The 57,671-nt window shown below is 33.9% G+C and carries 57 protein-coding genes and 1 tRNA gene (2 of these 58 cut by a window edge); 46 read left to right on the top strand and 12 right to left on the bottom strand.

Translation table 11 applies throughout. The annotated features are described in order from the left end of the window. From LUU93_RS06415 to lpdA, 5 genes are all read left to right on the top strand, one after another. On the top strand, window positions 1–350 hold the 3' end of the coding sequence (locus tag LUU93_RS06415; RefSeq protein ID WP_232679472.1) for a SusC/RagA family TonB-linked outer membrane protein. 2,989 nt of this gene lie to the left of the window's left edge; 350 of the gene's 3,339 nt are visible here — the last part of the coding sequence; its start codon lies off the left edge, out of view; it ends in the stop codon at window positions 348–350. Window positions 351–362: 12 nt separating this feature from the next. Further along, a complete protein-coding gene (locus LUU93_RS06410; RefSeq protein ID WP_232679470.1) occupies window positions 363–1,682 on the top strand; it encodes a RagB/SusD family nutrient uptake outer membrane protein in 1,320 nt (439 codons plus the stop codon). Between the two features lie 411 nt (window positions 1,683–2,093). Further along, window positions 2,094–2,858 (top strand): LytR/AlgR family response regulator transcription factor, encoded by a 765-nt coding sequence (locus tag LUU93_RS06405; protein WP_232679468.1) that lies wholly within the window; start codon window positions 2,094–2,096, stop codon window positions 2,856–2,858. Between the two features lie 236 nt (window positions 2,859–3,094). Next, window positions 3,095–3,679 carry an NUMOD4 domain-containing protein gene (locus tag LUU93_RS06400; protein WP_053471817.1) on the top strand — a complete coding sequence of 195 codons (585 nt, stop codon included), beginning with the start codon at window positions 3,095–3,097 and terminating at the stop codon, window positions 3,677–3,679. Window positions 3,680–4,142: 463 nt separating this feature from the next. Beyond that, window positions 4,143–5,531: a dihydrolipoyl dehydrogenase gene (gene lpdA, locus LUU93_RS06395; protein WP_232679466.1), complete on the top strand. Its 1,389-nt coding sequence runs from the start codon at window positions 4,143–4,145 to the stop codon at window positions 5,529–5,531. 324 nt (window positions 5,532–5,855) lie between these two features. Here lpdA and LUU93_RS06390 read toward each other — a convergent pair whose 3' ends face one another. Next, the gene (locus LUU93_RS06390; RefSeq protein ID WP_232679464.1) at window positions 5,856–6,074 is read right to left on the bottom strand and encodes a helix-turn-helix domain-containing protein; all 219 of its coding nucleotides are present in this window, start codon (window positions 6,072–6,074) and stop codon (window positions 5,856–5,858) included. A 694-nt stretch (window positions 6,075–6,768) separates the two neighbouring features. Between LUU93_RS06390 and LUU93_RS06385 the strand changes: the two genes are divergently transcribed. From LUU93_RS06385 to LUU93_RS06245, 28 genes are all read left to right on the top strand, one after another. Then, a complete protein-coding gene (locus tag LUU93_RS06385; protein WP_232679462.1) occupies window positions 6,769–7,722 on the top strand; it encodes an SPFH domain-containing protein in 954 nt (317 codons plus the stop codon). After that, on the top strand, window positions 7,722–7,964 hold the full coding sequence (locus LUU93_RS06380) for a hypothetical protein (RefSeq protein WP_232679460.1): 243 nt from the start codon (window positions 7,722–7,724) through the stop codon (window positions 7,962–7,964). Before LUU93_RS06385 ends, LUU93_RS06380 begins: the two co-directional genes overlap by 1 nt. A gap of 14 nt (window positions 7,965–7,978) precedes the next feature. Then, entirely contained in the window at window positions 7,979–8,914 is a 936-nt protein-coding gene (locus LUU93_RS06375) for a hypothetical protein (RefSeq protein ID WP_232679459.1), read from the top strand. A 24-nt stretch (window positions 8,915–8,938) separates the two neighbouring features. Beyond that, complete coding sequence (locus tag LUU93_RS06370; protein WP_073484915.1) at window positions 8,939–9,901, top strand: DUF6620 family protein; 963 nt, start codon at window positions 8,939–8,941, stop codon at window positions 9,899–9,901. 107 nt (window positions 9,902–10,008) lie between these two features. Next, complete coding sequence (locus tag LUU93_RS06365; protein ID WP_232679457.1) at window positions 10,009–10,755, top strand: DUF2314 domain-containing protein; 747 nt, start codon at window positions 10,009–10,011, stop codon at window positions 10,753–10,755. A 127-nt stretch (window positions 10,756–10,882) separates the two neighbouring features. Continuing rightward, window positions 10,883–11,395, top strand: coding sequence for a TPM domain-containing protein (locus LUU93_RS06360; RefSeq protein WP_232679455.1), 513 nt, complete (start codon window positions 10,883–10,885; stop codon window positions 11,393–11,395). A gap of 59 nt (window positions 11,396–11,454) precedes the next feature. Further along, window positions 11,455–12,102: a suppressor of fused domain protein gene (locus LUU93_RS06355; RefSeq protein WP_232679453.1), complete on the top strand. Its 648-nt coding sequence runs from the start codon at window positions 11,455–11,457 to the stop codon at window positions 12,100–12,102. Window positions 12,103–12,213: 111 nt separating this feature from the next. Beyond that, complete coding sequence (locus LUU93_RS06350) at window positions 12,214–13,116, top strand: arginase family protein (RefSeq protein ID WP_232679451.1); 903 nt, start codon at window positions 12,214–12,216, stop codon at window positions 13,114–13,116. Between the two features lie 74 nt (window positions 13,117–13,190). Further along, complete coding sequence (locus LUU93_RS06345; RefSeq protein ID WP_232679449.1) at window positions 13,191–13,622, top strand: GNAT family N-acetyltransferase; 432 nt, start codon at window positions 13,191–13,193, stop codon at window positions 13,620–13,622. A 15-nt stretch (window positions 13,623–13,637) separates the two neighbouring features. After that, entirely contained in the window at window positions 13,638–14,027 is a 390-nt protein-coding gene (locus LUU93_RS06340) for a DUF1801 domain-containing protein (RefSeq protein ID WP_232679447.1), read from the top strand. 85 nt (window positions 14,028–14,112) lie between these two features. Beyond that, window positions 14,113–14,523, top strand: a complete 411-nt coding sequence (locus LUU93_RS06335; protein WP_232679445.1) for a hypothetical protein — start codon at window positions 14,113–14,115, stop codon at window positions 14,521–14,523. Window positions 14,524–14,643: 120 nt separating this feature from the next. Then, complete coding sequence (locus LUU93_RS06330; protein ID WP_232679443.1) at window positions 14,644–15,252, top strand: NAD(P)H-dependent oxidoreductase; 609 nt, start codon at window positions 14,644–14,646, stop codon at window positions 15,250–15,252. A 37-nt stretch (window positions 15,253–15,289) separates the two neighbouring features. Then, window positions 15,290–15,628: a nuclear transport factor 2 family protein gene (locus LUU93_RS06325; protein ID WP_232679440.1), complete on the top strand. Its 339-nt coding sequence runs from the start codon at window positions 15,290–15,292 to the stop codon at window positions 15,626–15,628. Window positions 15,629–15,817: 189 nt separating this feature from the next. Then, window positions 15,818–16,303, top strand: coding sequence for an SRPBCC family protein (locus LUU93_RS06320; protein WP_232679439.1), 486 nt, complete (start codon window positions 15,818–15,820; stop codon window positions 16,301–16,303). Window positions 16,304–16,631: 328 nt separating this feature from the next. Then, window positions 16,632–17,063, top strand: coding sequence for a hypothetical protein (locus LUU93_RS06310; protein WP_232679437.1), 432 nt, complete (start codon window positions 16,632–16,634; stop codon window positions 17,061–17,063). Continuing rightward, window positions 17,063–17,743, top strand: coding sequence for an aspartate/glutamate racemase family protein (locus tag LUU93_RS06305; protein ID WP_232679435.1), 681 nt, complete (start codon window positions 17,063–17,065; stop codon window positions 17,741–17,743). Before LUU93_RS06310 ends, LUU93_RS06305 begins: the two co-directional genes overlap by 1 nt. Window positions 17,744–17,825: 82 nt before the next feature. Then, window positions 17,826–18,194 carry a nuclear transport factor 2 family protein gene (locus LUU93_RS06300; protein WP_232679434.1) on the top strand — a complete coding sequence of 123 codons (369 nt, stop codon included), beginning with the start codon at window positions 17,826–17,828 and terminating at the stop codon, window positions 18,192–18,194. A 59-nt stretch (window positions 18,195–18,253) separates the two neighbouring features. Continuing rightward, the gene (locus tag LUU93_RS06295) at window positions 18,254–19,324 is read left to right on the top strand and encodes a serine hydrolase domain-containing protein (RefSeq protein WP_232679432.1); all 1,071 of its coding nucleotides are present in this window, start codon (window positions 18,254–18,256) and stop codon (window positions 19,322–19,324) included. Continuing rightward, window positions 19,311–19,733, top strand: coding sequence for a DUF1801 domain-containing protein (locus LUU93_RS06290; RefSeq protein WP_232679430.1), 423 nt, complete (start codon window positions 19,311–19,313; stop codon window positions 19,731–19,733). The genes LUU93_RS06295 and LUU93_RS06290 overlap by 14 nt, the downstream gene beginning before the upstream one ends. A gap of 2 nt (window positions 19,734–19,735) precedes the next feature. Then, window positions 19,736–20,839, top strand: coding sequence for an MBL fold metallo-hydrolase (locus tag LUU93_RS06285; protein WP_232679428.1), 1,104 nt, complete (start codon window positions 19,736–19,738; stop codon window positions 20,837–20,839). Window positions 20,840–21,020: 181 nt separating this feature from the next. Further along, on the top strand, window positions 21,021–21,557 hold the full coding sequence (locus LUU93_RS06280; protein ID WP_232679426.1) for a GNAT family N-acetyltransferase: 537 nt from the start codon (window positions 21,021–21,023) through the stop codon (window positions 21,555–21,557). Window positions 21,558–21,575: 18 nt separating this feature from the next. Further along, window positions 21,576–22,700 (top strand): lactonase family protein, encoded by a 1,125-nt coding sequence (locus LUU93_RS06275; RefSeq protein ID WP_232679424.1) that lies wholly within the window; start codon window positions 21,576–21,578, stop codon window positions 22,698–22,700. 223 nt (window positions 22,701–22,923) lie between these two features. Further along, window positions 22,924–23,448 (top strand): GNAT family N-acetyltransferase, encoded by a 525-nt coding sequence (locus LUU93_RS06270; RefSeq protein ID WP_232679422.1) that lies wholly within the window; start codon window positions 22,924–22,926, stop codon window positions 23,446–23,448. Between the two features lie 81 nt (window positions 23,449–23,529). Beyond that, a complete protein-coding gene (locus LUU93_RS06265) occupies window positions 23,530–24,111 on the top strand; it encodes an LOG family protein (protein WP_232679420.1) in 582 nt (193 codons plus the stop codon). A 48-nt stretch (window positions 24,112–24,159) separates the two neighbouring features. Beyond that, entirely contained in the window at window positions 24,160–24,840 is a 681-nt protein-coding gene (locus LUU93_RS06260; protein WP_232679418.1) for a porin family protein, read from the top strand. A gap of 110 nt (window positions 24,841–24,950) precedes the next feature. Next, window positions 24,951–25,418 carry an SRPBCC family protein gene (locus LUU93_RS06255; RefSeq protein ID WP_232679416.1) on the top strand — a complete coding sequence of 156 codons (468 nt, stop codon included), beginning with the start codon at window positions 24,951–24,953 and terminating at the stop codon, window positions 25,416–25,418. A gap of 85 nt (window positions 25,419–25,503) precedes the next feature. Continuing rightward, the gene (locus LUU93_RS06250) at window positions 25,504–25,872 is read left to right on the top strand and encodes an iron chaperone (protein ID WP_232679414.1); all 369 of its coding nucleotides are present in this window, start codon (window positions 25,504–25,506) and stop codon (window positions 25,870–25,872) included. A gap of 5 nt (window positions 25,873–25,877) precedes the next feature. Then, window positions 25,878–26,561 (top strand): 2'-5' RNA ligase family protein, encoded by a 684-nt coding sequence (locus tag LUU93_RS06245; RefSeq protein ID WP_232679412.1) that lies wholly within the window; start codon window positions 25,878–25,880, stop codon window positions 26,559–26,561. 74 nt (window positions 26,562–26,635) lie between these two features. Here LUU93_RS06245 and LUU93_RS06240 read toward each other — a convergent pair whose 3' ends face one another. Genes LUU93_RS06240 through LUU93_RS06230 form a run of 3 tightly spaced genes read right to left on the bottom strand, consistent with a single transcriptional unit; the run spans window position 26,636 to window position 29,932 of the window. After that, the gene (locus LUU93_RS06240; protein ID WP_232679410.1) at window positions 26,636–26,998 is read right to left on the bottom strand and encodes a VOC family protein; all 363 of its coding nucleotides are present in this window, start codon (window positions 26,996–26,998) and stop codon (window positions 26,636–26,638) included. A gap of 18 nt (window positions 26,999–27,016) precedes the next feature. After that, window positions 27,017–27,760 (bottom strand): DUF2625 domain-containing protein, encoded by a 744-nt coding sequence (locus LUU93_RS06235; protein WP_232679408.1) that lies wholly within the window; start codon window positions 27,758–27,760, stop codon window positions 27,017–27,019. 24 nt (window positions 27,761–27,784) lie between these two features. Next, window positions 27,785–29,932 carry a cation:proton antiporter gene (locus tag LUU93_RS06230; RefSeq protein WP_232679406.1) on the bottom strand — a complete coding sequence of 716 codons (2,148 nt, stop codon included), beginning with the start codon at window positions 29,930–29,932 and terminating at the stop codon, window positions 27,785–27,787. Between the two features lie 320 nt (window positions 29,933–30,252). Here LUU93_RS06230 and LUU93_RS06225 point away from each other — a divergent pair, with 320 nt between their 5' ends. The 8 genes from LUU93_RS06225 to ypfJ all read left to right on the top strand — a co-directional run bounded on the left by LUU93_RS06225 (window position 30,253) and on the right by ypfJ (window position 41,512). Continuing rightward, complete coding sequence (locus tag LUU93_RS06225; RefSeq protein ID WP_232679405.1) at window positions 30,253–31,680, top strand: L-serine ammonia-lyase; 1,428 nt, start codon at window positions 30,253–30,255, stop codon at window positions 31,678–31,680. A gap of 377 nt (window positions 31,681–32,057) precedes the next feature. Then, window positions 32,058–32,876, top strand: coding sequence for a 3-methyl-2-oxobutanoate hydroxymethyltransferase (gene panB, locus LUU93_RS06220; protein ID WP_232679403.1), 819 nt, complete (start codon window positions 32,058–32,060; stop codon window positions 32,874–32,876). Between the two features lie 128 nt (window positions 32,877–33,004). Then, window positions 33,005–33,355 (top strand): four helix bundle protein, encoded by a 351-nt coding sequence (locus tag LUU93_RS06215; protein WP_232679400.1) that lies wholly within the window; start codon window positions 33,005–33,007, stop codon window positions 33,353–33,355. 61 nt (window positions 33,356–33,416) lie between these two features. Then, a complete protein-coding gene (locus LUU93_RS06210; RefSeq protein ID WP_232679398.1) occupies window positions 33,417–34,106 on the top strand; it encodes an RluA family pseudouridine synthase in 690 nt (229 codons plus the stop codon). A gap of 77 nt (window positions 34,107–34,183) precedes the next feature. Further along, a complete protein-coding gene (locus tag LUU93_RS06205) occupies window positions 34,184–35,512 on the top strand; it encodes an aldehyde dehydrogenase (RefSeq protein WP_232679396.1) in 1,329 nt (442 codons plus the stop codon). A 120-nt stretch (window positions 35,513–35,632) separates the two neighbouring features. Further along, window positions 35,633–36,427, top strand: coding sequence for a DUF2189 domain-containing protein (locus LUU93_RS06200; protein WP_232679394.1), 795 nt, complete (start codon window positions 35,633–35,635; stop codon window positions 36,425–36,427). Between the two features lie 94 nt (window positions 36,428–36,521). Then, window positions 36,522–40,574: a PAS domain S-box protein gene (locus tag LUU93_RS06195; RefSeq protein WP_232679392.1), complete on the top strand. Its 4,053-nt coding sequence runs from the start codon at window positions 36,522–36,524 to the stop codon at window positions 40,572–40,574. Between the two features lie 92 nt (window positions 40,575–40,666). Further along, complete coding sequence (gene ypfJ, locus LUU93_RS06190; RefSeq protein ID WP_232679390.1) at window positions 40,667–41,512, top strand: KPN_02809 family neutral zinc metallopeptidase; 846 nt, start codon at window positions 40,667–40,669, stop codon at window positions 41,510–41,512. A 631-nt stretch (window positions 41,513–42,143) separates the two neighbouring features. Here the strand turns inward: ypfJ and LUU93_RS06185 are convergent. From LUU93_RS06185 to LUU93_RS06170, 4 genes are all read right to left on the bottom strand, one after another. Beyond that, window positions 42,144–42,217: transfer RNA gene (locus tag LUU93_RS06185), tRNA-His, on the bottom strand. 66 nt (window positions 42,218–42,283) lie between these two features. After that, window positions 42,284–43,000: a bacillithiol biosynthesis deacetylase BshB1 gene (gene bshB1, locus LUU93_RS06180; RefSeq protein WP_232679388.1), complete on the bottom strand. Its 717-nt coding sequence runs from the start codon at window positions 42,998–43,000 to the stop codon at window positions 42,284–42,286. Window positions 43,001–43,084: 84 nt separating this feature from the next. Next, the gene (locus LUU93_RS06175; RefSeq protein WP_232679386.1) at window positions 43,085–44,149 is read right to left on the bottom strand and encodes a chorismate-binding protein; all 1,065 of its coding nucleotides are present in this window, start codon (window positions 44,147–44,149) and stop codon (window positions 43,085–43,087) included. A 5-nt stretch (window positions 44,150–44,154) separates the two neighbouring features. Next, window positions 44,155–44,586, bottom strand: a complete 432-nt coding sequence (locus LUU93_RS06170) for a PaaI family thioesterase (RefSeq protein WP_232679383.1) — start codon at window positions 44,584–44,586, stop codon at window positions 44,155–44,157. 330 nt (window positions 44,587–44,916) lie between these two features. Between LUU93_RS06170 and LUU93_RS06165 the strand changes: the two genes are divergently transcribed. The 3 genes from LUU93_RS06165 (at window position 44,917) to purL (ending at window position 52,609) form a co-directional block, all read left to right on the top strand. Then, window positions 44,917–46,425 (top strand): hypothetical protein, encoded by a 1,509-nt coding sequence (locus LUU93_RS06165; RefSeq protein WP_232679381.1) that lies wholly within the window; start codon window positions 44,917–44,919, stop codon window positions 46,423–46,425. Between the two features lie 227 nt (window positions 46,426–46,652). Next, window positions 46,653–48,494, top strand: coding sequence for an endonuclease (locus LUU93_RS06160; protein WP_232679378.1), 1,842 nt, complete (start codon window positions 46,653–46,655; stop codon window positions 48,492–48,494). Between the two features lie 443 nt (window positions 48,495–48,937). Further along, a complete protein-coding gene (gene purL / locus LUU93_RS06155; protein WP_232679376.1) occupies window positions 48,938–52,609 on the top strand; it encodes a phosphoribosylformylglycinamidine synthase in 3,672 nt (1,223 codons plus the stop codon). A 226-nt stretch (window positions 52,610–52,835) separates the two neighbouring features. Here purL and LUU93_RS06150 read toward each other — a convergent pair whose 3' ends face one another. Next, window positions 52,836–53,120 (bottom strand): hypothetical protein, encoded by a 285-nt coding sequence (locus LUU93_RS06150; protein ID WP_232679375.1) that lies wholly within the window; start codon window positions 53,118–53,120, stop codon window positions 52,836–52,838. Window positions 53,121–53,366: 246 nt separating this feature from the next. On the opposite strand from LUU93_RS06150, the gene LUU93_RS06145 reads away from it, so the two are divergent. Both LUU93_RS06145 and LUU93_RS06140 read left to right on the top strand, forming a co-directional pair. After that, entirely contained in the window at window positions 53,367–53,798 is a 432-nt protein-coding gene (locus LUU93_RS06145; RefSeq protein WP_232679373.1) for a hypothetical protein, read from the top strand. Between the two features lie 178 nt (window positions 53,799–53,976). Then, window positions 53,977–55,755: an AMP-dependent synthetase/ligase gene (locus tag LUU93_RS06140; protein WP_232679371.1), complete on the top strand. Its 1,779-nt coding sequence runs from the start codon at window positions 53,977–53,979 to the stop codon at window positions 55,753–55,755. 154 nt (window positions 55,756–55,909) lie between these two features. Here LUU93_RS06140 and LUU93_RS06135 read toward each other — a convergent pair whose 3' ends face one another. The 3 genes in view from LUU93_RS06135 to LUU93_RS06125 are tightly spaced (at most 54 nt apart) and all read right to left on the bottom strand, a layout consistent with a single transcriptional unit that may run on beyond the window. Next, complete coding sequence (locus tag LUU93_RS06135; protein ID WP_053471764.1) at window positions 55,910–56,455, bottom strand: 3'-5' exonuclease; 546 nt, start codon at window positions 56,453–56,455, stop codon at window positions 55,910–55,912. Between the two features lie 20 nt (window positions 56,456–56,475). Beyond that, a complete protein-coding gene (locus LUU93_RS06130) occupies window positions 56,476–57,042 on the bottom strand; it encodes a metallophosphoesterase family protein (RefSeq protein ID WP_232679369.1) in 567 nt (188 codons plus the stop codon). Between the two features lie 54 nt (window positions 57,043–57,096). Beyond that, window positions 57,097–57,671, bottom strand: partial view of a slipin family protein gene (locus LUU93_RS06125; protein ID WP_232679366.1) — the 3' portion only. It continues 523 nt past the right edge of the window; the window shows 575 of its 1,098 coding nt (coding positions 524–1,098); its start codon lies off the right edge, out of view; its stop codon occupies window positions 57,097–57,099.

The raw sequence follows: 57,671 nt of genomic DNA, 5'->3' as shown, positions 1-57,671 counted from the left end.
CATCTTCTAACTTACCAGGAATTACAAGTAAAGATTCAGGAACAGGAGATTCTTATATGGCATACCTATGGTATTCTGGACAAAACCAAATTACAACCTACAATTATTTAGATACATGGGTTAGCGAAATGAGTTATATGAGATTAAGCAGTTTGCGTTTAGGTTATACATTCCCTAAAGCATTTACAGATCAAATTAACATTTCAAGCATCAGACTTAATGTTGAAGCTAGAAACTTATTCGTAATCAGCTCTGATTACAAAGGTTACTTTGACCCTGAAACTTTCGGAAACATTTATGCACAACCAGTTCCTAAGTCATTCACTTTAGGATGTAATGTAACTTTCTAATAAAAAATAAAGATGAAAAAATTCTCAAAATATATACTACTTTTTGCTGCAGCACTTGCTGTAACAAGCTGTGATGATTATCTGGACATCCAGCCAGTTGGTCGTGTTATTCCAGAAACATTAGAGCAGTACCGCGCAGTTTTAACAAAAGGATACGACGTATATCCTGAACATAAATCATTAACGGCAGTTCGTACAGACGAATTGACAATGAATGAATTTAGTGATGACGTAACATACTATAGAGATATTTATATTTGGAAAGATGCAAATCCGGATCGTATTACAACTACTTTTCAATATGCAGATTTATACAAAACTATCTTTTATACAAACGTAATCATTAACGAAGCGTCTAAAAAATTAGATGTATCTCCAGAAAGAAACCAATTAGTTGGAGAAGCGTATGCTTTAAGAGCAATGGCTTACTTTGATTTAATTAACCTTTTTGGAAAACCATATAATGCTGCAACAGCCGGTTCAGACAAAGGAGTTCCGTTAGCATTAGAAATTGATTTAGAGCAGGCATTTGTTCCTCAAAGTGTAGAAGTAATTTACAATCAAATTATTTCTGACACTCAGGAAGCTGAAAAATTCATCAACAAAGATTCTCAAACAAAAGGTTTAAACTATCGTTTCTCTAAAGTTGCTTTATACAGTTTAGAAAGCCGTATTTATTTATATGTACAACAATGGCAAAAATCGCTTGACGCTGCAAATAAAGCGTTAGCAATTAACAACGCTTTAGTTGATTTAAAGGCTACACCTGTATTCGCAACAAAATACGATTCAAAAGAATCTATTTTAGCTCTTGAAGATGGTTTAATAAACAACTTAAAAGGTGCCGTTTATGCTTCACCAGATTTAATTGCTGCTTACAGCAAAACAACTGATTTACGTTTTCCTCTTTATTTCTTAGCAAGCGGAAGCCGTTACAGAATTCAAAAAGGTGGAAATATTGATCAAAAATGTTCTTTCAGAACTTCTGAGTTATATTTAACAAAAGCAGAAACTTCATTAAAACTGAACAACATTGCTGATGCTAAAACAACTGTTTTAAGCTTCATCAAAAACAGATACACAGCAGCTGCTTATGTACAACTTGAAATTGAAGTTAATGCAATGAATGCTGCAGATTTAACAAACTTTATTTACGAAGAAAGACACCGTGAGTTTGCTGTTGAAGGGCAGCGTTGGTTTGATTTGAGAAGAACATCTCAAAAACAAATCGTTCACACTTTTGACGGTGACAATTATACATTGATACAAAACGATCCGCGATATACTATTATTTACCCGGCAGATGCGAGATTAAACAATCCCAATCTATAATTTTACCTATTGTTTTTTTTTTAAGAGGTCCAGTGCAAGCTGGGCCTCTTTTGCATTTATATCAAAGAAATTACCGACGGTTTCAACCGCGGGAACGCAATAAAATCACGATTCGTTTCCCGTGGTTGAAACCACAGGCTATATTTGAAATAGAAACATAGATTTTCATTAACGATTTAATAAACATAACCCGTGGTTTCAACCACGGGAACACAATATATTCACAATCCGTAACCCGCCGCTTAAACCACAAGTATTATGTGAAACATAACAGAAAAGATTAAATAACAACAAAACTGCAAACTCCTATAAAAACTTGTTGTAAAAAAACTATAGACAATTATATTTGCAAAATCATTTAAGGGCTTCTCACTTAAAAATGAAACTTTTTAACTTTATCTCAAAAGGAAAATGAAAATTGCCATTGTCGAAGACGAATATCTTGCTTCCAGTTACCTAAAATCAATTTTAGAACAGCAGGAAATTTTACAGATAGCCGAAATTGCAGTTTTAAAATCGGTAAAAGAAGCGGTCGATTTTTTTAAACAAAACAGTGTCGACCTAGCTTTTATGGATATTCATTTGGGCGACGGAAAAAGCCTTGAAATTTTTGAAAAAGCCACAATCTCCTGCCCGGTCATTTTTGTTACGGCTTACGATTCTTATGCCATTTCGGTATTCAAACATTTTACAATCGATTATCTTTTAAAACCTTTTGAAGAACAAGAGCTATTAGAAGCCCTAACCAAATTCAAAAAAATAAAAGACAGCTTTAATGCCGATGCAACACTGCAGTCTTTAGTCGCCATCGAAAATCCAGAAACAAGCAAAATACAACGTCATTTTTTAGTAAATCACGGTTATAAACTAATTTCAGTAAACGAATCTGAAATCACTTATTTTGCAGCATCTGGAAAACATTTATTTATCTATTTAAAATCTGGCAACAGCTATTTATATAACAGCACCATTACAGATATTATAAACAGCCTTGATCCGTTTATCTTTTTCAAAATAAACCGAAAATATATCGTACACCGAAATATTATAAAAGAAGTCGTAAAACATTCGCATCAAAAAATAGAACTCATTCTTACCGTTCCTCCCATCGAAAACGATCCAATAATTATCAGTAAAAAAGAAATAAACAATTTCAAAAACTGGCTCGATCAATAAAATTGATTATTTTTTTGAATCGGAAAACGCTAAAATTTACGCTTTCGCAGAAAATCTAAAACTGCATAATTCACAATTTGAAGTTTTAAACTGACCAAATAAGTGTCAAAATCATTCTAAAAAGTTAAAATAGCGTTATAAGAATCATAAAGTTGATATTATGTAACTTACAGTATAACTTTCTTCATTTTAGAATTCTTTATCTTTGAGAGACAAAAATTTAAATGAAAAAGAAAATGCCACATAACAGATTTTATCCTAACGAAGAATTCAAAGAAATAGAAATAAACGCATCATTACAACTTAAATACGCAATTTCAAACAGAGGAAGATTAATAAGCTTTACAGACGAAATTGAAAACGGCCGAATCTTAAAAGGCGGCCTAAGCGATGGATATCCTACTTTTAGATTTAAAGTTAAAAAAGATGACAAAATCATCAACAAATATTTATTTCTCTACAAATTAGTTGCCCAATATTTTCTTCCAAAACAATCAGAAGATCAAACCTATGTCCTGCATCTCGATTACAACCGAAGCAATGACGATATCAGCAATTTACGCTGGGCAACAAAACAAGAAATGATGGCGCACAGCCGCAAAAGTCCTCGTGTGATTCAGGCAAAGAAAAACCTGATCGAACACAACTTAAAAGCCGACGGACGAAAATTAACTACCACAAAAGTCATGTTAATCAAAAAAATATTGGCAAGACCAGAACAAAAAACACGTCTTAAAATGATCGCTAAACAATTCGGCGTAAGCGAAATGCAGATTCGCAGAATTGCCAGCGGCGAAAACTGGGGACACGTGAAAGTTTAATGGTTAATTATGAATTATTAATTGAACGATTGTCAGGCTGAGCGAAATCGAAGCCCACACAAAGCCCTTCCACATAGTTCCATAACAACAAAATATATCGCCACAGATTAAACAGATTAAACGGATTTTAAAAAATCTTTTTAATCCTAATAATCTGTGGCTTTATCTTTTTAATAATTTCTGTCACTCTGAGCGAAGTCGAAGAGCTTTTTACAAGCAGCGGGCTTCGACTTCGTTCAGCCTGACAAACGAATCAACATCACACATTTACCTTTATTTCTCTTCTCTTACTTCTTGCTTCTTTCATCTCACAACTAACATCACATATTTTACTTTTTTACATGATACTCTTTTTAAAATAAATCATTAAATTCGCAAGCACAAATAACAAACGAAAAATCGGCAAGTGAGTTTCGGAATCTATAAACCTCATTTTCGATAGTTAATACTAAAAACAAAAAAAATGAAATACGACGTTATTGTTTTAGGAAGTGGTCCTGGAGGATATGTAACAGCAATTAGAGCTTCACAATTAGGCTTTAAAACTGCTGTAGTTGAAAAAGAAAACCTTGGTGGTGTATGTTTAAACTGGGGATGTATCCCAACAAAAGCATTACTAAAATCAGCTCAGGTTTTTGATTATTTAAAACACGCTTCTGACTACGGATTGAAAGTTTCTGAATTCGATAAAGATTTTCCAGCAGTTATTCAACGCAGCCGCGGTGTTGCCGAAGGAATGAGCAAAGGTGTTCAATTCTTAATGAAAAAAAACAAAATTGACGTTATCGAAGGTTTTGGAAAACTAAAACCAGGAAAAAAACTTGACGTTACAGATAAAGATAATAAAGTTACAGAATATAGCGCTGATCACATCATCATTGCAACCGGAGCTCGCTCTCGTGAGTTACCAAACTTACCGCAAGATGGTGTAAAAGTAATTGGTTACCGTCAGGCAATGACATTACCAACACAGCCAAAATCTATGATTATCGTAGGTTCTGGAGCAATTGGAGTTGAATTTGCTCACTTCTACAACTCAATGGGAACAGATGTTACTATTGTAGAATTTATGCCAAACGTGGTTCCTGTAGAAGACGAAGATATCTCAAAACAATTTGAGCGTTCTTTGAAAAAAGCCGGAATTAAAGTTATGACAAACTCATCTGTTGAGCGTATCGACACAACCGGTGCAGGAGTTAAAGCATTTGTTAAAACTGCAAAAGGAGAAGAAGTTCTTGAAGCTGACATCGTACTTTCGGCAGTTGGAATCAAAACAAACATTGAAAATATTGGTTTAGAAGAAGTTGGAATCGCTGTTGACAGAGATAAAATCTTAGTAAACGCTTACAACGAAACCAACATTCCGGGATACTACGCAATTGGAGACGTTACTCCGGGTCAGGCTTTAGCTCACGTAGCTTCTGCAGAAGGAATTAACTGTGTAGAAAAAATTAAAGGTCTTCACGTACAGCCAATCGATTACGGAAATGTTCCGGGTTGTACTTACGCAACTCCAGAAATCGCTTCTGTAGGTTTAACTGAAAAACAAGCAAAAGAAAAAGGTTACGAATTAAAAATTGGTAAATTCCCATTCTCAGCTTCAGGAAAGGCTAAAGCTGCCGGAACTCCAGACGGATTCGTAAAAGTAATTTTCGATGCTAAATACGGAGAATGGTTAGGATGCCACATGATTGGCGCTGGTGTTACTGATATGATTGCTGAGGCAGTTGTAGCTCGTAAACTAGAAACTACAGGTCATGAAATCCTTAAATCTATCCACCCTCATCCAACAATGAGCGAGGCAGTTATGGAAGCTGTTGCTGATGCTTACGGCGAAGTAATTCACTTGTAAAAATATACCGTTTTACGGTCATATATAATTTTCAATTTAAAAATCCGATTTGTGAAAGCAGATCGGATTTTTTATTTTGTCATTTCGATCCCGAAACTTCGGGAGAGAAATCGCACTCATATATCCACAAAGAAGTTCCACAAAGCAAATCCCCAATCTTTGTCTTAAAATCTGATTAGTAAAAATAAGTCGTTTTATTATGGCGTGTCCCTCCGGGTCAGGCTGTCCGCTGTATCTTTTATGGCGAACCCCGCCATAAAAGGATGCCGCTCCCATCCTTCACGCACAGTAGTTTTCAAAAGATAAATAATAAATTATAGGCAATTATGATACATCAACCAGTTTTGATAGAGAAATATCCAAAGCTGTTGCAACTTGAAACAAAGTATAAATTGTCGTATTCAATTTTCCGTTTTCAAGTCTTTCTATAGATTGACGGTCTTTTTTACATGCGCGAGCTAAGTCAGATTGATTCCAACCCTTCTCTTTTCGAAGTTCGACAATTCGTTGACCTATTTTTTCTTTTAATTGATCTTGTGTCATAAAACAAATGTCAAACAATTTATTTAAAATTTTGTCATCATATATGTTGACAAAATGAGTTTTTCATATATCTTTGTAAGATAATTACAGGTAAAATAGAATTTAAAGAAACTAATAGCTTAGTTTTTGTCATTTCGACCGAAGGGAGAAATCGCACAAGAAACTCCACAAAGCAAGTCGCCAATCTTTATCGATTCACGAGTGCGATTTCTCCCTTCGGTCGAAATGACAATACTTTGTCTTAAAAAAATAACAACAATGAACAACGAGAGAAAACTTAAAATTCACACCAAATTTCAAAAAAGAACACACAAAGACATTACAATTCCATCAATAAAACTGGAAGGCAAATGACTTGAAAAACTTGGATTTAAAAAAGGTGAAATTGTAATTATCGAACAAAAGAAAAACAGACTTATCATTACTAATGAAAAAAACAAAAATTAACACACAGTTTGTCATTCCGAGGAACGAGGAATCGCACTCGTAAATCCATAAAGAAACTCTACAAAGTAAATCACCAATCTTTGTCGATATAAGTATGCGATTTCTCCCTTCGGTCGAAATTGACAATACTTTGACAAATATTATAAACTTTAAAATTTATAAATAAAAATTTGTTAAAAACTTGACATAAAAAAAACATTGAAGTCGTCTTATAATTCTTATTTTTATTCTTTATAAATAAGATTTTATGAAATTACCTTTTATAGAAATAATCGAAGCCACAACGAGTGATCCTAATTTACTAATGTGGAAATTTTATGATGAAGATAAAGAAATCAAAAACGGAGCAAAACTAACCGTTCGCGAAAGCCAGCAGGTAATGCTTTTAAACGAAGGCCAGCTTGCCGATGTTTACGAACCTGGCCTTCATACTTTGTCTACAGAAAATATTCCGGTTTTAAGCAAACTGAAAGGCTGGAAATACGGTTTTGAAAGTCCGTTTAAAGTCGATGTTTATTTTTTCAACACCCATCAATTCATCAATAATAAATGGGGAACTCCTGCTCCTATTCTATTGAACGATCCACAATTCGGGCAAATCAGAATTCGCGCTTTTGGAAGTTTCGATATTCAAATTGTCGACGTTGCCAAATTCTTCCGTCAGTATGCGGGAACCTATCAGCAGCTTACCATTTTTGAATTGCAAAACCAGTTACGTGATTTCGTTGCTCCAAAATTTGGAGAAGTTCTCGCCAATGAAAATATTACTGTAACAGACGTTGCCGGAAATATTACCCAATTAGGTAAAAAAATCGAACCGTATCTAAAACCTTATTTCCTTCAATTCGGAATTGAATTAACGCAGTTTGTAATCACCAGCGTTACATTACCCGAAGAAGTTACGGCACACTACGATAAAATCACCAATATGAATATGGTAACTGATATGGATAAATTTACCAAATTCAATACCGCAACTGCTATTGGAGATAAAGGAACAGCACTTCACGATGCAACCCAAAACGCATTGAGTATGGGAATTCTTCTAAATCAATTACAGCAGAATAAAGAAACCCAAAAAGAAGAAGTAAAAGACGATTTAACGTCTAAACTTCAAAAACTAAAATCTTTATTTGATGCCGGTTTAATCGACGAAGATGAATTTAAAACAAAGAAATCTGAATTATTAAGCCAATTATAATGGAAGAGAAAAAAGTCAATTCGTTTTTAGACAGACTAAAACAAAAAGCTCAAAACCAAACTAATTATGGCGGTGAAATGGAAATCAGCGACGCAAAAATGAATGCAAAAGACTGTCCAAATTGCGGCGCCGGACGAGCAAAACAAGATGGTGTAACACATTGTGCTTATTGCGGATTTGAATTTATAACCGTAAAACTTACTGACGGAGTTTATATTAAAAAAGAAGATAATTCAATTTAAAAAATAAAATTAACGTGTTCGGATTATTCAATAAACAAAAAAACGAAGAAAACCTTCCGGAATGGTATGCAGAACTTCAGGAATCACAACAAAGATGGTTTACCTTCTTAGAAAAACTTGAAGCAAAAATGGAAGAATTTGCAGCCGCAGCCATTCCGGAACTTAAAGAAATTTTACAAAGCGATGACGATTTGTACAAAAGAACTTTCCACAGGGTTTATTCTGGCGTAAACGGTCAATTATCAAACATAAGAGAAAAAGCCCGGGATACTTACGACGAAAAAATTCTGGATGTTTACCAAAATTATAATTCGCAGATTTCGGTTTTAAGCAGACATCATAACCTGGTTTCTGATTTCAGAACCGCTTGTTCTGATCGTTACTACGATTTTGACAATCAATACGAATATTGGAGAAAACAGATCGAAAAAACACAGGAAAGAGATCTTGAAATCGAATATCAAAAAATCCTCGATGAATTTGATGCCATCAAAAATAAATTCAGCTGTACACAATGCGGAGGAAGCATCGAAATCGAAAAAATCTTTTTAATCGAAACCTATATTTCATGTCCGTATTGTAAAACGCAAAACACGTTTGCGCCAAGCACACAAGGCAGAAATTTGCAAAACATTGCACGCGGACTTGCTGAACAAAGAACAGCACACTTATACGAAGCTTTTGAAACGGAGGATAAAAAAGAGCGGGAATTATATCATCAGCGACATGAATTAAGTTTGAGCAAAATACATGAATCAGATAAAAAAGTGCTGAATGAAATTCAGGCAAAAATGGATGATCTCGAAGAACAAAGGCAATTTGTTATCAAAAATGCTCCAAAATTATATCAGGTTTATCTGCGCGCCATGTATGACGAGTGGAATAAAATTACGCCCGATTTAAAAGAGCACAACGAAAAAATGTATCAGAATCAGGTACACAATAAATAATTATTAATCCTTAAAAATCAACAAATGTTTAAGAAACTTTTTGGAGCTCTAACTGGAGACAGTAAACAGGAAAATCAAAATTTTGAGCAGGCACAAACATCAAACGAAAACTATGAAGATAATTACAGAAATGATTATCAGGAAGTAGAATACGATCCAGAAACTTTGCACGGAACGCATTATAATGTTGATGATTTTGATGCCGAAGTAGCAGAAAGAGCCGAAGCATGGATTGCTGACCAACGCGCAAGTGGTGAAAACCTTGAAGAAAAAGATATTAAAGGCATATATTTTAGTTACAGAAGAGAAATTTACACCGAATGGAATAATTGCGATTCTGACCAAATGATACGATTTGAACATGCTAATTCATTAAAATATACCGGAATTCAAACTTCAGGATTCATAAAGGTTGAAGAAAATAATCCGTTTCTTGAGCCTGTACACGGCGTAGATTTAAGAACGTATACCGCAATGTGCCTTAAAATAAGTGCCGGAATCGATTATCAGGAAGTTTGCAAAGCAATGGGCTTCGAATCTGTAATTTGGGAAGAGTTAAACACAATCTGGCCCCAGCGTATGGGCGAAGACACTTCATTTACGGTTACAACTTTGTTCGGGCAGTATTATGCAGAAAATGTAACAGTTCCGCAATTAGAAAACCTAAAAGCAGAAATTTCTGAAGAAGGAGCAGCAAATCTTGAAAGAATCAAAACAGACCGTTATTTCTACGAAGAACTTGCCGGAGCGAGACAAGCTGCATACGAATACGGAATCGATGGCGCGCAATGGATTTTAGAAACTTTCGGGATCAACCTTGCTGATTTCCAATCTGCAGCAATGCAGTGGATGACAGAGCAAAATCAAAACTGGAATTCTGAAAATATCACAGAATTCCATGATTATCAACAAGCAAAACAAAAAGAATATGCCGCAAAATTTGCTGCAGAACAAGGCGGCAATATCGCAGACGATGTAAATTTCTAAGTTCGGTTTCTTTAAATAGTAAAAAACCGATTTGTAAACAGATCGGTTTTTTATTCGTTTAGACTTAAACAGAAATTTCAAAAATTACTTCATAAAAATAATATATAATGGAAAACACACCCATTTTCTTTGCCGATGGAGAAAATCCAAAAATGATTGAAGCGTTCAAAAAAGCGCAGGCTACCTTTAAATATTTCTGGAGAGAATTATCCTGGGAATATCGCAGAATAATTCCCGGACTTGATGTTGCCTGTGTTAAACTGGCTTTCACTCAGGAAATAAATGGAGAAACTTTAGTTGAACACATGTGGATTAATGATGTTAATTTTGATGGTGAAACTATTTATGGTGTTCTAGTTAATCAGCCAAATGAATTAACGAATGTAAATAACGGAGATGAAATACAAATTCCAATCAATCAAATCAGTGACTGGTTATTTGCAGCTGGAGGAAAAACCTACGGAGGTTATACTATTCATGCAATGCGTTCAGAAATGAGCGATAACGAAAGAGAAGATCACGACGAAGCCTGGGGATTAGATTTTGGAGATTTCAACGATATTTTTGTCGTTTCTGATCAAAAAGAAAAACCTGAAAATCTTATAGAACATCCTATGAGTAAAAACATGAAAGACAGTCTTATTGATTTTGTAAAAAATAATCCCGAAGAAATAACTGCAAAAGATGAATTAGGTTATACCTTTTTACATAGAGAAGCAATCGCAGGAAATCTCACTTCAATTCAGGTATTATTAGAATCAGGAGCAGATAAAAATGAAAAAACTGCCAGCGGCAAAACAGCACTAGATTTTGCAAAACAATTAAATTGGGAGCATTTAATTCCCTTATTATAATATTTTCATTTAAGATCCGATTTGCTAAACAAATCGGATTTTTTGGTTAATAAATAACCCGTTTATCTTTTTATCGTAAACCAATAAAGTGGTATTTTCGCAGCACCAAATCTAATCTTCGCATGCGATGAAAAAAATATCCTTCATAATTATAATAATCTTGTTTCCAGCAAGTATATTATTTTCTCAAACAAAAAAAGAAAATACTGTTCCAGACCCTCAAAGCGTTTTTTCAAGATCTTACGATTATGTAAATGACTTCGAAAAAATCTTAAGTCCTGATCAAATTACAACATTAAGTAATACCTTAAAAGCATTCGAAAAACAGTTTCTTTACAAAATTACGATTGTAACAACCCCATCAATACAGCCTTATACTTCTTTCCCTGATTATGCTTTAGAATTAGACCGATATTTGTCAAAAGATCCAAAACTAGATCCCACTATTTTAATTGTAGTAAGCAGAGAAATAAGACAAATTCAGGTTCAAAGCATTGACCTTATCCGCTATAAATTAAGCGATAACGACACGCAGAATATTATAACAACTTATGCCGTGCCCGAATTTAAAAAAGGAGATTATGGTAAAGGTTTAGAACTTGCCGTTGATCAGTTTATGAATAAATTAAAAACATATTAATTTATTCTTTACACCTAAAATCTTATATTGTATTCGTTTTAATCATAAAAAGAAAAGTTATGACATTAGAAGAATATAAAAAACAATTTTCAGAAGATGATGCCGTAGGCTGGCTTGAAATTGATAACGAATTTGAACGTCTTTATCCAAATCAGGAACCCAAACATTTTGCACCAGCTATAAGTTATATGCTTGGCGGAGAATATCCGCTGGACGGCGTAAGTATTTATGACAGCAAAAAACAAACAGATCATTTTCACTTTGTAACTTACGGTTTTTCTGAATTATATTATAACGAAGAAAAAGTTGACGGCGAATTCAGCAAATGGGGATTTGAACTTACTTTTAGATTAAAACCATTCGAAGCTGATAACGGAAACCCAAGCTGGGCAGTGACACTTTTGCAAAATATAGCCAAATATGTTTTTGACAGCGGCAACTGGTTTGAAGAATTTCATTACATGCCGGCAAACGGCCCAATCAGGCTGGATACTGATACTGAAATTACAGCATTGCTTTTTGTAAACGACCCTGAAATCGAAAAGAAACAAACACCGCATGGAGAAGTTTCATTTCTGCAGATTGTTGGAATTACTTCTGCTGAATACGAAGCTATAAAAGAAAATCCCAGAACGGTCGAAGAATTGGTTAATAAATTAAAAGAAAACAATCCGTTATTAATTACTGACTTAACGAGAAAATCATAAAATATCAAAAATCCGATTGGTGAAAACAGGTCGGATTTTTTGGTTTAGGCATGTTAAAAATAACTTACAGCAGCATTAATTTTAATAACTTTATCCGTAAATAATAGCGCTATGAAAGAAATATGCATTGTTGAATTCACTTCTAATTTAGGCTTAAAAGAACCGCAGACAGGAAAAGAACCAGGCGTAAATCGTTTGCCGGATTGGTTATGGAAACATAATCTGCATAGAACAATTAATCCAAAAAATATCATAAGGGTCGATCCGCCAAAATATTCAAATTCTAAAGATCCTGAAACCAATATTCTCAACACAGATTCATTAGTTACCTACGCCAGAGAGCAAGCCTATTTAATAAACAATTTATTGAGTGCCAATAAATTTCCGTTTGTATTGGGCGGCGACTGCAGCATTCTTTTAGGATCGGCAATGGCTTTAAAGCAAAAAGGCAATTACGGATTATTTTACCTCGACGGCCATACCGATTTTATGGATATTTCTTTATCTGAAACCGGCGGCGCTGGCGGCATGGCAGCTTCAATTGTTACCGGAAACGGGCATCAAAAATTAACCAATATCCTCAATTTATCTCCTTATATAAAAGAAGAAAACCTTTGGTGTGTAGGCAATCGCGAATACGATGATGAATACGAAAACGAAATCAGAAAATCTTCGGCAACATACATAAGCCTTCAGCAACTGCGAAAACAAGGCATTGCTAGTTGCATAAAAACATTTCTTTCAGAAGTTGAAAACAAAAACTTAGATGGTTTCTGGCTTCATATCGATGTCGACGTTCTTAACGATGATATAATGCCCTGCGTAGACAGCAGAACGCCTGACGGTTTAACCTATGAAGAATTTAATGAACTTACCTCCTATTTATTTGAAAGTCAAAAACTAAGCGGACTTGAAATTACGATTCTCGACCCGGATTTAGACGAAACCGGACAGTATACAAAAGATTTTGTTATCAATATTACTACTGCTTTCAATAAACACTTCAATAATTGATTTACAAACATAAACATCAAATATTCAATATTTTAGTATTATTTTTAAAACAAAATACAACAACTTAGAATTTGATGAAAATAGTAGAAATTAGAAAAAGTGATTTTGAAGCTTTAAAAATCCTGTTTTTAAAAGAAAGGCAAAGAACATTTTCGTGGCTTGATACATCAGAATTTAAATTAGATGACTTTGAAAAACATACGCGAGGAGAATATATTTTAACTGCACTCATTAATGATATTCCTGTTGGTTTTATTTCTATTTGGATGCCAAATAATTTTATTCACCATTTGTATGTCGATAAGGAATATCAAGGTCAAAAAATTGGAACCGAATTATTGAAAGCCGCAATTCAAAAAACTAAATTTCCGCTTACTTTAAAATGCTTAGAAAACAATATCAAAGCCGTTGAATTTTATAACAGAAAAGGATTTATTGAAAAAGAAAAAGGACGTTCTGAAAACGGAACATATATTTTATTTGAGCTTACAGAAAACATAAATTAACCAAACTTAAAAACCATGAACCAGGAAATTCAGGCATACAATGATTCACAAAGCGTTGAAGACAAAAAAATATGTAATATTTTAAGTACTGCGATTAATGATTTCCTGCAGGAAGCCGAAAGCAAAATCTGGCACCGGCATCCGGTTTGGTTTTTAGACGGAAATCCCGTTGCCGATTACAGTAAATTAAAAGATTCTGTCAGGCTGCTTTTTTGGAGCGGGCAGTCTTTTGATGAAACAGAACTTCAAAACGAAGGGAGCTTTAAAGCCGCCGAAGTGCGTTATACAAGTGCAGATCAAATCAATATCGACGATCTAAAAAGATGGCTCGGCAAAGCCAGAAACATTCAATGGGATTATAAAAATATCGTGAAACGCAAAGGCGTTTTAATTCGATTAAAATAACTCAAACCATTCTTTTAAAAGACTTTAACGCAACTATTTAACTTTTTTTTCATCTATAAAATAAATTAACCTAAAATTTAAACCGATGAAAAAATATTTACTATTTCTTATTTTCGCTTTATTGATTTCCTGCAATAATGATGACAATTCTTCAGCTAATAATCGCTTAGAAGGCAAATGGAGCTGGATTAAAACATCTGGAGGATTTGGCGGTCCTGGTTATCCGGAAGCATCAAGCCAAAAAATCGTAATTGAAATCTCAAATACTACAATTAAAACCTATGCAAACGGAACTCTGATTAAAGATCAAAAGTATTTTATCCGCACCAAAGAATCAATTTTTGGCGGCAATAAAAAAATGATAGTAATTGATAAAGGCAGTTCTATTACGCAAGAAACTTATATAGACCGATCTTATGAAATTAAAGGTAAAAAATTATTTCTGGCAGAAGAATGTCTGGATTGTTCAACATCTGAATATGACCGAATAAAATAGTAATTGTGAATTGTTAACTCGCAGCTCATAATTAACAATTAACAACTATTTCGTAATTTCGTATTTAAGAGAACTTTAGGTTCTCTTTTTTTATTTAATAATTTTCTAAAACCTTCAAAAATGAATATCTTAATCGTATACTCTCATCCAAGCAAAAAGTCCTATACATTTCAGGTTTTAGAACAATTAAAATCTGCTGTAGTAAAACAAAACTGGAACCTTGAAGTTTCAGATTTATACGCTTCAGATTTTCAAAGTGATATGTCTGAAGAAGAATATGAAAGAGAAGGATTTGCAAAACTCAGTCTTCCAATTTCTAAAGACGTTTTAGCTGAACAGGAAAAAATTGCAAAAGCCGATTGTATTATTTTCCTATATCCCGTTTGGTGGAGCGATTGTCCCGCAAAACTAAAAGGCTGGTTTGACCGCGTTTATTCGGTTGGATATGCTTACGGACAAACCGATGATTTTCCGAAAATGAAGGCAATTCCGTTTGGACTTGTCATTTGCACCGCCGGGCACCCAAATGCTTTTTTAACCGAAATTGGAATGGCACAAAGTATGGAAACCATAATGCTCGAAGATCGTTTGGGGCAGCGCTTTAAAAATAAAGAAATGCTGATTCTGGGCGGGACTTTAGAGCTGGAAAATGTAATGGAAAATCATTTTTTACAGATTAATGAAGCTATAGCGAAGATTAAAAATTATTTGACCAAAACCCAGCAATAAAAATAAGATACCCATATTATAAAAACAATCCCAAATAATGACAATACAAGAAATTATAGACATTCAAATGTTAGCTTTTAATAATAAATCAATACAAGAAATGATGCCGTTGTATAGTGATGAAATAAAAATTTATAATTTTCAAGACCTTACATTAGCAATTAATGGTAAAAAAGAATGCGAAGAAATGTTTATCAACCTTTTTAAACAATCTCCTGCTATATATGCCGAAGTAATAAAAACCATTTTTTTTGATAACAAAGCAATAGTTCATGAATTTGTATCAGGACGAAATGGAGATGATACTAAAAAAGAGCAAGTAGTCATTTTTGAAATAAAAAATGATAAAATAAACAGAATGGATATAATGAGATAATTAGCAAATAAAATAATGCGATAATTGAAAAAAGCAGCGTAAGTATTACCGCAAAGTTTAAATCTAAAATCAACAATCTAAAATCTAAAATCAAGATCTGTCCGAAATCCCCCTTACAATTGTCTTATAAAAACCTAACTTATTGATTTTTAAAGAATAAATTTGATATATATCTTAAAAATCATAAAAATGAGTATGTCAGATTTTACCACAGCAATAATTGTCAATCAGTCACCAAAGGAAGTTTTTAATGCCGTTACCAATGTGCGCGGCTGGTGGTCTGAAGAAATTGAAGGAAGTACAGCGAAACAAAATGATGGATTTAATTACCATTATGAAGATGTTCACCGCTGTAAAATTAAATTGACAGAAGTAATTCCGAATCAGAAAATTGTCTGGCTGGTTGAAGAAAACTACTTTAAATTCACAGAAGACAAAACGGAATGGACAGGAACAAAACCAACTTTTGAAATTACAGAAAAAGACGGAAAAACAGAACTTCGTTTTACACATTTTGGTTTAAATCAAGAATACGAATGTTTTGAAATATGCCGTGACGCCTGGACAACATACATTCAAAAAAGTTTGAAAAATTTAATTGAAACCGGGAAAGGCAGCCCAAATGCAAGCGGAAAACCTCAAACTGAAAACGAAAAGAAACTATCTCAAAACTAAGAGATATATTTAGCCCTCGGATTTTACGGATTAAACGGAGTTTCGCTGTTTATTTTTAAATATGCCACAGATTAGAGGATTAAAAAGATTAAAAAAATTGAGTTAATCTTATAAAATCTGTGGCAAAAAAACTCAGAACCTTAGAATCTTAATCGCTTAGAACCTTAAACTGCATTCGAATTAAGTTTTGAACATCAGTAGTCTTTTAGTAAATTATTTAAAACAAAAACAAGGGTTTCGACTTTAGAATTCAGACAATCTTTTAATTAAAAAATCAGACTAAATAATCTTAATTTTCCTATATTCGTAAGATTAAAAAATTAAAATTATGAATCCCGTTTTAAGGAATATACTGGCTGTTATTGCCGGAATTGTTATTGGAAGTATTGTTAATATGAGTATTATCACAGTAAGTGAATCAATTATTCCGCTTCCGGAAGGAGTCGACAATAAAACAATGGAAGGGATTCAAAAAACGATGCATTTATACGAAGCAAAACATTACCTGTTTCCATTTCTGGCGCATGCAGCCGGGACTTTTTTGGGCGCAGTCACAACCGCTTTAATTGCAGTTAACCATAAAAAGAAATTAGCTCTTGTTATTGGTGCCTTTTTCCTGTTTGGCGGAATTGTAATGGTCTGCTCACTCCCATCGCCAATGTGGTTTACATTTATAGATTTAGTTTTTGCTTATATCCCAATGGCATATCTGGCTTTGAGATTAGTCTGCAAAAAAAATAAACCATCAATAAAAATCTAATGAAAAAAATTGGTCTCGTAGGCGGTATCAGCTGGGTATCGACTATTGATTACTATAAACTAATTAATGAAGGTGTTAATAAAAAATTAGGCGGACTGCAGTTTGCAGAATGTCTCATTTACTCTGTAAACTTTGGTGATATCCAGGAAAAAACATGGCAAAATTCATTTGATATCTTACTAAATGCTTGTCTAAGTTTGAAAAAAAGCGATGTTGAAGCCATAGTATTATGTGCCAACACTGCACATCTTTATGCAGATCAATTAGAGAAAGAAACCGGACTGCCCCTAATACATATTGGAACCGAAACAGCAAAAGCGATTACGCAAAAAAAACTTACTGCAATTGGGCTTCTGGGAACTTCATTTACAATGGAAATGGATTTTTATAAAGACAAATTAAAAAGTTTTGGAATAAATGTCCTTGTCCCTGAAAATCAAGAAACCCGGGATTATATACAGTACGTTTTGAAAGAAGAATTAGGCAGAGGAATTATAAATCAGGATTCAAAACAAAAATATATTAAAATTGCAGACGAATTAATTGCACGTGGTGCCGAAGGCATTATTTTGGGCTGTACTGAAATCCCAATGCTTATAGACCAATCTAATTTTTCAGTTCCTGTGTTTGATACCACAAAAATACATGCTGAAGCTATTGTTAATTTCATCCTGTCATAGAAATCAATTAAGATAATAATTTTTATTTGCTTTTTAAGAACGTAATTTTCATAACTTAGTTTGCTGTTTAATCCTTTAAATTATGACTAAGAAAGAAATCGTAGAAAACTTCTTAAAACTTGCTGCAAGCGGATATCCGCATGAAGCTTTTAAGCTTTATGCAGGCGAAAATTTCAGGCATCATAATGTTCATTTTAAAGGTGATGCCCAAACTTTAATGCTGGCAATGGAAGAATCAGCAAGAAAAAATCCAAATAAAATTTTTAAAATTCATCATATCATTGCTGACCACGATCTGGTCGCTGTACATTCGCATTTAAAACAAAATTCAGCTGATTTGGGATTTGTCGTCGTTCACATTTTCAAATTCGAGTCAGGTAAAATTGTCGAACTCTGGGATTTAGGGCAGCCAATTCCGAGTGAAATGATTAATGAAAATGGAATGTTTTGATTAATTGTTAATTATAAATTAATAGCTGAGACTGAAAACTAAAAACTGAAACTAAAAAAATGAACATTAAATACAAAATTCCCGCTTTATTACTTTTGACTTTTCTTTTGTCATACTGCAATTCATCTGCACAAAAAAAAGATGATTATACCGCTAAGATTGACAGTTTGGTTGAACATACAACTTCTCCTATTTTTAATGGTGCTGTTTTGATTTCTAAAAATGGAAAAACATTGTATTCAAAAGCAAAGGGTTTTGCCAATTTTGAAACTAAAAAACCTTTAACAATAAACTCTCAATTTGAAATTATGTCAAACAGCAAGCAAGTCGCTGCGGTTTTACTTTTATTGGAAGTTGAAAAAGGCAAAGTCGATTTACAATCACCAATTAAAAAATATTTTCCTGAATTAACGCAATCCTGGGCAGATTCTGTTACGGTTCATCAGCTTTTAAATCATACACATGGAATTGTCGATTTGCAAAAACCTTTGGCTTTTAAACCCGGAACTCAATTTAGCTACGGAAATTTAAGTTTTAGTCTTACTGGAAAAATTGTTGAATTTACTACCAAAAAAAGTTATGCAGAAGTAGCAAATGCTCTTTTTAAGAAATTAAAAATGAACAATACTTTTTGTTATGCTAAAGATAAAACTCAAAATTTAACTACGGGATATTTTAACTCAAATGGAAAGTTTGAAGCTGTAAAAACTACGCAGATTACACCGCAAAGTTTAGGCGCAGACGGAGTTGTTTCTACCGTAAATGATTTATCGGTTTGGAATAATAATCTTCATAAAGGAAAAATCTTAAAGCCAGAAACGTATCAATTAATGCTGAAATATAATATATTGGCACAGCATAATTTCTTCGGAAAAGCAGATGAAGGTTATGGTTATGGTATTAAAATTATTGAGAAAGAAGCCGTAAAATATATAGGACATACTGGTTTAGGCGACGGGTTTTCATCCGTAAATTTATATTTCCCGGAAAGCGGTGTCAGCTTAATAATTTTAGAAAACCAAATGAACGAAAGCCGCGATTTGTTTTATATTTCTGAATTTAAAATCAAAAATATTCTGCTGAAAAGCGATTTAGTACATCAAAAAATAAAAGGCAATGGCAAAGAATAAAACAACAGCAACTGAAAGCAGTGTTATTGATTTTATAAATGCTGTAGACAGCGAAGCAAAAAGAAATGATGCTTTTGAATTGATAAAAATAATGAAGCAAATTACAGGTTTTGAACCTAAAATGTGGGGGCCAAGTATTATTGGTTTTGGATCTTATCATTACAAATATGCCACAGGACACGAAGGCGACGCACCTTTGGCTGCTTTTTCTCCCAGAAAAACCGCAACAACAGTGTATTTTTATTTATCCGAAGAAAAAAGAGAAGAGCTTTTTTTAAACCTGGGAAAATACAAAGTATCAAAAGCATGTATTTACATCAAGAAATTAGCTGATATCAACATCAAAATCTTAAAAAAGATAATTTTACTTTCGATTAAAGAAGTCCAAAATTTATATCCCTCAAAATAAAAATGATCACATTCTTAATTCTATTATTAGTAATAGTACTTATCACTTATAATTTTTTACAACATCCCAAATTTGGAAAAAAACCATCCGGCGAAAGATTAGCTCTAATTGAAAAGTCGCCTCAGTATAAAAACGGAAAATTCGAAAACCAAAGTTTCACGCCAGACCTTGCTGAAGGTGCCAGCTTAATTGGTGTTTTATTTGAATTCATTTTCAAAAAAGTCGATAGAAAAATTCCAGCCGATTTAATTCCGTCAATCAAATCCAATTTGCATGAACTTCCTCCCGATCAGGATGTTTTAGTTTGGTTTGGGCATTCGTCTTATTATATTCAGCTGGAAGGAAAACGATTTTTAATCGATCCTGTTTTTAGCGGTAACGCCTCTCCAATTTCGGGTACTACAAAATCGTTTAAAGGAACAGATATTTATACGGTTGATGATCTTCCTGAAATCGATTATTTACTGCTTACACACGATCATTACGACCATTTAGATTATGAAACGATTCTCAAATTAAAGCCAAAAACCAAAAAAGTAATCACAGCACTTGGCGTTGGTTCGCATTTTGAGTTTTGGGGGTTTCCAACAGAAAATATTATCGAAAAAGACTGGCACGAAAAAATAGAATTAGACGAAAATCTAACGCTTTATACAACGCCGTCAAGACATTTTTCCGGCAGAAGTTTTAAACGCTGCAATACGCTTTGGACATCTTTTGTTTTAGAAAGCAAAGATTTTAAAATGTATTTGGGCGGAGACAGCGGTTACGATCAGCATTTTGCAGAAATTGGCGAAAAATTTGGCCCTTTTGATATTGCTTTAATCGATAACGGGCAGTACAATAAAAACTGGAAATACATTCATAACATGCCCGAAGATGTTATACAAGCTGTAAAAGATTTAAAAGCAAAAAGACTATTTCCGGTACATTCTTCAAAGTTTTCTTTATCACTGCACTCTTGGGATGAGCCATTGATTAAAGTAACAAAACTGAATGCAGATTCAGCAAATCCAATTCCTTTAATTACACCAATGATTGGAGAATTAGTGGAACTGAAAAATGAAAATCAGGAATTTAAACAATGGTGGAAAGGAGTGAGATAATTGTTAATTGTAAATGGTTAATTATAAATTGCTTTAGTTTGTCATTTCGAGGAACGAGAAATCGCACTAGAAATTCCGTATGCTAAATCGTCAATCTTTGTCGAATTACTTGTGTGATTTCTCGTTCCTCGAAATGACAAGATTCGCAAAAAACTGTGACTGTGACTGAAAACTAAAAAAAATGAATACTTCAAAATATATAATTCGAAACGCTTTTCCTTCAGAATTTGAAGAAATCGGAAAACTTTTAATTCGTGTTTACTCGCAATTAGAGGGTTTTCCAAAAGAAAACGAACAACCCGTTTATTATAAAATGCTGGCTAATATTGGTGATTTTACCAATCATCAGGAAACAGAACTTTTAGCGGCTGTTGACGACAACAATACTATTCTTGGAGCGGTTGTATTTTTTAATGATATGCAGTATTATGGTTCTGGCGGAACTGCTACTCAGGAAAAAAACTCAGCAGGATTTCGATTATTGGGTGTTGACAATATTGCACGCGGAAAAGGAATTGGTAAACTGCTGACATTAGCATGTATCAAAAAAGCGGCTGAAAACAATCAGAAACAGCTTATTATCCATTCAACACTTGTCATGAAAACAGCATGGAAAATGTATGAGAAACTAGGTTTTAAAAGATCTGAAGATTTAGATTTCATGCAGGGCGAACTAGCGGTATTTGGTTTTAGACTGCCACTCATTTCACAAATTTAACATCTTAAAAACAAAGCCTTGAAGCAAAAAATAACCTTCCTAACAACTGTATTCCTGATAACATGCAGCATGTTTTCTCAAAATACCTATGTGTTTTTAGGATCATACAATCGAAATAAAACTGCAGAAGCGATTCAGATATATCAATTAGATACTTTAAACGGAAAACTGATCAAAATAGCCTCGGTAAAAAACATTATAAATCCTTCGTATTTGACTGTTTCGCCAAACGGAAAATATGTTTATGCCTGCACCGATACCAAAACACCAAATGCCGGAAGCGTAAGCAGTTTTGAATTTAATCCCGAAAATAAAAGTCTGACTTTTTTAAACAGCCAGAGAAGCGGCGGCGAAAATCCAGTTTATGTTACGGTTCATAAAAGCGGAAAATGGATTGCAAATGCTAATTATACAGAAGGAAGTGTTTCAGTTTATCCTCTTTTAGAAAACGGAAAAATCGATTCAATTGCACAAAATTTTCAATATACAGACGGAAGTATACACAAGGAAAGGCAAACAAGATCTCATGTTCATTCGGCAGTTTTTTCGCCTCAATTCGATTATCTATTTTTACCCGATTTAGGCGCCGATAAAATTCGCTGTTATGCCTTTGATGAAAATAAAAAACAGCCTTTAACCGAAGCTCAATCTCCATTTACAAAAACTGATTTAGAGGCCGGACCTAGACATTTTACTTTTCATCCCAATCAAAAATTTGGTTATTGTATTGAAGAAATGGCGGGGCAGATAAGTGTTTATAATTATGAAAATGGAGTTTTAAATAAAATCCAGCGCATTGCGACGCATATGGATAAAATAAAAGAAGGTTTTGAAAGTTCTGATATTCATATTTCGCCAGACGGAAAGTTTCTGTATGCCGCAAATCGAGGGAAAGAAAATAACATTGCTATCTTTTCAATTAACGAAAATGGATTATTGAAAAACGTAGGTTATCAATCTACTTTAGGTAAACATCCGAGAGTTTTTGCCATTGACGAAACCGGAAAATTTTTAGTTGCCACTAATGTAAATACCGGAAATATTATTGTTTTTAGAAGAAATCCTAAAACAGGATTATTGAAGAAAACCGGAAAAGAAATTAAAATGGAAAACGTTTCGTGTGTACAGATTAGACAGATTTGATGGCTTAATGGCACACGGATTTTACTGATTGAAACGGGTTTACGCAGCTTTTTGTCATTTCGACTGAAAGGAGAAATCGCACAAGTAATTCCGCAACGAGAACCGCCAATCTTTGTCGATTTACGAGTGCGATTTCTCCTTTCAGTCGAAATGACAAAAAAAATCCTTTTTAATCCTTTTAATCTGTGGTAAAAAAAGAACTAACCATAAAAAACGCTATAAAATGACATTATCAAATTTCAACTTACAGCCCGATTTTTTAGAAGACCAAATTGTAAAATTGATTCCTCTTGAGGAAAATCATTTTGAAGAACTTTATAAAGCTGCTTCAGATCCTTTAATTTGGGAACAGCACCCAATGAAAGACCGCTATAAAAAAGATGTTTTTAAAACTTTTTTTGAAACTGCAATAGATTCAAAAGGTTCGTTTTTAATTCTGGATAAACATACCAATGAAATTATGGGAACCACGCGTTATTACGATTATAATCCCGAAAAATCGAGTGTTGCCATTGGATATACTTTTCTATCCAGAAAATACTGGAGCGGCCCGTATAATAAATCCTGCAAAAAGTTATTGATCGATTACGCCTTTCAGTATGTTGATTCAATACTTTTTCATATTGGAGCAGAGAATTTCCGTTCGCAAAAAGCTGTTTTAAAACTTGGTGCAGAAAAAGTAAATACTATGGTTTTTACGAATAATGGTGTAAGTCTGCCGCACTTTGAATATGAACTGAAAAAGTAATAGTTTGCAGTCGCAGTTTTCAGTGACAGTTTTACAAGTATTTTTAATTCATAATTTTTCATTTTTAATTCAACTAGCAACATGAAAAGAATAACCGTTTTCTGCGGATCAAGTTTTGGCACCGAAGAAATCTATAAAGAACAAGCCGAATTATTGGGAAAAATTTTAGCCAAACAAAATATCGCTCTAGTTTATGGCGGAGCAAATGTTGGTTTAATGGGTGCTGTTGCGGATGGTGCTTTGAGTGAAAACGGAACTGTAATTGGTGTTCTACCCAATTTTTTAAGATCAAAAGAAATCGCACATCTGGGTTTAACCGAATTGATTTTGGTAGAAAGCATGCATGAGCGCAAAACCAAAATGAATGATTTATGCGACGGTGTAATCGCACTTCCGGGTGGTTTTGGGACGCTGGAAGAACTTTTCGAAATGCTGACCTGGGCGCAGTTAGGATTACATAAAAAGCCAATCGCAATTTTAAACATCAACGGATTCTATGATTCGCTTTTAGAATTGCTTCAAACCATGAGTAAAAAAGGTTTATTGAAAGAAGCTAATCAAAAAATGCTTTTGGTAAGCGATGATATTGAGAGCTTATTAAGCCAAATGGAAAATTATATTCCGCCAACGGTTGGAAAATGGATTGATAAGAAAAATATATAAATCATAATTATATATATTCGCCGTCAAAAATATTCAACCAAAACAAACATGAAGAAAATTACATTTTTATTTTTTATAATCGTTCTTATCACATTTAAAACATCTGCTCAAGATTCAAAAGTTAAATTCGGAATACAAGGAGGTTTAAACTATTCCAGTCTTAGAGGCTATGACGGTTTTGTAGACGACAATCCCGGCTTTGCTTATTTATTTGGCTTTTCTTTTCAACATGAAATTCAGAAAAACTTATCCATAAAAGTTGATTTGAATTATGAGAGAAAAGCTCAGATTTCGAAAAGCACAATTAATTTAATAGATAATTCAGAATCACCATTACCAATTGAGCAAACCTTTTATAAATCTAAAACCACAACATACTTAAACTATATCGTACTTCCGATTATGATAAAGTATAATTTCTCAAATGATAAAAGTTTTTACATAAATGGCGGACCTTATTTAGGTTATTTACTTAAATCCGGAATAAAATCAGAAAGTAATTTTCCTTCAATATATAATGGCGATGTAGAAGATACCAAAAATAGAAAATCATTAGATTATGGTATTTCTGCCGGAATTGGAAAAGAATTTAAGTTTAACGAAAATCATAATTTTTATATCGAATTAAGAGAGAATTTAGGATTAGCAAATATTGCTAAAGGCGAGGTTATGAATGGCGGTACTATAAAAACAAACTCGCTGAATTTATTAGCCGGATTTACATTTTAATTCATTTTTATCATTTTTCCTACAACAATTTCATAAATTAGAGGTTTCAAGAAAAAGAAGGAAGTTAAACTAACTTCTCAAATTTAACTTATAATATCTAACGTTGAAAAATGAAACCAGAAAACAACAAATTTGCAAAAGCCGAAATGCTGATTAGAAAAACTGTTTCAGAAGTTTTTCAGGCTTTTATTGATCCGGAAATTACGAGTAAATTTTGGTTTACAAAAGGTTCAGGAAGATTAGAAGAAAATCAAAAAACCGAATGGACTTGGGAAATGTATGGTTTTTCGCTTTCGGTTAAAACATTAGTTATACAGGAAAATAAAAAGATTGTTATTGAATGGGGAAATCCTGATGAAACAACTTTAGTAGAATGGATTTTTACCCCGTTAAACGAAAATGAAACTTTTGTAAGCATTACAAACTCAGGTTTAAAAGGAGATTCAGATAAAATTATCGACCAAGTCCGCAATTCTACCGAAGGTTTCACGTTAGTTTTAGCTGGAGCAAAAGCATATTTGGAGCATAAATTACAGCTAAATTTAGTTTTAGATAGATTTCCAAAAGGACTGGCATAAAAAGTTTCAGGTTTCAGGTTTCTTTAGTTTCAAGTTCTCTACAACAGCCTGAAACTTGAAACATGAAATAAAAAAAATAAAACTTATGGATACAAAAAAACCCGAAAATATCGACGAATACATTGGCGCATTTCCCAATGACGTTCAGGAAATTTTAGAAAAAGTTAGAATGACGATTCAGAAAGCAGCACCAGATGCCAAAGAAAAAATCAGTTATTCTATGCCGGCTTTTGAACAAAACGGAATCGTGGTTTATTTTGCTGCATTTAAAAATCATATCGGATTGTATGCTTTGCCAGGCGGTCATGAAGCTTTTGCTGCGGAACTTTCTAAATATAAATCTGGAAAAGGTTCCGTTCAGTTCCCTTTAAAAGAAAAAATGCCGTACGATTTAATCACCAAAATTGTAAAGTTTAGAGTGAAAGAAAATCTGGAAAAAGCGAAAAAGAAATAACCCGAATGAGTTTAGCAGAACATTACAATCAACTTTATAAAACTTCTTCTGAAGCTATTTTAAACAGAAATTACAGTTTAGATTCCAAAATAAATAATCGTTCAGATTCCCGCTTTGGCATTACGTTTCTCCTCCGCCCAAGCGAAAAAATAAAAACCAATATTCAGTTGTTTTTAAAAGAATTAAAAGCTGTTGAACCTAACCAATATTATTATCCTGATTCTGATATTCATATTACGGTAATGTCGATAATTTCCTGTTATGAAAGTTTTAGTTTAGATAAAATTAATGTTGAAGATTATATTAACATAATCCAAAATAGTTTAGCTGATTTGGGCGAAATCAAAATCGAATTTCGCGGCGTTACGGCATCAAATTCTGCAATAATGATTCAGGGATTTCCTTCAGGTGAAACTTTGAATAATTTAAGAAATAAACTTCGGGAGAATTTTAGAAATTCAACTTTAGAACAAAGTATCGACAGCCGATATTCTATTTCTACAGCACATTCAACGGTAATGCGTTTTACAGAAGAACTTCAAAATCCTAAGGAATTAATTGAAGCTGTTGAGCAATTTCGGGATTATACTTTTGGAGAATTCACAGCCGATAAACTGGAATTAGTTTTTAATGATTGGTATCAGAGAGCAGAAAACACAATTCACTTAGAAGATTTTCTAATAAATTAAATAACCACGAATTTCACTAATTTCCACGAATTAAAAATAAAAATTAGTGAAAATTAGTGAAATTCGTGGCAAACTTATTTTTTAAAAGTTCCAAAATGCCATAAAACCCCAGATGGATCGTGCAGAAAACATTCACTTCCCCAATCTAAATGGCGTGTTGGTGTTAGTTTTACGCCATATTTTTCAGTTAAGTTTAAAGCTAAAAGTTCCTTATAATAACGATCAGCATCATCTACTTCAAGAAAAATCATTGTGTTTTCAATCCAATTTTTATCGTAATAATCTTGTAGATAAAAGGCAGTTTCTCCTGATTTAAAAACCGAAAAATTAGATTCTAAAACTATTTCTTCAAATCCTAAATCGCGATAAAAACTTCTTGAAACTTCAAAGTTTTTTGCTCCAATAAATGGCCGGATTGATTTTATATTATGATTCATCTTTATTGTTTCTTGAAATTATTTATCAAACCCAAGCTGCTTTCGTAAATCTAAATTCAAACTGTACTGTTCCTGAACCGGAATTATTTTTCGTGTATTTTTATTGATATCACTTCCTTCGGCTGTCCATAAAAACGGATAAAAATTGAATACTTCATCGCCTTTTAATTTAGAAACTTCTGTTCTCCAGTCCTTCCATCTGTTGCCTTCATAAAACTTATCTAAATCATTACTAAAACAAAATCCTAAAAACTCAGAATACGTAATATCTAGCGGTTCAAACTCCAGATTATCAGGAGAAAAATAATAAATTTTCCCTGCGTCAGTTCCTAATCCTCCTCCATTTAAAAAATAAAAACCGCCAATTGCATCATCTGCAATTAATAAAAAAGCTGGAGTTTCGCCAAACTCATTAAATGATTTTCCTTTGTTCCAATCAGGCAGCGAACGATTAAATTTTGAACTTCCAGAACCTAAAATTCTAATCCAGCCGTCATCAACTAAAATGCCTCCAGTATTAAAAATAACCGCCCCCATTGTCGAACGCGTTGTAACCTGAGTTTTGTACAAAGCATCTTTTGCCTTTAATGCATCGACCGGTAAAATCTCCACTTTATTTGTTGCCGTTTTAATCCAGTCTTCTACCAGAGTCCAGCCCGGATTTGCTTTATCTATAAGTTCTTCGGCTTTTTTCATTTTGTTTTGTGCAGTCGCTGCAAAAGTTAAAAATGTCAGTACAATTAACGGAAACTTTGGTATCATTTAATGGCTTATAATTATTTAAATCTAACCCTTCTTCAAAATACTTCCCAAACCGCGTCCAATTTGTTCGATTGCTTCCAAACTTTTGGTTAACGGTGATGCAGTAAAATCTTCGTAAGCATCCATAGAACTAATTTTGCGATCGTCTTGTGGATAAACCAGAATGATATTATTATTGTTGAAGAATTTTTCGAATTTTTGAGGCAGTCTGTCAAAAATAGAATGATACGAAACCGAACCTTTTCGGGATAAATTGAAAACAATTAAATCTGTTTCACGAATTTCGTCTGAAATCGATTCAAAATCATCCCATTCTATTACACTTTTAAAACCTAATTTAGCATTCAATCGAAGATTATTAGCAATCTGCTGAATGGTTTGATGCGTTTTATATTCGGCATAAACAACAATCGGAATACTTAGTTCTTGTGATAACCTGCATATTTTCTGCAATAAAAGCTGAAATCCAATTCCTCTTTCTGAAAACGGCGGGCAGATAAATACCAATCTTTTATCTTCGATAAACGTTTTTTGAAACCTGCTGATAAACAAACTTTTATCGACATTGTTTATGATTGAATCTACATTTTCTCCAAAAATTTTATCCAGGAAACCTGTTTTCTTTGGCCAGCCTACAATCACAATATCTGACATTATTTCTTTAGAAGTTCTCGCAATTCCACTCGCCGGATTATGGTCGATTCTTGCAATTGTATTTATTTTTACTTCAGATGCCGAACCTTGGATTACAAATTTATCAACCGCTTTTCGATATTTTAAAATGTTCTTTTCAGCCTGATCGTTATTTGGCACAATCGTTAAAAGCGTTACAGGATTCGACGATTTCTTATCTTTTATTAAAAGGGCAAAATCCAGCAGACTCGCTGCGGCAGAAGTTTTTGCTAATGGAATTAAAATATGCTCGTCTAAAATTTGATCTTTATCTGTGTTTGTATGCGAAATTTCTTCTTCGCAGATGGCTATTTTCTTCGCTGCTTTTTCGGTTGCAAAAGAGGCCACGATACAAGTAATCAGAATTAAAATAATAGTTCCGTTTAAGATGTTTTCATCCAGTATTTTAGCTTTAAAACCCACTAAAATTACGGCAAGAGTTGCAGCGGCGTGCGCACTGCTCAAACCAAAAATAAGCTGTCTTTCGGTTTTGCTGTATTTAAAAACGACTTGTGTAAAAAAAGCTGCAATCCATTTTCCAAAAATAGCCACAACACTCAAAGTTCCGGCAACAATTAAAGCAGTTGGTCCGCTTAAAATCACGCTTATATCAACCAGCATTCCAACAGAAATCAGGAAAAACGGAATAAATAATGAGTTTCCTATAAATTCAATTCGGTTCATTAAAGCCGATGACTGCGGAATTAAAGGGTTTAATGCTAAACCGGCAACGAAAGCGCCAATAATAGGCTCTACTCCTGCCGCTTCTGCCAAAAAGGCGGCAAAGAAAACTACAGAAAGAACAAAAATATAATGGGCGTGTTTTTCACTTTCCAGTTTTTTGAAAAACCATTTGGCAATTCTCGGAATCAATAAAAACATAATGGCAGAGAAAATTGCCAATGAAACCCCCAATTTAATCCAAAAAGCCTGATTTAAACTTCCCTGACTGCTTCCCATAATTACGGCCAGAATAATCAAAACGGCTGTATCTGTCAAAATAGTTCCGCCAACGGTAATGGCAACAGCCTGATTTTTTGCAATTCCGAGTTTGCTCACAATTGGATACGCTACTAAAGTATGAGTCGCAAACATACTCGCGGTTAAAAAACTAGCATTGAAATCGTATTGCAATAAATAAAAACAAACCGGAAAACCTATCGAAAGCGGCAGGATAAACGTAAAAAATCCGAATAATAAACTCTTGTTTCGGTTCGCTTTAAACTCGTTCATATCCAATTCCAAACCCGCAATAAACATAATATACAAAAGCCCGATTGTCGAAAATAAATCAACCGCAGAGTTTTTAGCCAGAATATTAAGTCCGTGCGGTCCAATAATAACTCCCGAAATAATCAAACCAATAATTCCTGGAATATTTATTTTTTTAAGTAAAATGGGCGACAGCAGAATAATAAAAAGTATTAAAGAGAAAATCAATACTGGGTTGCTGAGAGGTAATTCAAATTCGTGTAAAAAATGCTTGAAAAATTCTATCATAATATAATTTTATCTTTTTATGGTATTCTAAATTTTCGTAAAAAGACATTGGTAGAATTAAAACGAAATCATCTAAAGTTTCGGTTAATTTTCAATTTTGGGCAATTAAAAGAAACAGCAGATTTTGATAGTTGCATCTTTACAAAAATACCGAAAAAAGATTAACTTTTTTATGAAAACCCCATATTAAGATATTAAATTTATTTCGTTGCCGAATTAATAAAATTTAATATCTTTTTTAACAAATACGCAAGATTAACATTCAAAATTAATCCTTCATTGCATTATTCAATTATCTTTGTCTTAACAAAAATTGAACAATGGAAGAATGTATCTCTGTTTTTGATATGCTTAAAATTGGCGTTGGCCCTTCTAGCTCACATACTTTAGGTCCGTGGAGAGCCGCCGAACGTTTTTTAGAAGAGTTAAAAAATGAATCGATTTTAGATCAGGTTAAACGTGTAAAAGTCGATTTGTATGGATCTCTTTCCCTGACAGGAAAAGGTCATGCTACCGATCTGTCTGTTATGCTTGGCCTAAGCGGTCAGGATCCTGAATATATTCCGGTTGAAAATATTGCCGGAATCGTTAAAACTATTGAAGATACAAACGAGATCAATCTCGCAAATGAATATAAAATCCCATTTTATTTTCTTCAGGATATTGTTTTCAATAAAGATTTTCTTCCTTTCCATGCAAATGGGTTAAAATTTACGGCTTATAAAAATGACGATTCTGAATACGAATCTATCTTTTATTCTATTGGCGGCGGATTTGTGGTAAAAGAAGAACGTGAAAATGCCAAAATTAAAGAAGTTATAAAATGTGCTTTCCCGTTTCCGATTCAAAATGCGGTTGAGCTTTTAAATTATACGGTTTCTGAAAACAAATCGATTTCTGAGATTGTTTACGAAAACGAAAAATCAATGCGTTCTGAAGAAGTAATTCATTCAGAATTAATGCGTATTTGGAATACAATGCTCGAATGCATGTACATTGGCTGTCATTCTGAAGGAATTCTTCCTGGCGGATTACATGTTCGCCGACGCGCTTTTGATATGCATCAAAATCTAATTGGTCTTTCTAATTATACTGATCCGCAGTCGTGGCTGGAAGAAATTAGAAAAACGGAGGTTAAATTTCGTCAGATTCTAAAATGGGTAAGTTGTTTTGCATTGGCTGTAAATGAAGTAAATGCTTCGTTAGGCCGTGTCGTTACAGCTCCAACAAACGGAAGTGCGGGCGTTATTCCGGCAGTTTTAATGTATTATATGGTTATTGAAAACCATGGTGCAGGCGAAAAAGAGATCAAACAATTTTTGATGGTTGCCGGCGAAATTGGAAGTATCTTTAAAAAAGGTTCTACAATTTCTGCTGCAATGGGCGGTTGTCAGGCAGAGATTGGCGTTTCGTCATCGATGGCGGCAGCGGCTCTTTGTGAATTAATGGGCGGTACTCCGGCTCAGGTTTTAATGGCTGCCGAAATTGCAATGGAACATCATCTTGGTTTAACCTGCGACCCAATTGGCGGTTTAGTTCAGATTCCGTGTATAGAGCGAAACACAATGGGCGCCATCAAAGCCATAAATGCTGCTGAACTGGCTCTTGAAACCGATTCTAAAAATGCTAAAGTGCCTTTAGATAAAGTAATAGATACCATGTGGCAAACGGCAAAAGACATGAATTCTAAATACAAAGAAACCTCAGAAGGCGGGCTTGCCATTGCGGTAAACATGGCAGATTGCTAAACATATATTTTTTTGCCGCAGATTAAACGGATTAAAATGATTTTTTCACGCAGATTTAAGCAGATTTTATTTAAAATTAAATCTGCTTATTTTTTAAAACCTGTATAAAATAAAAAATCTGTAAAAATCCTTTTAATCTGTGGCAAAAAAAACTCAAAACAACTTAATTCAGTGTCCGAAAAAGCTTTCATTGAAAAATATGGAACTTATATCGATGCTTCGATAAAATCACTGCATAATTATTCTATCATAATGGAGGACAGTCAGTTTAGATTAGAGTTTAAAGGTGGGAAGCTTTTTTCTGTCGAAATAATCTTTTATTGCTGATTCCCCTTTTACAATTATTCAATACTTTTACATTATCAAAAAAAAATAAAATGTCAGTAGCAAAAAAAGATTATAAAAGAATCACAACAAAGTCATTAATTGAAATGAAAAGCAACGGAGAAAAAATCTCTATGCTTACGGCGTATGATTATACAATGGCTAAAATTGTTGATACCGCAGGAGTCGATGTGATTTTAGTGGGAGATTCTGCTTCAAATGTTATGGCGGGCCACGAAACGACTCTGCCAATTACTTTAGATCAAATGATTTATCACGCTTCGTCTGTAGTTCGCGCTGTAGAAAGAGGTTTGGTTGTAGTTGATTTACCTTTTGGGAGTTACCAGTCTGATCCTAAAGAAGCTTTGCGTTCTGCCATTAGAATTATGAAAGAAAGCGGCGGACATGCTGTAAAATTAGAAGGCGGGAAAGAAATTAAAGAATCTATCAAAAAAATATTAAACGCAGGAATTCCGGTTATGGGACATTTGGGTTTAACACCTCAGTCTATCTATAAATTTGGAACGTACAGCGTTCGTGCAAAAGAAGAACAAGAGGCCGAAAAATTAATTGAAGATGCTAAAATGCTTGAAAAAGTAGGCTGTTTTGGTGTTGTTCTTGAAAAAATCCCTGCAGATTTAGCCGAAAAAGTGGCTAAAAGTATTTCGATTCCGGTAATTGGTATTGGTGCCGGAGGCGGTGTTGACGGACAAGTTTTAGTTATACACGATATGTTAGGAATGAATAATGAATTCAGCCCGCGTTTCTTACGTCGTTATTTAAATTTATACGAAGAAATGACAAAAGCAATTGGTCAATATGCTGCTGATGTTAAATCTAGTGATTTTCCTAATGCTGGAGAACAGTACTAACTTTAGACTTTCTTAGATTTTAGACTGACTTAGACTTCTTAGATTTATTCTATATTATTTAAAATTAATAATAAATCTAAGAAGTTTTAAGTTTAACTCTTTAAAATTCTAAATAAATCTATATAAAAATGCATCAATTTAAAGAGCTTTTAATTTGGAAAAAAAGCAGATTGTTTTGTTCCAAAATTTATAATATAACAGCCTCCTTTCCTAGTGAAGAAAAATTTGGGATAATCAATCAACTACGACGAGCTTCTATATCAATACCCTCAAATATTGCGGAAGGTTCTTCAAGGAATTCTAATAAAGATTTTGCCCGCTTTTTAGAAATTGCAATTGGTTCAGCTTACGAAGTAGAAACACAACTTTTAATTTCTTCTGATTTAGGATTCATAAATGAAAAAAATACAATCGAATTAATAAACCTACTCGAAGAAATAACAAAAATGACATCAAGATTTAGAGCAACATTACTGTAAAATTTATCTAAAAAAATCCAGTCTAAGAAGTCTAAAATCTAAAAATCTAAGCCAGTCTAATATGAAAATTCTTTCAGATAAAAATAATCTCCAAATCTTGCATGAAGACAATCACATTATTGTGGTTAACAAGCGCGTTGGCGATATTGTACAAGGTGATAAAACAGGCGATAAACCTTTATCTGATGTTGTAAAAGAATATATAAAAGACAAATACAATAAACCAGGCGATGTTTTTCTGGGAGTAATTCATCGTTTAGACCGTCCTACAACCGGAATTGTGGTTTTTGCCAGAACCAGCAAGGCATTATCCCGAATGAACGAATTGTTCAGTAATCGTGAAACTAAAAAAACGTATTGGGCTGTTGTCAAGAATAAACCTGTTGAAACAGCTGCTAAATTGGTTCATTATTTAAAAAGAAACGAAAAAAACAATACTTCAAAAGCACATTTAAAAGAAGTTCCGGACAGTAAATTAGCAAGTCTGGATTATAAAATAATCAAAGAGCTTCAAAATTATACGGCTCTGGAAATCAATCTTCATACGGGGCGTCATCATCAAATTCGTGCGCAGTTGTCTGCAATTGGTTCCCCGATAAAAGGCGATTTAAAATATGGTGCAGACAGAAGTAATCCTGACGGAGGAATTCATCTTCATGCCAGAAAACTGGTTTTTGTTCATCCTGTTTCAAAAGAAAACATTACAATCATTGCTCCAACTCCAGACGAAACGATTTGGAATGCCGTCTGATTTTTATGATTAAATTGTTAATTTTTTAATTTTTATCGATTAACTTGCATATCCTAAAAAACAAGCTAATCATAAATATGGACTTTAAAAATGACATCGGATACAGAAAAGAAACGCTGAAAAAGTTGTTATATAACATTCAAAAAAGCGAAGATTTGATTGTAAAAGCCTTGTACGATGACTTTAAAAAGCCTGAATTTGAAGCTGTTTTAACCGAGACGAATTATGTTATTTCGGAATTAAAAGATACTATTAAAAACATTAATTCCTGGGCAAAGCCAAAACGTGTCTTCCCTTCTATCCTTAATTTTCCTTCAACAGATTATATTTACAAAGAACCTTACGGCAATGTATTGGTAATTGCTCCGTGGAATTATCCATTTCAATTGGCTTTATGTCCCTTAATTTCTGCTGTTGCTGCTGGAAACAGAGTCGTTTTAAAGCCCTCAGAACTTACTCCTCATACCTCTGCTGTCATTGCTAAAATCATTGAAAAAACATTTCACATCAGCCATGTCGAAGTTTTTGAGGGCGGCGTTGAAGTTTCAAATAAATTACTGGCGCAGCGCTGGGATTATATTTTCTTTACCGGAAGTGTAACTGTTGGAAAAATCGTTGCAAAAGCCGCTGCCGAAAACCTAACACCTGTAACACTTGAATTGGGCGGAAAAAATCCCTGCGTTATTGATGAAACTGCTAATTTAAAACTGGCAGCAAAACGAATTGTGTGGGGAAAATTTATAAATGCCGGACAAACCTGTATCGCCCCCGATTATGTTTTGATTCAAAAAAACATGAAAGTCAATTTCATTACATTTTTAACAGAAGAAATTGTAAAAGCATACGGTAAAAAAATAGACAAATCTCCAGATTTTGCACGAATAGTAAATACCAAAAACTGGGTGCGTTTAGATCAAATGATTGAGCGTGAAAAGGTAATTTTTGGAGGAGAAACAAACCACGATAAACTGTATATTTCTCCCACTTTAATCGAAGAACCAAGTTTAGACAGCACCGTAATGAAAGAAGAAATCTTTGGTCCAATTTTACCAATTTTAGTTTATGAAACCGAAGCTGATATTTATAATGTAATCAGCAAGTACGAAAAACCTCTCGCATTTTATATTTTCAGTGAAAATAAATCATTTACTAAAAAATTAATCGCAGATTACTCTTTTGGAGGCGGCTGTATAAACGATACAGTAGTTCATTTTTCTAATAAAAGACTGCCTTTTGGCGGTGTTGGCCATAGCGGAATTGGAGCTTATCACGGAAAATTGAGTTTTGATATTTTTTCTCATCATAAGGCGATGGTAAAAAAAGCAAACTGGCTTGATCTGCCCATGCGTTACGCTCCTTACAAGGATAAACTAGCTTCAATAAAACGAATTTTAGACTGGCTTTAAATTAGAAAAACAATTTCGTAATGTTTTGTAGATTTTTATACGGAATTGATTTAAAATATTATATTTACGTCAACAATAATTTATTACGACGAAGAATATAAAACAACTCTACTTTTTAAAATGAAATCTACACTTGAACAAATTGAGGACATCAAAAGAGATGGCTATTCGATAGATTTTTCTACTGTTTTTACTTACGCTTTTGAAAATTACAAAAAGATAGCTTTGTATTCAGGGTTAATAATCCTTGTATTTTCATTTCTTGCCTTTATAGTAATTATGGGATTAGCTACTTTATTTTATGGTTTGCAGGCCTTCTCAGAAGATTTTATTAAGAACTTCGAAAGTCAAAAACTTACATACATCGAGCAAGTAGTTTCGACAGTAGCAATTGCAGTAGTAACCGCCATATTTGCACCGCTAGGGGCCGGGTTTCTTAAAATGGCAGACTGTGCAGATAAGGATGAGGAATTTAATGTTTCAACAATTTTCACCTACTATAAAGCACCGTACTTTTTTCAATTATTTTCTTTAGCATTTTTGTTAGCTGTTGTAAGTACAGGAATTTCGTATGTTTTAGACAGTACCGGAATAATGTTTTTAGGCGGCGGAGTATCAATAATGATTTCGTTTTTTACGTATTTTTCAATTCCGTTAGTGGTTTTTGGAAATTTAAAAGCTATAGATGCAATTAAATCAAGTATTATTATTGTAAGCAAAAATCCATTAATAATTTTCGCTCTGTTTGTAATAGGATTTCTCGGTTCATTTGTGGGCTTTTTTGCATGTTGCGTCGGATTACTTTTTACAATTATATTCAATACTTCTGTAACGTATGCTGCTTATTTTTCAATTTTCACCGAAGAAGAACAGCCAGATTCTATTGATTCAATTGGAAAATCGGATTTTGAATAAAAAAACTAAGTTCTAAATAAATTATTAAGAGCTTAACCACCTCTTTATTAGAATTTAAATTGCTATTTACTAAACCAAACATATCTCAAAATCTATGGTAGAAAACTATAGTTTTTTCAATCTATTGGTTTCAGGTATTGCCTGTTCTGGTAATGCTCTGAAATCAATTATGACAAACTGGTACGTTTTCAATTCAGACATTATTTTTTATAATAACCCAAAATTTATACTTCTCGGTTTCTCTTTATTGGGCTTTTTAGGGCTTTTGGTTTATCAATTTTTTCGCATTAAAGCAAAAATTGGAAATTTCATTGAAAAAAAGAAAGAAGCAGAAACCGCAGGAAGGGAATATCAGCTTTATATTTTATTTTTTGGAATTGCAGTTATTGTAATCGAAATCATAAATGAAATTTTTAAAATCAGACCGAAAAGTTTACTGGCCGTAAACGTTTCAATAGGTTTTTTTGTTCTTCTTGTCTATATAGTAACAGACAAAATAAAATGGCTGAGAGATAAAATTCAGCAGATTTTCATCTTTAGTTTCTTTATTTACATTACTTATGTTTGCTGCAACATAGTTTTTCTGCCTAAAGATGTTGTTCCTGTAATCGTTTTTTTAATCTCATTTTTCTTTTCATACAATATTTTAAAACCAATAAAAATTTACTGGTTCTTTGTTGGTCTTACTTTTATATTTCTTATTTCAACAGTTGTATTTCAATTAATTCCTCTAAAATCCTCTATTTTATTAATTAATTTCTGCATCCTGATTTTCATTATTAATCAGGTAAAATATGCCGTTTTACAAAATAATCGGGACAATTTCAGGTTTGCAAACGAAATTGTGCACAAAGGAAATTCACTAACAATTGCAACAGATCAAAAAGGTGAAATATTATTTTGCAGTGAAACCGTAACCGCAATTTTAGGCTACCAGCCCGAAGAAGTTATGGGACTTAATTTTTGGAAACTCACAAAAGGTGATGAATATAACAAAAATATTTCTCTAATAAATCATGAAGAAAATAAAATTTATACCCGAAAACTAAAAAATAAAAACGGAGAATATAAATACATCCAATGGAAAGATAAAAAATTCTCTGATGATTTAATTATAAGCATTGGCCAGGATGTTACCGAGCAGATCATCGTACAGGACCAATATAAAAACTTAATTCAAACGGCGACAGATATTATTTTTGAAGTCGATGCAGATGGTTATTTTACTTTTATAAATGAATTTGCGTATTCGCTTTTAGGTTATTCTGAAGATGAAATAATTCAAAAACATTATTCAAACTTCATTCATGAAAAATATACAATGAGTGCAGTTGATTTTTATGAAAATTTTGAAAGCAACGGGAATAAATTCCCCATAATAGAACTTCCTATTTTAAAGAAAAACGGTCAGGAATTATGGATATCGCAAAAGATTATCATTCGCAAAAATGACTTAGATCAAACTATTGGTTTTGCAGGAATTGCAAGAGATATTACCGAAATAAAAAATGCCGAAAACGAGAAAAAAAGACGTCTCGAAAAAATCGAGGCTTACAACAATTCGACTAAAAAATTATCAACGACTGACTTTAGCACTTATAATAATTTAAATACCGTTATCGATTATATTATAAAAGAAGCTTCTACAGTAAGCAAATCTAACCGGGTAAGTTTTTGGAAATATTATAGAGACCTGATTACTTGTAAAAACTTATACAGTATTGACAATCAAACCCTGACAGATAAAAACATTCTGGATAAAGAATCGTATCCAATTTATTTTGAAACCTTAAAGAGCAAAGCAATAATAAATGCTCCTGACGTTTTTAATAAATTAGAAACCTCAGAATTTCAAAAGCTTTATTTTACCAAAAATAAAATTAAATCAATGCTGGATGTCCCAATATTTTTAAGCGGGCAATTAGCTGGTGTAGTTTGTTTTGAAAGTACTGAGGAACAAAGAGAATGGGATAATGAGGATATCAATTATGCCAGAACTATTTCTGATGTTGTTTCGCTGGCTATCTCAATGCAGATGCGTTTGGAAACTGAACGCCGATTAGAATTTAAAAGTCAGTTATTATCAGCACTTTCACTTTGTACAGAAAAATTTCTGCTGAGTAAATCTACAGAACAAATGTTTCAGGAAACCTATGATTTGATTGGAAGAGCCTCAAAAGCAGATCATATGTTTTATTATGAAAGAGACTTTACAACCAATACCGTTATCCAGAAATACAAATGGTCAAGAAAAGGAATCCCGCATCAAATTACGCCTCTGCGCCATATGACAGAGGAAAATTTAACGGAAATTTTTGAAGCCGCAAAAAACAAACGAATTCTAAATACTTTTACAAGAAAGCTTGAAGATAAATTTTTTAAACAATTACTCATCGATAATGAAATAAAATCAATTTTAATTCTGCCCTTATATATCAACGATATTTTTACCGGATTTATTGGTTTTGATGATTGTGCGAGAGAACGAAAATGGTCTGAAGAGGAAATATATATTTTTCAGGTTTTGGCCAACAATATTTCATCTGCATTAGAAAGAAATAGAAACGAAGCGAAGATTATTGAAAGCGAAGAAAAATTTAAATTAATTGCCAACAATATCCCCGGAACAGTTTATTTATCAAAGTTTGATGCGTTTTCGACTAAAATTTTCCTAAACGACGAGATTCAAAACTTAACCGGATATTCTAAGGCTGAGTTTATCGAAAATAACCTTTCGTTTTTATCCCTTATTCATCATGAAGACCGCGACGAGGTTATTAATAATCAAATCGATAATCTCCAAAACGGAATGCCTTTGCATAATGTTTACCGCATTAAACGAAAATCCGGCGAATATATTTGGGTTGAAGAATTTGGGGATGTTATTAAAAAAGGTGACGAAATTGAATTTGTGGGAGGAATTTACTTTGATATCACCAATAAAAAAGAAACCGAAGACGCTATTAAAGCCAAACAATTAGCAGAAGCGGCCAATAAATCAAAATCTGATTTTCTGGCCAATATGTCGCATGAAATCAGAACACCTTTAAACGGAATTATTGGTTTTACCCATTTATTGATGAAAACTGACTTAGAAGAGATTCAGGAAAAATACATGACAACCATTAATCAATCAGCACACTCGCTGTTGGAGATTATAAATGATATTCTTGATTTTTCTAAAATTGAAGCTGGAAAACTAGAGCTTTTCATTGATTTATATGATATTAAAAAAGTACTCGGTCAGGTTTTCGATTTAATTGTTTTTGAATCCAATCAAAAAAACCTGCAGCTGGAACTCAATGTAGACCAAGATGTTCCTAAATATATTTGGACAGATATTGTTCGAATAAAACAAATCCTGATTAATCTGCTTTCTAATGCCGTAAAATTTACTAATGAAGGTTCTATAAAACTGAATGTTTCTGTTTTATCAAAAACAAAAAATAATTTTTCGACCATACGATTTTCTGTAATTGATACCGGAATTGGAATTATGGAGAAAAACCAAAAGAAAATTTTTAAGGCCTTTTCTCAGGCAGATAGTTCTACAACGAGAAAATTTGGCGGAACCGGTTTAGGCTTAACAATATCAAATCAGCTTTTGGCCTTAATGGAAAGCCGATTACAGCTGGAAAGTAAAATTGGCGAAGGAAGTAATTTCTTCTTCGATTTAAATTTAAAAACCAGCAATCAAAGTACAAACGAAAAATATAATACCGAATTAAAAAATTTGCAAGCCGCCCCTACTGAAAATCAAAATGAGACAAACGGTAAAAATATACGCTTTTTAATTGTTGAAGATAATAAAGTAAACATGCTGCTCTTAAAAACAATTGTAAAAAACCTGTATCATAATGCTTTTATTTTTGAATGTGAAAATGGTTATGAGGCTGTAAAACAATTTGAAAGCATTAATCCAACGCTTGTTTTTATGGATATACAAATGCCGATTATGAACGGCTACGAAACCACAAAAGCTATCAGAAATACTACTACAGGAAAAGATATCCCGATAATTGCCGTAACTGCGGGCGCCGAAAAAGAAGAGCGTAACAAATGTATTTCTGCCGGAATGGATGATTATATTTCAAAACCAATTATGAAAGGCACTGTTGAGGAAACTTTGGTAAAATGGCTAAAATAATTAAAACTAAATCGTCACAAATCATAAGTAATTCCCAAAAATTATATAAATTCGTACAAGAAAAAACATAAAAAGCTTAAATACAATTTACTATGAAATGGAGAGGTTCAAGAGAAAGCGATAATGTAGAAGACAGAAGATCAGTTTCTGGCGGCAAAATAGCTGTTGGAGGTGGTGTTATTGGCATCATTATCTTGCTATTGAATGTTTTTGGTGGTGAGAATGCAAAACTTATCACACCTGTTTTAGAACAAATGCAAGGAGGACAGACTCAAACTGAAGCTGCTGCACCATTAAGCAAAGAAGATGAAGAAATGGGTCATTTTGTAAAATCGATTTTAGCAAAAACAGAAGATACCTGGGGGAAAATATTTTCCGAACACGGAATGACATATAAAAACCCGAAATTGGTACTTTTTAGAGGTTCTGTTCAAACCGCTTGCGGCGGAGCATCTTCGGCATCGGGTCCATTTTATTGTCCCGCAGATCAAAAAGTTTATATGGATTTAGATTTCTTTGAAGAACTAAAAACTAAATTTGGTGCGAAAGGCGGAGATTTTGCCATTGCGTATGTTATTGCTCATGAAATTGGACATCATATTCAGACTTTATTAGGTACTTCTGCAAAAATGCATCAGGAGCAGGAAGGCAAAAGCCAGGCCGAAGCTAATAAACTTTCTGTGGCTTTAGAGCTTCAAGCCGATTTTTATGCCGGAGTCTGGGCACATGACAATCAACAATACTTAGACGAAGGTGATATAGAAGAAGCATTAAGTGCTGCAAATGCCGTTGGAGACGACGCAATTCAAAGCAAAATGCAAGGACAAATTGTTCCGGATTCCTTTACCCACGGAACATCAGAACAAAGAATGTACTGGTTTAAAAAAGGTTTTAAAACCGGCGACATTAAACAAGGAACTACCTTTGAGGAAATTTAAAAACACAATAAGCCAAATATAATAACCCCTAAAGCATGATTTAACCGTCATGCTTTTTTTTGCTTTTTTTTTAAAACCATATAAGTTATGTAAGGTCATTTTAGATTTCTTGGCAGTTATTTAAATGCAAAATCATTATAGATCATATTAGGATTAGGGGACATAGCCAGCGGTTGAAACCGCTGGGAGCGTAACGTATATCACAAATGCAATATCTCACAACGCATATTATAATACTCATATCCCGAACGTCCCTCGGTTGAAACCGTGGGCTATATTTGAAATACGATAAAATTTAGGAAATAAGGAATTTTGAAACAAATACAATTACAGCCATATTGAAAACATAACCAGCGGTTGAAACCGCTGGAGCGCAACGTATATCACACACGCAATATCATAGCGCATATATCACAATATGTATCCCCGAGCGTCCCACGGTTGAAATCGTGGGTTATATTTGAAATACAGTAAAATTTGAGCTGTAAGGAATATTGAGCTTTCCCCTTTTTAAACTTATTAGTTACCATAATCCAAGCCTAATCTAAAATGACCTTACATAACTTATATGGTTCAAAAAAATTAAACGCACAAAAAAAGCCTTGAATTTCTTCAAGGCTTTAAATTTATGGGTGGCTGACCGGGTTCGAACCGGCGACCCGCGGCACCACAAACCGCTACTCTAACCAGCTGAGCTACAACCACCATTTTTGCTTAGCGAGTGCAAATATATAACAAAGGTTTACTTCTACAAAGAAAAAAATGAAAAATTTACATCAAATCTTCTAAGCTATTGACTGCCAAACATCTTTCAACAGTAAAACCTTCAGCAAAATCTTTTCCAACCAGTCTTCCTAAGTCCTGTGCACGATAATTCAAGCTTTCAAAGAAGTTTTTACTTGTAATTGGTGTTGCAGGTTCCTTCGAATTCGGATCATAAAATTGTGTTTTATAAGCAGAAATCGCTTCAACCTTTTTCTTCTCAAAACCCGTAATATCCACTACAAAATCTGGAGTAATGTTTTTCCATTGAATATAATGATACACCAATTTTGGTCTCCAGGCCTCTTGTTTTTCTCCATCTATTGAAGTTTCAATTTTTATCAATCCCGATAAAAAGCAGGCATCAGAAACTAATTTACTGCCTTTTCCGTGATCAATATGGCGATCATCAATTGCGTTGCATAATACAATTTCCGGTTTGTATTTTCGAATCATTTTGATGACTTCCAATTGATGTTTTTCGTCATTCATGAAAAATCCGTCACGTAAGCCTAAATTCTCACGAACCAAAACACCTAAAATCTTTGCTGCCGCTTTTGCTTCTTCATCCCTGGTTTCGGCAGTTCCGCGCGTTCCTAGTTCGCCGCGTGTTAAATCTACAATACCAACTTTTTTCCCAAGAGAAACTTCTTTTAAAATTGTTCCGGCACAACCTAATTCTACATCATCCGGATGCGCGCCAAAGGCTAATATGTCTAATTTCATTTTTGTTTTTTTGTTTGTTTTTGTTTCAGGTTTCATGTTTCAAGTTTTCCACAGAACGTGAAACCTGAAACTTTAAACTTGAAACTATTTTTTTAAAACTTTCTTCATCGTCATTGATTTATTGACACTTTCCACCCATTCTTTTTCGGGAATACTTTCTCTTGTAATACCACATCCCATATATAAAATCGCTGTGTCATCCTGAATCTGCATGCTTCGTAAATTTACAAATAAATCAGAACTTATTTTACTGCCCGCAAAACTGCTGTTTAATTCGCCCAGAAAACCCGTATAAAAAGTTCTGTCGTAATTTTCATTTTCAATAATAAAAGCTTTTGCTTTTTTCTTTGGTAATCCGCAGACTGCAGGAGTTGGATGAAGTGTATCAATAACTTCTTCCAACGTTGAATTCTCGTTTAAAACTCCCGAAATATCCGTTTTAATATGCCAGATCGATCCGGCTTTTAAACTATACGGTTCTGTGACTACAACCGAATTGGCAACTTCTCGTAAACGTTTTACAATGAAATCAGTAACATATTGCTGTTCGTCTTTTTCTTTTTGTCCCCAGTGAATTTCGGTTTCTAAATTTGCTTTTTGCGTTCCTGCCAAAGCTGTTGTCTCAAAAGCATTCCCGTTTGCTTTTAGCAGTTGTTCCGGCGTTGCCCCCATCCAAAGTCCAATTTTAGGATGAAAAAAACAATAACAAAAAGTCGTAGGATATAATTGAACCAAATACTGGAAAGTTTCAACAAAATCAAATTCAGATAAATTTACTTTTTCACTTCTTGATAAAACTACTTTTTTGAATTCTTCTTTTTTAATGGCCTCGATTCCTTTTGAAACTAAATTTTCGTATTTAATTTTAGCCTCTGCATCAAAATTCAGATCATCAATTTCAGTTGCTTCAAATGCAGTAATTTCCTTGACAGCACTAATAATTTCTGATTCATTTTCTGGAATTAAAACAAGTTGTTTTTCATCAAAAGAAGCAAAAACAAATCCTTTTTCACTGTAATCCGTAATTTTATGTAAAGTATCATTTTGCTGTAAAAGCCCAAAAACACTTGAAATATTAGGTTTAGAATAAATTACAAAAGGTAAGTTTTGATTGTAATGTTGTTTTGTTTTTGAGAAAAAATTATTCATGCTCCTTATTCTGTTTTCTTTTTCTCTAAAACAATATTTGTAAGCTTGCAAAGCGAAATCAAATTCCCGGCTTCATCCGTAATTTTAATTTCCCAAAGATGAAGACTTTTTCCTTTATGAATAATTCTGGCTGTGCCAAAAACTACGCCTTCACGAATACTTTTTAAATGGTTTGCCGAGATTTCGATACCGCGAACTTCTTGTTCTTTTGCATTAATAAAAAAGTGTGAAGCGGCACTTCCAACACTTTCTGCCAAAGCTGCAGAAGCTCCGCCATGTAATAAGCCCATTGGCTGGTGAACACTTGGATTTACAGGCATTTTTGCAGTTAAAAAATCTTCTCCAGCGTCGATATATTCGATTTTTAGCGTTTCCATCAAAGTGTTTTTAGAAAACTCATTGCAGTACGCTATAATCTGTTCTTTAGTATAATTCATTAAAATGGACTTTAAAATCGTAAAATTAAAGAAAAGATGAGATACAAATTCGAAAATCCCATTTTAAAATTAAAATTCAACTTCAAACATGTAAGTTTTTTGTTATTTTTACAAAAACAATCAAACATCAATCTTTGGCTGGAAGTTTTTTTTTGCCACAGATTACACAGATTAAAAGGATTTAAAAATATACCGCTGCGACCTGATAGAAGGGACAGACGAAGTAATTGCACAAATTTTCAAAAAATTAAAATTCGCGGAAATTTGTGAAATTCGTGGCGAAAAAAAATCTTTTTAATCCTTTTAATCTGTGGCAAAAACAAAACAAATATGCGTCAATACTTTGTACTCTTTATTTTCGGAATAATTTTAGCTTTTAGTTCCTGCCGAACTGATTTTGATACCGTTGCCAGTACCGGAGATTTAAAGTTTTCAAAAGACACCGTTTATTTGGATACTGTTTTTAAAAACATTGGTTCAAGCACGTATCAGCTTAAGGTTTACAACCGAAGTAAAAATGATATTTCCATACCGATTGTACAGCTTAAAAAAGGACTTAATTCAAAATACCGAATGACGGTTGACGGAATGAGCGGCAGCAACGGAAAGATTTTTAAAGATGTTACGCTTTTAGCAAAAGACAGCCTTTACATTTTTATAGAAACTACGGCAGATATTACAGATGCAAATCCTACTGATTTTTTATATACCGATGAAATTCAGTTTGACAGCGGTGCCAATCTTCAGGAAGTGGCTTTGGTAACTTTAATTCAGGATGCTGTATTTTTATTTCCAAAACAAAATGCCGACGGAACAAAAGAAAAAATCCAGATTGAAGGCAAAGATGTCGACGGATTTTATCTGGACGAAAATGATCCTGAAAACGGAAATGAATTAATTTTTACTAAACAAAAACCTTATGTTATTTATGGTTATGCCGGAGTTCCAGAAAATAAAACCGTAACTTTTGAAACCGGGACCAGGGTTCATTTTCATGCCAATTCTGGTTTGTATGTTGGCGATAAAGCTACCCTTCAAATTAACGGAACTGCTTCAACTACCGAGAAACTAGAAAATGAAGTTATTTTTGAAGGCGATCGTTTAGAATCCCTTTATTCTGATATTCCCGGACAATGGAAATCCGTTATTTTTGCTAACGGAAGTACAAACCACTCTATCAATCATTTAACTTTAAAAAATGCTGTTATTGGCTTAGATTTTAAAAATCCGTTAAATGCAATTGAAATTAAAAACACACAGATTTACAACTGCGTAGAGTATGGAATCCTGGCGCAAAATGCTCACATAAACGGTGAAAACATCGTGATTAATTATGCCGGAATTGCAGGTTTATCTTGTGTTTATGGCGGAAATTATAGTTTTACACATTGTACTTTCAACAATAACTGGCAAAATAGTTCTCATTTTGCTGTTACTTTAAGTAATAGTCTAGCCGGAGCATCCCCGGAAACGAATCCGTTGACACAGGCCGCTTTTAACAATTGCATTATTTACGGCTCCAGCACAAATGAATTCAATTTAGCAAAAAACACAAACGCTGCTTTTGTTTATCAGCTAAATAATTGTCTTTTGAAATTTGGAAGCACAACAAATCCTGATTATCAATTTAAAACAGATACGGAACATTATAATAATATTATTCTAAACGAAAACCCGAAGTATTATAATGTTTCTAAAAACCAGCTGAATATTGATAAAACTTCTGCCGCTTTCGCGAAAGGGAATCCGGCGTATATAATTCCGTTAGACATTTTAGGAGCTGTAAGAACTTCTCCTCCAGATCTGGGTGCTTATCAAAGCAAAGATTTTCCGAAGTAAAAAAAATTATAAGTTTCTATATAGTCTATATTCTAACTTTATTTTAAATGAACTTATATCACTTATATGAATAAAAAAGTTGCCGTAAGAAAATATACCTTAAAATTAAACATCGCTTAACGTATCGTATTCATAAAAATAATAAATTTGCTACAATATTGATTTTAAGTTTCTAAAATTCAGATTCTTAAAGCAGTATTACAATCAAACTTTAAACCCCTATTTTTATGAAAAAAAACTACTTTTTGCTCTTATTGCTATTCGTTACAATTGGCTTTGCCCAAATTCCTTCCGGTTATTACAATACCGCAACCGGAACAGGTTATACTTTAAAAACGCAATTGTACAACATTATTAAAGGTCATACTGATAACGGATATGCTGGTTTATATACTACTTACCAAACATCAGACGTCGACAATTTTTACGAAAATGATGGAACTGTATTAGACATGTATTCTGAAAATCCATCAGGAACAGATCCTTATAATTACAGCACAGGAAGTACACAACGATGCGGAAGTTATTCTGTTGAAGGCGATTGCTACAATAGAGAACATATTATTCCGCAGTCTGTTTTTAATGAGCAGTCACCAATGGTTTCTGATGCGCATTTCATAACTCCAACGGATGGAAAAGTAAACGGAGTGCGTTCAAACTATCCACATGGAACTGTAAGTTCAGCAACTTATACTTCACAAAATGGAGGAAAATTAGGATCAAGTTCTGTATCTGGATATTCAGGAACCGTTTTTGAACCTATCAATGCCTTTAAAGGGGATATTGCCAGAATGTATTTTTATTTTGCAACAAGATATGAGAATACCGTTGCCGGATATTCTTATGCAATGTTTGATGGTTCAAGTAATAAAGTTTTCACTACGGCTTTCTTAAACCTCCTTTTGGCATGGCATGCGCAAGATCCTGTAAGTTCAAGAGAAATTGCAAGAAATAATGCTATTTATGCGCGTCAAAATAACAGAAATCCGTATATCGATCATCCAGAATATGTAAATCAAATTTGGGGCGGAACTCCATCTGGAGATACTCAGGCACCAACTACTCCAACAAGTTTAGCTTCGACTTCAAAAACAGCAACTTCAATTTCACTTTCGTGGAATGCCTCTACAGATAATGTAGCTGTTACGGGTTATGATGTTTATGCAAACAGTGTTTTAAAAACAACTGTATCAGGAGTTACAGCTACGATTACAGGTTTAACAGCTTCTACAGCTTATTCTATTTATGTAAAAGCAAAAGATGCAGCCGGAAATACTTCTGCCTCAAGCAATACAATTTCGGTAACAACCAGCAGCAGCGGAACAGGAACTGCAACAGATTTGCTTTTCTCTGAATACATTGAAGGTTCTGGAAATAACAAAGCTTTAGAAATTGCAAACAATACAGGAAGCTCTGTTAGTTTATCTGCTTACACTATAAAAAAACAAACCAATGGTGCTGGTTCATGGAGTACCGGTTTGGCTTTAAGCGGTACATTGGCAACAGGAAGTAAATTTGTAATTGTAAACAGTTCTATTTCTTCAACTTGTTTCTCTCCAGGTTCAGCTAACATTTCTACAACCGCAACAGAATTAACTTTTAACGGAAATGATGCTGTAGGTTTATTCAAAAACGGAGTTCTAATTGATATCATCGGAACTTTTAATGGCGGAACTGCTAATTTTGCTATTGATATTACTTTAAGAAGAAAATCAACAGTAACTTCTCCAAGTACAACTTTCAATCTAAGCTCACAATGGGATTCTTACGCACAAGATACCTGTAACAATTTGGCAAGCAAAATGGCACAGCCAATCGAAGAAGTTGTGGAACTTTCAGATGAAATTGTTGTTTTCCCAAATCCTTCTGACGGAAACTTCAATATCGGTTTAGGCAATTCAGATTCTCCTTATTCGATAGAAATCCTCTCGTTTTCAGGACAAAAAGTTTTCGAAAAACAAAACACAACAGATTCTGTAATTTCAGTAAGTCATCTTTCAAGCGGGATTTATATTGCTAAAATTACAAGAGATTCAAAAACTATAATTAAAAAGATAGTAATCAACTAAATATTTTTGTTCACACAGATTTGGCGGATAAAGCAGATTAAAATTTTAATAAATATTGACACAGATTTATTAATAACTCTACCCAAAAAAATCTGCTCAATCTGCTGAATCTGCGTGAAACAAAAAAACTTTGCATACGAGAAGACGCACTGCTGTGCGCCTCTACTGAACATTGACATAGATTTATTAATAACTCAAACAAATTAAATCTGCACAATCTGCTAAATCTGCGTGAAATAAAAAACTTTGCGTCTTAGCGACTTTGCGAGATTAAAACACTTTCCTTTTTCAAGAAAACCTTACATACCAGAAGACGCAATGCTGTGCGCCTCTACACATGGTAAAAAATACCCATCTTTTTTTAAAAGAGTTTGTTATCAAATTTGCGCTTACTATTTATTTACATTAAATTTGCAGCTCAATACAACAAACTACACATCACAATGATCCATTTCTTTGAAAACCAAAGCAAAACTGTTTTTGCCGTACAAACGCAAAACGAAATTTCAGCTCAAGACATTTCAAAATTAAACTGGCTTTTTGCCGACGCGAATAAGATCGAAAAATCCGTACTGACGGATTTTTTTGTTGGTCCACGTGCCACTATGATTACTCCATGGAGTACAAATGCTGTAGAAATCACTCAAAACATGGGTATTTCGGGCATTATCAGAATTGAAGAATTTCATCCGGCAGCAGAAGATTTTACTGGTTTTGACCCAATGCTTTTTCAAAAATTCAATCAATTAGATCAGGAGATTTTCACTATCAACATTCAACCGGAACCAATTCTGGAAATTGATGATATTGCTGCTTATAATAAAGCAGAAGGTTTAGCTTTAAGCGAAGAAGAGGTAGATTACTTAAATAATCTTGCAGCTAAGCTAGGAAGAAAGTTAACAGATTCTGAAATTTTCGCTTTCTCTCAGGCCAATTCAGAACACTGCCGTCACAAAATTTTCAACGGAACATTTGTAATCGATGGCGAAGAAAAAGAAACTTCTCTTTTCAAATTAATTAAAAAAACATCACAGGAAAATCCTAACGATATTGTTTCTGCTTACAAAGACAACGTTGCTTTTGTAAAAGGACCAAAAGTGCAGCAATTTGCACCAAAATCGGCTGATAAACCTGATTTTTACGAAATAAAAGAATTTGATTCCGTTATCTCTTTAAAAGCCGAAACACACAATTTCCCAACAACAGTTGAGCCTTTCAACGGTGCTGCTACAGGATCTGGAGGAGAAATTCGTGACCGTTTAGCCGGAGGACAAGGTTCATTGCCATTAGCAGGAACAGCAGTTTACATGACTTCATATTCTCGTTTAAAGTCCTTCGACTCCGCTCAGGATGACAGGACTTGGGAAAATGCAATGGAAGAAAGAAAATGGCTGTATCAAACTCCAATGGATATTTTGATTAAAGCTTCAAATGGAGCTTCTGATTTCGGAAATAAATTTGGTCAGCCGCTAATTACAGGTTCTGTTTTAACTTTTGAACATTCAGAAAACGACCGTAAAATTGGTTACGATAAAGTAATCATGCAAGCGGGAGGAATTGGATACGGAAAATTAGATCAATCAATTAAAAAGAAACCACAAGAAGGTGATAAAATCGTAATTCTTGGAGGAGAAAATTATAGAATCGGAATGGGTGGTGCTGCGGTTTCTTCTGCAGATACAGGAGCTTTTGGTTCAGGAATCGAGTTAAATGCCATTCAGCGTTCAAACCCGGAAATGCAAAAACGTGCTGCAAATGCGATTCGTGGTTTAGTAGAAAGCGACAATAACCCAATTGTTTCTATTCATGATCACGGTGCGGGCGGACACTTAAACTGCCTTTCTGAATTAGTGGAAGAAACTGGAGGTTTAATTGATTTAGATAAATTACCAGTTGGAGACCCTACTCTTTCTGCAAAAGAAATTATCGGAAACGAGTCTCAGGAAAGAATGGGATTAGTTATTGGTCAAAAAGATATTGATACTTTACAAAGAATCGCTGACAGAGAGCGTTCACCAATGTATCAGGTTGGAGATGTAACAGGAGATCACCGTTTTACATTCGAATCAAAATCAAATGGTTCAAAACCGATGGATTATGCTTTAGAAGATTTCTTCGGAAGTTCTCCAAAAACGGTTATGACAGATAAAACTATCGATAGAAAATATGCTGATGTTGCTTACAACGCAGCAGATTTTGAAAGCTATTTAAAAAACGTTTTACGTTTAGAGGCTGTTGCTTCAAAAGACTGGTTAACAAATAAAGTAGACCGTTGTGTTGGAGGAAAAGTAGCAAAACAGCAAAATGCAGGACCTTTGCAATTGCCTTTGAATAATGTTGGGGTTATGGCTCTGGATTATTTAGGTAAAGAAGGAATCGCAACTTCTATTGGCCACGCTCCTATCGCTGCTTTGATTGATCCGGTTGCTGGAAGTAGAAATGCAATTGCAGAATCGTTATCAAACATTGTTTGGGCGCCAATAAAAGATGGTTTAAAAGGAATTTCATTATCTGCAAACTGGATGTGGGCTTGTAAAAACGAAGGTGAAGACGCTCGTTTATATGCTGCTGTTGAAGGCTGTTCAGATTTTGCAATCGAATTGGGAATCAATATTCCAACAGGAAAAGATTCACTTTCGATGAAACAAAAATATCCAAACGACGAAGTAATCGCGCCGGGAACGGTTATTATTTCGGCTGGAGGAAACTGTACAGATATTAGAAAAGTAGTGGAACCGGTTTTACAGAAAAACGGAGATTCTATTTATTATATCAATTTGTCTCAGGATGACTTCAAATTAGGAGGTTCTTCTTTTGCACAAATTAGAAATACAATTGGAAATGAAACTTCTACTATAAAAGATGCTTCTTTCTTCAAAAATGCTTTTAATACAATTCAGGAGTTAATCGGCGAAAGCCAGATTTTAGCCGGACACGATATCGGAAGCGGTGGTTTAATTACAACTTTATTAGAATTGTGTTTTGCAGATGTGAATTTGGGAGCTAAAATTGATTTCAACGCTTTCGCGGAAAAAGACTTATTGAAAATCCTTTTCGCCGAAAACATCGGAATCGTATTTCAGGCTAAATCTGACGCAGCTGTTGAAGCTAAATTAAACGCAAACAATATCGAATTTTTCAAATTAGGAAAAGCGACAACTACTGAGACTTTAGACCTTGGACTTTGGACTTTAGACATTCCGACTTATAGAGACATTTGGTTCGAAACTTCTTATTTATTAGATCAAAAACAATCTAAAAACGGAAGAGCTCAGGCACGTTTCGAAAACTATAAAAATCAAGTTTTAAACTATACTTTCCCTGCACACTTTACAGGAAAAGCGCCTGTCATCTCGAGCGGAGTCAAGAGACCAAAAGCGGCTATTATTCGTGAAAAAGGAAGTAATTCTGAGCGTGAAATGGCAAATGCAATGTACTTGGCAGGATTTGACGTAAAAGACGTTCACATGACGGATTTAATCTCTGGTCGTGAAACTCTTGAAGATATTCAGTTTATTGGCGCTGTTGGAGGATTCTCTAACTCAGATGTTTTAGGTTCTGCTAAAGGCTGGGCGGGAGCTTTCTTATACAACGAAAAAGCAAAAACAGCTTTAGATAAATTCTTTAAAAGAGAAGATACTTTATCTGTTGGAATCTGTAACGGATGTCAGTTGTTTATGGAATTAGAAGTGATTAATCCTGAGCATGAAGTTCATGGAAAAATGCACCATAACGAAAGCCAGAAACACGAAAGTATCTTTACCTCTGTAACGGTTCAGGAAAACAACTCTGTTATGTTATCTACTTTGGCAGGAAGCACTTTAGGAGTTTGGGTTTCTCACGGAGAAGGTAAATTCAAATTGCCTTATTCAGAAGACCAATACAACATTGTTTCTAAATATGCTTACGAAGGTTATCCAGCAAACCCAAATGGTTCTGATTACAACACGGCTATGATGTGTGACAAAACGGGAAGACATTTGGTTATGATGCCTCATATTGAGCGTTCGACTTTTCAATGGAACTGGGCACATTATCCAAAAGACAGAAATGACGAGGTTACGCCTTGGCATGAAGCTTTTGTTAATGCAAGAAAATGGATTGAGAAAAACTAAGAAATACATTTTTAATAAAAGCGCCCAAATTTTATCGGGCGTTTTTTTTGCCACAGATTAAACAGATTAGCACAGATTTTTTCTGAAGAAATCATTTTAATCCTTTTAATCTGTGGCTATAAAAAATAATTCTTGTAATTCGTGCGATTTTTATATAATCTTAAATGCTTTTTAGCCCTTAAATAAAAAATACCCCGAAGCTATCCCTAAATCGAGGCATTTTTTTTTAATTTCTAAAAGCTGTTGCAATACCGGTTACAATATTTGAAGCGCCATAAGCAAACAATCCTGAAGCTGATGCAATTTGGCCAGCAAAAAATTGATTCTCTGCAATTGCATTGCTAAAGAATGTTCCTCCTGCAGCTCCGGCAATTAATCCTAAGCCAATAGCAGCAACAGCCCACCAGGGTTCTGGATCCGGGGGCGGAGGCGGATTCTTCAAAAAGCGTCTCCACCAGCCTGGGTATCTGGTTCCGCACCAGCCCATTGCTAAAAAGAAGGCAGTTTCCATAATTTCCTAATTTAGTTAGTGCCTACTCTTTTTGCTTTTCGGCATCCGCATTTGAATGAGTAAAAATAAAATAAGTCTAATCTAAATTAACAGGGTTAATTACTGATTTTAAAAGGGGAAAAACACGGTATTTTTTAGTTGAATCGAAATCTTCTGTTTTAATCAAAATTTAAGTTATATTCGCTACATAGAAATCTGCCGCTGATTTTTATAAACGTCAAAAAACACTTTTAAACCTACATAGAAATGAAAGCCGTACATTTATTACTTATTACGCTATTTTTTGCTGCCTCAAAATCGTACTCACAAGCTGAAGTGAATGTAATCACCCACAATTCAAAAGAGCGTTATATTACGACCACTATTGGCTTTCCTGTTCAGGGAACTTATGCTCCTATTGGCCTAAAACAGCCTATTAGTGTTTTAAATCCTGACGGAACTGGTTCTATTCAGGCCGATGATTTAAGCAAGCAAAAGATTAACTGGGGAATTGAATGCACAGAAGACGGAACTCCAATTTTTAAAGAAGGTTTCAATAGCAAGTCTTATACATTTTGGTACAGGCCAAATGACAGCAAGGAATGGTTTTATTCTCAATTCTCAATTCATTTTGTCAAGAAAAAAATGTTCTTAATGGGGGAAAGAGTAAAAGAATACGAAGATTATAACGTACAATAATCTTTTAAAACACCCTCGCAAATTAAATATTTCTTGATTTTTGGGAATATTCGCTATAAAAAAGAAAACGTTTTCGTGAATTTTTAATAGTGTCTATAAATTTTCCCATAAAATTCCATAAAATAAAAAATCATACCTTATTTTTATTTAATTTGCAGTAAAATTCAATATATTAAACATGGTTTCAATCACACGACTTTTTGATTTTCCCTATTATCAACAAGAAACTTATAACCTTCCGGTTGCTCTTGCAACTAAAAAAAATGGAGTTTGGGAAAAAACATCCAGCGCAGAATATATTGCAAAAGCTAATGCCGTTTCGAGAGCATTATTGCGCATGGGCGTTCAAAAAGATGATAAAATTGCCTTAATTACTTCAAATAACAGAACTGAATGGAATGTGATGGATATTGGTATTTTGCAGACTGGTGCGCAAAATGTTCCAATTTATCCAACTATTGCAGAGGAAGATTACGAATATATTTTAAACCACAGCGGAAGTATCTACTGCTTTGTTTCTGATGATGAAGTATATCAAAAAGTACAAGCCATTAGAGCTAATGTACCTACTTTAAAAGAGGTTTATTCTTTTAATGAAATCCCAGGCTGCAAACACTGGTCTGATTTATTATCAGCCGGAGAAGACAACAGCAATCAAAATGAAGTTGAAGCCAGAAAAGACAGTATTCATACTGATGATCTGGCTACTATTATTTATACATCTGGAACGACAGGAAAACCTAAAGGTGTTATGCTTTCGCATAAAAATATTGTTTCGAATGTTTTAGACAGCGCACCAAGAATTCCGTTTGATCCGGGAAAAAGTACCGCTTTGAGCTTCTTGCCAATCTGCCATATTTTTGAAAGAATGATTTTATACATTTATCAATTTTATGGTGTTTCAGTTTATTTTGGAGAATCTATTGATAAAATCAGTGACAACTTAAAAGAAGTTCGTCCAACAGTTATGACGGCTGTTCCGAGGCTTTTAGAGAAAGTTTACGATAAAATTTATGCAAAAGGAACTGAATTAACCGGTATCAAGAAAAAACTGTTTTTCTGGGCTATTGATTTAGGTTTAAAATATGAACCATACGGAGCAAATGGCTTTTGGTATGAGTTTCAATTAAAAATTGCCCGCAAACTTATTTTCAGTAAATGGAAAGAAGGTTTGGGTGGAAATTTAGATTTAATGGTTTCCGGAAGTGCTGCATTGCAGCCGCGTTTAACTAGAGTTTTTGCTGCTGCAGAAATTCCGGTTATGGAAGGTTACGGATTATCTGAAACATCGCCGGTGATTGCCGTTAACGATCAAAGAAACAAAGGTTTTAAAATTGGAACTGTTGGAAAAGTAATTCGCAACGTTGAAGTTAAAATTGCCGAAGACGGAGAAATTCTCTGCAAAGGACCAAACGTAATGCTGGGTTATTACAAAGATGCTGAAAAAACTGCTGAAGCATTACAAAACGGATATTTCCACACAGGAGATATTGGTGAAATTGACAACGAAGGTTTCTTAAAAATTACCGATCGTAAAAAAGAAATGTTCAAGACATCAGGAGGTAAATATGTTGCACCTCAGCTTATTGAAAATGCAATGAAACAATCTCGTTTTATTGAGCAGATTATGGTTATTGGTGAGGGCGAAAAAATGCCGGCAGCCTTTATTCAGCCAAATTTTGAGTTTGTAAAAGAATGGGCTAAAATTCATAAAATTACTGTAGGAGATTCTAGTGCAGAAATTGCTTCAAATCCAGATGTTATTAAACGTATTGATGAAGAAGTGGAAGGCATCAACGAAAAATTTGGGCATTGGGAAAAAATCAAACGTTTTGAGCTTACTCCGGATGTTTGGTCTATTGACGGCGGACAGCTTACTCCTACTCTAAAATTAAAACGTAAAATCATTAAAGAAATTTACAAAGACCTTTACGCTAAAATCTATAATCACAATTAAATCAAAATAATTTTAACCAAATGGAAAGGCTGTCTATAATAAGGCAGCCTTTTTTTAATACCTAAAAAACAAAAACTGCAAACAATATATATTTGCAGTTTCTTTGCACAGTTATCTGCTATCCTTTTGATAACTGCTCTTAACAAATTAAATTCTAATTTTTAAGGCACCAATGCAAAATCTTAGCGATGTTTTTTGCATCGTCAATTCCGCGGTGATGTGTTCCTTCTAGCGGAATATTCAGCATATGTAAAGCACCATTCATTCCGGTCGACCTTTGCAGACCAAACTTTTCGGCAAAATGTTCTTTTACATTAATATGCTCGTCACCCATAGGGTATGAAATACCAAACGATTTACATTGCTTTTTAAGCATATTCAGGTCGTACTGACCGTAACTTGCCCACGTATATAAATCGGGATTATATTCGTCGATTAACTCGTTAATGGCATCTTCAAAACTTACTCCGTTTTTATCCAGTAAATCCTGAGTTATGGTGGTTAATTCAGTACAGAACGGACTCACATGCGAACGCTGCGGTTTTATCAAAATACCTTTGTTCTTGGTAATCTGTCCGGTTTCTGAATCTAAAACGGCTAATCCGATTTCGATAATTTCATTTTGCTGGCCCTGCGGGACCGCACCCTGCCAGCATGTGGCTTCTAAATCAATGATGATAATTTTATCTGTAGTTTTCATTTCTTTAATTTTTAAATATTTTATAATTCTCTATCTCCAAAAGGAGCTTTCCAATCTTTCTTCATAATGATTGCTTTTACTTCATCATAAGAAAGTGGTTCATAATTGTGGCAGTCTACGCCAACATCAAAAGAGCGCGATGTTTCATCGTCAAACAAATGACCGTGTGAGTGGCCGTATAAGTGCCATGTTCCTCTAAATGAACTTCTCCATACTTTCATGGCGTAGTGAAACAAGATTATTTTCTGTCTTCCGTTTGGTGCATCTGCATCTTCAACACTTAACTCGTAGTAATCTTTAATCCACTCAAATCGCTTTTTATAACCCAAAGCCGATTTATCGTGATTGCCTTGTACCAGAAAAATTGAACCGTTTAACTGGTCTAAAATTTCTTTTGTTCGTTCTGGTCTTGCCAGAGAAATATCACCTAAGTGATAAACAATATCTCTCGGACTCACCTTTTCATTCCATCGTTTAATGAGCTCCGAATCCATTTCTTGTACTGTAGCAAATGGACGCTCGCTAAACTTAATTATGTTTGTATGACCAAAATGATGGTCAGACGTAAAAAATATTTTTTGATTCATTTTAAATTTTATTTTTAAACTAAAACCACCTGCGTTCCCGTTGATGGTTTTTCCTTATTTCACGAAGATTTCCTTCAATTGACCAATTACGTTTCCGCTTCCAGAAATTGTGATTTCTCCAATTTTATCCGCAATTTTTTCAACGTATTCCATCTCTTTCAATTTCCACAGCATTTCGTTTTCTTCCATCAGCTTTGCTGTGTTTAGTAAACTTCTTGTTGAAGCGGTTTCTTCTCTTCTCATAATACTATTGGCCTGTGCTTTTTTCTCGGCAACCAAAACCTGATTCATAATTTCTTTCATGTCTCCAGGCAGGATTACGTCACGAATTCCAGCATCAGAAATTGTTAAACCTAAATCTTCTGTTTTAGTGGTTACTTCTGCTAAAATAGCTTCGGCAATTGTATCTTTTTTAGCCAATAATTCGTCTAAAGTCAATCCGCCTACAAAAGCTCTTAAAGCCAGCTGCATAGCAACATACAATTGTTTTTCAAAGTCTTTATTGTCAACCAAAGCTTTCATGATATTCACAACTTGGTATCTCACAAAAAAGTTGATTCTTAATCCTGCTTTGTCTTTAGTCAATAATTCCTGTCCTGAAATTTCAACTTGCTGTTGTCTAACATCAA

The sequence above is a fragment of the Flavobacterium soyae genome (assembly GCF_021245985.1).
GTDB classification, from domain to species: Bacteria; Bacteroidota; Bacteroidia; order Flavobacteriales; family Flavobacteriaceae; genus Flavobacterium; species Flavobacterium soyae.
The sequence above is the reverse complement of the archived record's forward strand: the minus strand, read 5'-3'. Positions and strand labels throughout refer to the sequence as shown.

Coding starts and splice junctions, on each gene's coding strand:
- LUU93_RS06170 (WP_232679383.1), bottom strand. CDS start 44,586: ATGAATTATACTAAAGAACAGATTATAGCGTACTGCAATGAGTTTTCT.
- LUU93_RS06140 (WP_232679371.1), top strand. CDS start 53,977: ATGGTTTCAATCACACGACTTTTTGATTTTCCCTATTATCAACAAGAA.
- LUU93_RS06295 (WP_232679432.1), top strand. CDS start 18,254: ATGAACATTAAATACAAAATTCCCGCTTTATTACTTTTGACTTTTCTT.
- LUU93_RS06150 (WP_232679375.1), bottom strand. CDS start 53,120: ATGGAAACTGCCTTCTTTTTAGCAATGGGCTGGTGCGGAACCAGATAC.
- LUU93_RS06380 (WP_232679460.1), top strand. CDS start 7,722: ATGGAAGAGAAAAAAGTCAATTCGTTTTTAGACAGACTAAAACAAAAA.
- ypfJ (WP_232679390.1), top strand. CDS start 40,667: ATGAAATGGAGAGGTTCAAGAGAAAGCGATAATGTAGAAGACAGAAGA.
- LUU93_RS06405 (WP_232679468.1), top strand. CDS start 2,094: ATGAAAATTGCCATTGTCGAAGACGAATATCTTGCTTCCAGTTACCTA.
- LUU93_RS06355 (WP_232679453.1), top strand. CDS start 11,455: ATGACATTAGAAGAATATAAAAAACAATTTTCAGAAGATGATGCCGTA.
- LUU93_RS06410 (WP_232679470.1), top strand. CDS start 363: ATGAAAAAATTCTCAAAATATATACTACTTTTTGCTGCAGCACTTGCT.
- LUU93_RS06235 (WP_232679408.1), bottom strand. CDS start 27,760: ATGATACCAAAGTTTCCGTTAATTGTACTGACATTTTTAACTTTTGCA.
- LUU93_RS06260 (WP_232679418.1), top strand. CDS start 24,160: ATGAAGAAAATTACATTTTTATTTTTTATAATCGTTCTTATCACATTT.
- LUU93_RS06270 (WP_232679422.1), top strand. CDS start 22,924: ATGACATTATCAAATTTCAACTTACAGCCCGATTTTTTAGAAGACCAA.
- LUU93_RS06310 (WP_232679437.1), top strand. CDS start 16,632: ATGAATCCCGTTTTAAGGAATATACTGGCTGTTATTGCCGGAATTGTT.
- LUU93_RS06360 (WP_232679455.1), top strand. CDS start 10,883: ATGAAAAAAATATCCTTCATAATTATAATAATCTTGTTTCCAGCAAGT.
- LUU93_RS06365 (WP_232679457.1), top strand. CDS start 10,009: ATGGAAAACACACCCATTTTCTTTGCCGATGGAGAAAATCCAAAAATG.
- LUU93_RS06345 (WP_232679449.1), top strand. CDS start 13,191: ATGAAAATAGTAGAAATTAGAAAAAGTGATTTTGAAGCTTTAAAAATC.
- LUU93_RS06240 (WP_232679410.1), bottom strand. CDS start 26,998: ATGAATCATAATATAAAATCAATCCGGCCATTTATTGGAGCAAAAAAC.
- LUU93_RS06250 (WP_232679414.1), top strand. CDS start 25,504: ATGGATACAAAAAAACCCGAAAATATCGACGAATACATTGGCGCATTT.
- LUU93_RS06335 (WP_232679445.1), top strand. CDS start 14,113: ATGAAAAAATATTTACTATTTCTTATTTTCGCTTTATTGATTTCCTGC.
- panB (WP_232679403.1), top strand. CDS start 32,058: ATGTCAGTAGCAAAAAAAGATTATAAAAGAATCACAACAAAGTCATTA.
- lpdA (WP_232679466.1), top strand. CDS start 4,143: ATGAAATACGACGTTATTGTTTTAGGAAGTGGTCCTGGAGGATATGTA.
- LUU93_RS06340 (WP_232679447.1), top strand. CDS start 13,638: ATGAACCAGGAAATTCAGGCATACAATGATTCACAAAGCGTTGAAGAC.
- LUU93_RS06175 (WP_232679386.1), bottom strand. CDS start 44,149: ATGAATAATTTTTTCTCAAAAACAAAACAACATTACAATCAAAACTTA.
- LUU93_RS06200 (WP_232679394.1), top strand. CDS start 35,633: ATGAAATCTACACTTGAACAAATTGAGGACATCAAAAGAGATGGCTAT.
- LUU93_RS06230 (WP_232679406.1), bottom strand. CDS start 29,932: ATGATAGAATTTTTCAAGCATTTTTTACACGAATTTGAATTACCTCTC.
- LUU93_RS06210 (WP_232679398.1), top strand. CDS start 33,417: ATGAAAATTCTTTCAGATAAAAATAATCTCCAAATCTTGCATGAAGAC.
- LUU93_RS06300 (WP_232679434.1), top strand. CDS start 17,826: ATGACTAAGAAAGAAATCGTAGAAAACTTCTTAAAACTTGCTGCAAGC.
- purL (WP_232679376.1), top strand. CDS start 48,938: ATGATCCATTTCTTTGAAAACCAAAGCAAAACTGTTTTTGCCGTACAA.
- LUU93_RS06400 (WP_053471817.1), top strand. CDS start 3,095: ATGCCACATAACAGATTTTATCCTAACGAAGAATTCAAAGAAATAGAA.
- LUU93_RS06385 (WP_232679462.1), top strand. CDS start 6,769: ATGAAATTACCTTTTATAGAAATAATCGAAGCCACAACGAGTGATCCT.
- LUU93_RS06390 (WP_232679464.1), bottom strand. CDS start 6,074: ATGACACAAGATCAATTAAAAGAAAAAATAGGTCAACGAATTGTCGAA.
- bshB1 (WP_232679388.1), bottom strand. CDS start 43,000: ATGAAATTAGACATATTAGCCTTTGGCGCGCATCCGGATGATGTAGAA.
- LUU93_RS06135 (WP_053471764.1), bottom strand. CDS start 56,455: ATGAAAACTACAGATAAAATTATCATCATTGATTTAGAAGCCACATGC.
- LUU93_RS06280 (WP_232679426.1), top strand. CDS start 21,021: ATGAATACTTCAAAATATATAATTCGAAACGCTTTTCCTTCAGAATTT.
- LUU93_RS06350 (WP_232679451.1), top strand. CDS start 12,214: ATGAAAGAAATATGCATTGTTGAATTCACTTCTAATTTAGGCTTAAAA.
- LUU93_RS06225 (WP_232679405.1), top strand. CDS start 30,253: ATGGAAGAATGTATCTCTGTTTTTGATATGCTTAAAATTGGCGTTGGC.
- LUU93_RS06255 (WP_232679416.1), top strand. CDS start 24,951: ATGAAACCAGAAAACAACAAATTTGCAAAAGCCGAAATGCTGATTAGA.
- LUU93_RS06330 (WP_232679443.1), top strand. CDS start 14,644: ATGAATATCTTAATCGTATACTCTCATCCAAGCAAAAAGTCCTATACA.
- LUU93_RS06285 (WP_232679428.1), top strand. CDS start 19,736: ATGATCACATTCTTAATTCTATTATTAGTAATAGTACTTATCACTTAT.
- LUU93_RS06130 (WP_232679369.1), bottom strand. CDS start 57,042: ATGAATCAAAAAATATTTTTTACGTCTGACCATCATTTTGGTCATACA.
- LUU93_RS06245 (WP_232679412.1), top strand. CDS start 25,878: ATGAGTTTAGCAGAACATTACAATCAACTTTATAAAACTTCTTCTGAA.
- LUU93_RS06145 (WP_232679373.1), top strand. CDS start 53,367: ATGAAAGCCGTACATTTATTACTTATTACGCTATTTTTTGCTGCCTCA.
- LUU93_RS06290 (WP_232679430.1), top strand. CDS start 19,311: ATGGCAAAGAATAAAACAACAGCAACTGAAAGCAGTGTTATTGATTTT.
- LUU93_RS06160 (WP_232679378.1), top strand. CDS start 46,653: ATGAAAAAAAACTACTTTTTGCTCTTATTGCTATTCGTTACAATTGGC.
- LUU93_RS06325 (WP_232679440.1), top strand. CDS start 15,290: ATGACAATACAAGAAATTATAGACATTCAAATGTTAGCTTTTAATAAT.
- LUU93_RS06215 (WP_232679400.1), top strand. CDS start 33,005: ATGCATCAATTTAAAGAGCTTTTAATTTGGAAAAAAAGCAGATTGTTT.
- LUU93_RS06205 (WP_232679396.1), top strand. CDS start 34,184: ATGGACTTTAAAAATGACATCGGATACAGAAAAGAAACGCTGAAAAAG.
- LUU93_RS06305 (WP_232679435.1), top strand. CDS start 17,063: ATGAAAAAAATTGGTCTCGTAGGCGGTATCAGCTGGGTATCGACTATT.
- LUU93_RS06265 (WP_232679420.1), top strand. CDS start 23,530: ATGAAAAGAATAACCGTTTTCTGCGGATCAAGTTTTGGCACCGAAGAA.
- LUU93_RS06320 (WP_232679439.1), top strand. CDS start 15,818: ATGAGTATGTCAGATTTTACCACAGCAATAATTGTCAATCAGTCACCA.
- LUU93_RS06195 (WP_232679392.1), top strand. CDS start 36,522: ATGGTAGAAAACTATAGTTTTTTCAATCTATTGGTTTCAGGTATTGCC.
- LUU93_RS06165 (WP_232679381.1), top strand. CDS start 44,917: ATGCGTCAATACTTTGTACTCTTTATTTTCGGAATAATTTTAGCTTTT.
- LUU93_RS06370 (WP_073484915.1), top strand. CDS start 8,939: ATGTTTAAGAAACTTTTTGGAGCTCTAACTGGAGACAGTAAACAGGAA.